This is a genomic window from bacterium (assembly GCA_017744355.1).
Taxonomy (GTDB): domain Bacteria; phylum Cyanobacteriota; class Sericytochromatia; order S15B-MN24; family UBA4093; genus JAGIBK01.
On the sequence record JAGIBK010000009.1, the window covers coordinates 57,048 to 114,718 of the forward strand.

Here is a 57,671-nt window from a genome sequence, read left to right on the forward strand (position 1 = left end):
ACTTCCTTGAGCTTGAGCGCGTCGCCCTCGGCGAGCTCGGGGAGCTTCGCGGGCTTCTTGCCGGCGGCCTTGGCCTCCTCGGAATCCTCCTCGGGGGTGTCCATGTAGACGGCCTGGAAGCCGGGGAAGACCACCTTGGTGTCGGTCGCGCGCAGCACGCCTTCACCGGCCTCGATGTCGATCGAGAGCACGGCGAGGGTGGCATTGGCCATCTGGCTCGCGGCGAAGCGCTCCCAGATGACGCGGTAGAGCTTGAACTGGTCGGGCGTCAGGTGGCCCTTGACCTGCTCGGGCGTGCGCAAAATGGAGGTCGGGCGGATCGCTTCGTGGGCCTCCTGGGCGCCCTTCTTGGAAGCGTAGGTCCGGCGGCTCGACGGCAGGTAGTTCTTGCCGTAGCGCTCGGCGATGTAGGCCTTGGCCTCTTCCCAGGCCTCGTCGGCGATGCGCACCGAGTCGGTACGCATATAGGTAATGAGACCGACCGGGCCCTCGGAGCCCAGCTCGATACCTTCGTAGAGCTGCTGGGCGAGGGTCATGGTGCGCTTGACGGTGAAGCCGTAGCGGCGCGAAGCCTCCTGCTGCAGGCTCGAAGTGATGAAGGGAGCGCTCGGCTGGCGCTTCTGTTCCTTCGTTTGGACTTTCGAGACCTTGAAGTCCGCAACCTTCAGGGCGTCCACGATGACGGTGGCCGCGGCCTCGGAGCCGATCTCGGGCTTCTTGCCGGCCCAGCGGACGAGTTCGGTGGTGAAGGCGGTCTTGGCCGCCCCCTTCACCATGTCGGCGCTGATGGACCAGTATTCCTTGGGGACGAAGGCCTGGACCTCGGCCTCGCGATCGCAGATCAGGCGCACGGCCACGCTCTGGACGCGGCCGGCCGAGAGGCCCCGGCGGACCTTCTGCCAGAGCAGCGGCGAGATCTTGTAACCCACCAGGCGGTCGAGCACGCGGCGCGCCTGCTGGGCGTTGACCCGCTGGATGTCGATGGTGCGCGGGTGCTCGACGGCGCGCAGGATGGCGTCCTTGGTGATCTCGTTGAACTCGATGCGCTGCATCGGCTTGTTGAGCTCTTCGAGGATCGAGGCCAGGTGCCAGGCGATCGCTTCCCCTTCGCGGTCAGGGTCGGGCGCGAGGTAGACGTGGTCGGCGCCGGAGGCAGCCTCCTGCAGCTCGGCGACGACCTTGGCCTTCTCGGCGAGGACCTCGTACTGGGGCAGGAAGTTCTTCTTGACGTCCACCCCGAGGCCCTTCTTGGGAAGGTCCCGGATGTGGCCGGCCGAGGCCTTGACCTGGAAGTCCTTGCCCAGGATCTTGCCGATGGTCTTGGCCTTGGCGGGGCTCTCTACGATCACCAACGATTTCGACACGCTTTACCACCTTTCGGTCCGGCAGAATGGCGCGAGTGCGCAAAAAGGGCCGAGACCCGCTCGTACCGCCCGGTTTCAGGCTCCATCGCCTGCTTTCCGGACAAAAATGCACCCCCACTCTATCACACTTTGAAAAACTCACTCGTCCGGTTTTCCTACGCACCGGGGCTCAGGCTCGGACGTACAGGCGACCGGGAAGCTGCTGCACCAGGGCCTTGAGCTCTAGAACAAGGAGGACGCTGTTGATCTGAGCGGGCGGCAGGCCGCTCTTGGCGGCGATCCGATCCAGGCTCGTCGGCTCGCCCTCGATGGCCGCCAGAACCCGGGCCTCGTCGTCGGCGAGCGCAAGCCGGGGGGCCTCGCGCGCCGGTGGCTTGGGCGCCTTCCAGGCCAGCTCTTCGAGCACGTCCGAAGCCGACATCACCAGGCGCGCTCCCTGCTGGATCAAACGGTGGGGGCCCAGCGAACAAGGAGCATCCGCGGGGCCCGGCACCGCCATCACCTCGCGGTTCTGGTCGAGGGCCATCTCCACGGTGATGAGCGCGCCGCTACGCTCCTTGGCCTCGACCAGCACGACGGCCTGGCACAGCCCGGCCACGATGCGGTTGCGAGCGGGGAACTGCCCGGCTGCGGGCTCGGTGCCGAGCGGGTACTCCGACAAGAGGGCCCCGCGCTCGGCGATGCGAGTGGCCAGCTCCTGGTGACCCGCCGGGTAGAGGCGATCCAGGGCCGAACCCAGCACCGCCACGGTCTTCCCCGTTTCGAGCGCCCCCTTGTGGGCAGCGGCGTCGACGCCGAAGGCCAGGCCGCTGACGACCACGACCCCGCTGGCGGCCAGGTCCCGCGCGAGGGTCTCGGCCATCCGCGCCCCGTAACGGGTGCAGCGCCGGGTGCCCACGATGGCGACCGCACGGCTCAGATCGGGCAGTTCGCCCTTCACGAAGAGCACCCCCGGCGGATCGTGGATCTCGCGCAGGGCGGCAGGGTAGGCGCTATCCCAGTGGCAGACCAGGTCGAGCCCCGCGCGGGACACCGCCGCAAGCTCGGCCTCGGGCATGAGCTCCGGGCGCTGGGCGGCAATCGCCTGGGCGATCTCGGGGCCGATGCCCTGGACCTGCGCGAGCTCGCGGGGGCCGGCGCGCCAGGCGGCTTCGAGAGAGCCGAAGCGATCGCGCATGCGACGCAAGCGGGTCGAGCCCACCCCTTCAATATTGAGGAAGGCGACGGCGTAGGCGCGTTCGGACATGGGCGTCCCTCCCGCCATGATTCTAACTTATTATGAAGCTGGATTCAAAAATAAAAGCGCCCCGATGTTCGGGGCGCGAGACGGATCGAAAAAAGGAAGGCAGGAACGGGCCGAAAGCGCTTAGCGCTCGTCCTTGCCAGAAAGGCGGCGAACCAGCCAGCAGTTGTTCTTGTTGAGGTTGTAGTCCTCGAGGATGAAGTCCAGGGCGGCGCGCATGATCTCGGACTTGCCGACCTTCATGCGCTGCTCGGTGCGGAGCTTGAGCATCACGACCTCGAGCGAGAGGAGCTGCTCTTCCGAGAAGTAGAAGGTGGCGCGCTGGTTGAAGACCTCGTCCTCCTCGCCCGACAGGGCCTCGGCGGGGGGCTCGATGTAATCCGCGGGCGGCTTCTTGGTGGTCGGGCGTCTTCTCATCCTTGCGATTCCTCTCTCCCTTACGCTCTTGGCCGGTGCGTGATCCAACTGCCCCGGGCACGTTGCTGGATCCTATCAACCGATCGCAAGCGCGGTATGTATACGGGATCACAACATCAACAACCGTCAAAACGTGACAAGGCCAAAATTGTGACGTTCGCACCGGACGCAAAGCCATACGGGGTGACGCCCGTCACCCTTTGAGGGCGGGTGTATACAAGGGGGGACGCTCAGGGTATAAGGGAGCGGACGATCGATCTCAATTTCACCCGGAGGACAAACGCGGCATGGCCCATTCCATCGGACGAATCGCGCAGGCTTCCCTGCTGGCGGCAGGCGTCATGCTCGGCACGACGAGCTGCACGCTCGGAAACCCCTTCATGCCCAAGGCCAAGATCCTGGTGACCGCAGAGCCCCAGGTGGCGAACTCCAAGCTCACCTACGACAAGAAAACCGGTCTCTTCAAGACGGATAGCGACCGGGTGACCTTCACCCTGAAGTCCTTCCCGGGCGACATCACGCCGGGGGTCCTCTTCACCGACTACAAGATCCGCTTCCTCAACCAGCTCCAGGAAGAGATCAACACCACCACGATCCCCCACCGCGAACTCAAGGCCACCCTGTACGTGCCGCGCGGCGGCGGCGGGACCGGCACGGCGACCACCGGCGGATCGGAGAAGATCGAAGTCGTCGCCGTCTCGTCGGCGGTCGAGCAGTACGGCATCGTGAACGGCTTCCGCACCAGCAACGGCGAGGTCGTCGTGAACGGGGAACCCTGGAGCCAGAACCTGGTCGGCGAGATCGTCTTCACGGGGCGCGACGACAACCAGAACATCGTCGAGGCCGTCGGCACGTTCACCGTCAACTTCCAGACCGACATCAAGGCGGAAGAGGAAAAGTAGTAAGCCATGAGAGGACCGTCCTTTCCTATGAAATCAATCGCATGGGTCTTCGCCGTTCTGGCGATCGCAAGTGCCGGCTGCGACAAGATCGGTCCCGTCTTCGGGCTCGCCGGCGAGCCCGCCAAGCCGCGGGCTACCGGCGCCATCAAGGGCAAGGTCGTCGACCGTAACGGCAAAGCCATCGCCGGCGCCAAGGTCAGCAACGGCGCGGCCCTCTACTACACGTCCGACGGCGAGCAGATCGTCAGGGACGACCTCTGGCGCTCCACCATGAGCGACGAGGAGAAGGCCAAGCACACGCTCACGCTCGGCGAGGGCGAGTTCGTGCTCACCAAGGTGGCGGCCAACACGATCACCCTGGTTCGCGCCGAGTTCGACGGCAACTTCTCGCCGGCGGTCCAGATCTACGTCGATGCCAAGACCTTCGACAACACCAAGGACGAGGGCGCTCCCACCGTGCTGGATGACGAGATCAAGGTCCCGGCCTACGGACCGGTCGACCGCACCACGCGCAAGAATGCCCTGGAGTACGTCGCCAGCACCGACACCCTGAACGGCACCCCCGCCGCGAGCCCCTCGACCTCCGTCACCTTCGATAACGGCGGCAAGGTCACCCTCCGGCTCAAGGCGCCCCCCGGCAGCGACGGTACCGCGGTGAAGTCCTACAAGATCACCTACTACCCGGTCGAAGCGGACCTCAGCAACCTGGCGGCCGCCACCCCCATCTCGACCGAGGTCGGCGACGGGCTCCTCAACAACCCGATCAGCCGTAGCCTCGCAACCCCCGTCCTGATCCCGCCCGCCACCCAGACCCGCTCGGGCAGCCCGGCCGACGTGCCGCTCAACATCGTGACCACGGACGCGAGCTTCAGCGCCTACGTCCGCGCGAAGTCCGAGCTCAAGGCCTACGTGGAGCTGTTCGACGCGAACGGCGCCATCCTGGAGCGCGACACGACCACGGCCGCCACCATCTCGACCACGGTGAGCATCCGCCTCAGGGAGTAAGGAAACGCGAAGTAAGTAAAAGGGCCGACCCAGCTGGGTCGGCCCTTTTACTTACTTGTTCTCCTCGTCGAGCTTGAACTCGGTCTCGACCTGGGAGCCCTGGCCTCCGAAGGCCTCGAACTTGTCGCTGTCCGTGTGGAAGACCGCGCGCTCGGCGTTGATCCAGTCGCCCGACTCGCGGCGGATCTTCACGTCCTGGGTCAGGGTGATGGTCTGGTCCTTGTCGCTGAAGACCGCCCGCTTGCCGGTCGCGTGGCGATCCTTCTGGTCGATCTTGACGAGCTGGCCCGTGAGGATCGAGTCGTTGGTCACCTGGTCGATCTCGAGGTTGTCGCCGGTGGCGACGGTCTTCTCCTTGATCGCCTTGTCCCGCTCGGGATCGGGTTTGCTGGTATCGACGATGCCCTCGCGGACCAGCCAGTCACCCTTGATCTGGGTCAGGATGACGTTGCCGTCCATGAAGATCTTCTTGCGGGTGTTGTCCATGAAGGCGTGATTGCCTTCGGCCCGCTTCTCCTTCTGGAAGGCGAGCACGTTGCCGGTGAAGTCCGCGTCCTTCTTCTGGGTCCAGTACATCATCTTGTCCGACTGGATGAAGGTGTCCTCGCGCTTGAGGGCGGCCTTGAGCTTCTCCTTCTTGGCGGGGCCCGCGGGCTGGGCGCCGGGGTCGCCCGCGCGCAGGAGGCGCACCTCCCCGTCCACGAAGACCCGCTTCTCGTTGTGGAAGAAGGTCATCTTCTTGCCGTTGAGGGTGGTGGTGGGCTCGTCGGGCTTGGTCTGGACGAGCTTGAAGGGCACCTCGATGTACGAGACCTTGACCTTGGAGTCGTGGCGCAGCTTCTCGGTCTCGATGGTCATGTCGTCCTGGAAGATCTTGACCGCCCCTTCCAGGAGCGCAAGCGACGCCTTGCGATCGTACGAGAGGCTCTGGGAGAGGATGCGCACCGCTCCCTTGACCGCCCCGGGCTTGAGCGGGGCGAGGCTCGGCTTGGGAGTGGGGGTCGCGCCCCAGCCGCCGACGCCCGGCACGGGCGGCGGGATGGCAGGACCGCCTGCCGGCACCGAGGGCGCGGGCGGCAGGGTCGGGATCGGCTCGGGCGTCTGCACGGGCTTACGAGCCGACCAGGCAGGCGGAGCCGCGAGGAGCAGGGACAGCGCCAGGAGCGCCGGAATCAGTCGCCGGTTCACAGGGGGTTCTCCTCGCCCTTCAAGGGGGAAATCAGCTCGACGTTCCCGAAGAGGTGGACGCTCTCCATCTGAGTGTCGGCGGTGGCCTCGTTGGAGCGCATCACCATCTGGTCGTGCGTCTTGAGCTCGACGGGCTTCTCCATGATCACCTGGTGCAGCTTGGCCCGGTAGCGGACCTGGTCGGTGTTGAGGTGGTCCTGCTTCTCGGTGACGAAGCTGGCGCTGCCCGTGATGGTCATCTCGTCCATGAGGCTGTCGTACTCGGCCTTGTTGGCGGTCCAGTCCACGGTCTGGTTCTTGGGCGGCTCGCCTTCCTTCTGGCTGAAGTCCTTGACGTTGTAGAAGGTGCCGCGGGGGTTCTGCTCGAAGTAGATGTACTGCTGGTTCTGGGAGGCCTTGACCTGCTTGGCGGTGATGCGCCAGCGCACGGTGCCCTTCTCGCGACCCTGCATGGTCACGTCCTGGAACGCGAGCTCGATGTGGGGCTCCATCTTGGTCATGGCCGTCGGCAGGATGGGGCTCTGGACCTGCGGCTGCTGCTTGAGGTACCAGGTGCCCGCCCCGAGCACCAGGACCAGGACCGCGAGCACCGGCCAGGTCTTCTTGAGGTTCGCAAGGATTGCCTTCAGCACTGCCGTCGCGCTCCTAATCCTTGTGTTCCGAGCCGCGGGCGCTCCGCGGGCGCCACGCCCGGATCATGAAGGCCACGCCGCCGGCCATCAGCAGCCACGAGAGCCAATCGCCGTACCGGGTGTAGGGGGTCTGCTCGGAGACGGGCCGCACCTCGGCAGCTACGGCCGCGGGCTCCCAGGTGGGGGCCTGGGCGACGATCCGTCCCGTGTGATCGACGACGGCCGAGGCGCCCGTGTTCGCTGCCTGGAGGAAGGGGCGACGGTTCTCGACGGCCCGCAGGACCCCGTGGGCCAGGTGCTGCTGCAGGGCCATGGTCTTCTTGTACCAGGCGTCGTTGGTCACCAGCACGAACATCTCGGCCCCGGCGCGGGCCGTGTCGCGCATGACGTCGGGGAAGATGGAGTCGAAGCAGACGTTGGAGCCGACCCGGCCGAAGGAGGTGGCGAAGGGCACAGGGCGCTCGCCCGGGGTCATGTCCACCGACATGAGGTTCAACTGGGCGAAGGTCTGGGCCCAGATGGGCGGCAGGGTATGACGCCCAGGCAGGTACTCGCCGAAGGGGACCAGGTGCTTCTTGGCGTCCCAGCCGAGGTTCTGCCCGTCGGGGCCGAACATGGTGGTGGCGTTGTAGTAGCGCGGCAAACCATCAGAACCGTTCGTGGCGTTGAAGGTGCCGGTCAGGAAGGCCTGGCCCCGGGCCTTGGCCTCGGCCACGAAGCGATCGTAGAGGGCCGGGGTGTTGGCGAGCAGCACCGGCAGCGCCGACTCGGGCCAGGCCACGAGCTTGGCCGTGCTCACTCGGCGCGACAGGTCGAAGTACCGGTCCTGGAGCTCGTGCTCGTTGCCCCGCTGCCACTTCTCGGTCTGGGAGACGTTGCCTTGGACGACCGCGACCGGCACGGGGGCGGCCTCGACCGGGCGGTTCATCCACCACAGGCCGAAGCCCGACAGCGCGATCGCAACCGCCAGGGCGGCGCCGAGCGGCTTCCACTCGCGGCGGGCGATCCCCCAGGCGATCGCGGCATTGAAAGCGACGATCAAGCCCGAGAGGGGGAAGGGCCCGAACAGCGCCACCGACTGCAAGAGGGGCAGGGTGCGGTACTGGGTCGAGGCGAGCATGTTCCAGGTGTAGCCGAAGACGCCGTTGGCCTGGGCGTACTCCATCGCCACCCAGAAGCAAACGGGCACCAGCACCGCCGCCCAGGCCCCGAGCTTGCCCTTGCGGCCGAGCGCGCGCATGGTGAGGCCCGCGGCGGTGAAGGCCGCGACCGATCCGCTCGAGAGGATCAGCGCGAGCAAAAACCATGCCAGGAACACGACGACGAGACTCAGCGTCGTGGTCATGCTGGGCCCGAGCCATGTCAGCGGGTGCATGGCGAGCAGCCAGTAGTTGACTCCACCGAAGAACCCGACGCCGAAGGCCGCGGAGAGCCATGCGTAGGAGCGCGCCGAGCGCGGCTGCAGGAGCATCACGAGGAACGGCACCAGCGCGAACCAGGCGAGGAACCAAGCATCCCAGCCCGGATAGGCGAAGCTCAGGGCAGCCCCCGAGGCAAAGGCGACGAAGCCGGTCCGAAGGCGAGCGGCCAAGCGGCCGGGAACGCGCGCAGCGGCTGCCTGAAGGGTTGTGGTCGATGGGTCTGTCATGAAGGGGATTCTATCATCATGTGTGATAACATGGGCACTCTGGCGGTTGTGGTAAGGATCCCATAGTGAGAATTCTCGATCGGTACGTGATGGGGGAAATGCTCAGGCCCTTCGTTTTCGGGGTCCTGTCCTTCATCCTGATCATGCTCTCAGTGACGCTGAGCCAGTTCACCGACCTGATCTTCTCGGCGGGCGCGCCGGTCGGGGCGGTCATTCAGCTGCTGCTCTTCACCCTGCCGTCGCTCATCGTGCTGACCTTCCCGGTGGCCTACCTCTTCGCGAGCCTCCTGGGCATCGGCCGCATGACCAAGGACTTCGAGATCGTGGCGCTGCGGGGCGCCGGCATCTCCTTCAAGCGGATCATCGCCCCCATCATCGCCGGGGCCATCCTGGTCTCGATCGGCAACTTCGTCTTCAACGACAAGATCGTGCCCTGGTCCAACCGCCAGGTCAGCCGCATCAAGAAGGAGCTGAGCGCCAACATCTCCAAGCCGCTCATCAAGCCCAACGTCTTCTTCAAGGGCACCGAGAACCGCTACTTCTACGTCAAGGAGGTGGACGGGATCACCGGCCTGATGCGCGACATCTTCGTACTGGACCAGACCCAGGTGGGGCCGCCCCAGGTCATCACGGCCAAGCGCGCCCGCTGGATCAACCAGGGCGACGGCAACTCCATCTGGCAGCTCGAGGACGGCGCCGTCCACAAGTACAACGAGTCGGGCTTCGTCGATCACGAGATCAAGTACAACACCCTCAACATCCAGTTCAACCTCAGTAACGCCAGTTACTTCGGCGACGACCTGAACCCCTCGGAGCAGAGCGCCAACCAGCTCAAGGGCCAGTTCGAGGGCCTCAAGAAGAGCGGGGTCGACACCCACAAGATGGAAGTCGCCTACATGATGAAGTACTCGGTGCCGCTCGCGACCTTCTTCGCGGCGCTGATCGCCGCGCCCTTGGGGATGATCTTCTCGCGAATGGGCGCCTACGTGGGCGTGGCCCTCTCGATCATCCTGGTCTTCCTGTACTACGTGATCATGCAGACCTTCCAGGCGCTCGGTGAGGCCGGGGCGGTCCCGCCCCTGGTCGCGGCCTGGACCCAGAACATCCTGTTCGGCCTGATCGGGATCGGGCTGCTCATGCGCGTGGACCGCAGGTAAGGTCCGTGGCCGTGTTCATCGACCAGCTCAAGAAGGTCTGGAGCTTGACCGAGCGCCTCCCGCGCCCGCTCAAGACCATCGACGCCTACATCCTGCTCGATCTCCAGAAGCCCTTCATCGCGGGCACCTTCGGGTTCGTCGTCATGAACCTGGCGAACCTCCTCTACATCTATGCCAAGCTGATCGTCGACTCCGGGGTGCCGGTGTCGGTGGTGCTCAAGCTCTTGGCCTTCAACCTGCCCGCGATCATGGTCATCACCTTCCCGGTGGCCTACCTCTTCGCGACCCTGCTCACCATCGGCCGCCTGAGCCGCGACTCCGAGATCACGGCCCTGCGCGCCTGCGGCACCTCGTTCAAGCGCATCACCGTGCCGATCATCATCGGGTCGGTGATCGTCAGCTACGGCAACTTCCTGATCAACGACCAGATGGTGCCCTGGGCCAACCGCAACGTGGTGGACCTGGTGCGGACCATCATGCTTAGGCAGTCCAAGCCCATCTTCAAGGACAACGTCTTCTTCAAGGGCCAGGACAACCGCTACTTCTACGTCAAGCAGGTGGATCAGCGCTCCAACATCATGTACAGCGTCATGATCTTCGACCGCACGGGCACCACCCCGGTCGTCATCTCGGCGCGGCAGGGCACCTGGAGCGGGCGCCGCTGGAAGCTCACCGACGGGGTCATCCACCGCTACGGCCAGGAGGACTTCGTCCAGGTCGAGGAGCCCTTCGCCAACTACGACGTGGAGGTCGACCAGAACCCCGAGACCTTCTTCACCCAGGGCGACCTGTCGCCTCAGGAGCAGACCTCGGCCCAGCTCAAGAAGCAAATCGACACCATGAAGTCGGGCGGGGTGGACACCAAGAGCACCGAGGTGGACTACTACCTCAAGTTCTCGCTGCCCTGGACGGCGCTCTTCGTCACCCTCTTCGCGGCCCCCATCGGGCTGCGCTTCGCCAGGCTCGGCACCTTCATCGGCGTCGCCATCACCATCGCCACCGTCTTCGTCTACTACATCGTCATGTCCATCGCTCGCTCGATGGGCAACGCAGGCATGCTCGACCCCATCACGGCCGCGTGGGTCGAGAACTTCCTGTTCGGCATCGTCGGAGTGTTTCTGCTATGGCGCGTCGACCGCTCGTCCTAAGCCGCGCGCTGGCGCTCGCCACCGCCACCGCTTTTTTTTGCGCTCAACTCTTGCTTCCCGGCTCGGCCGCGGCGGAGATGAGCGTCAAGCTGCGCGCCGACAAGGTCGAAAGCGATCGCCAGACCGGCGTCTCGACGGCCACCGGCAACGTGCGGCTCGAGGTGCAGGGGGTCGTCATCACCACCGATCGCCTCGAGTTCAACCAGAACGAGAAGGTCGTCTCCACCGACACCCCCTTCGTCATGGTGCAGCAGGGCACCAACGGCAAGGTCCAGACCGTCACGGGCACGAGCCTGCACTACTCGCTCAAGACCGAAGAGGCCGTCGTGCAGGGGGCCAAGCTCGAGGTCCCCGCCCAGACCCCGGGCCAGATCGTCTACATCACGGGCAAGGAGCTCGTCTCGCACGGCCGTCGCGAGTTCGAGATCAAGGAAGGCACCTTCACCACCTGCGACTTCGTCTCCAAGCAGGAGACGCCGCACTACCACACCGAGAACGGCTGGATCAAGTACGTCCCGGACGACTACGCCATGGGCACCAACGTCCGGGTCTTCATGAACAACCGCCCCGTCTTCTGGGTGCCCTGGTTCTACATCCCGCTCAAGCGGCGCGAGTCCTCGGTCTCGATCGGTAAGAACAACGTCGAGGGTCTGTTCGTCAAATCGACCATGGCCTACCGGCTCAACGAGCGCCACTCCGGCAACGTCTTCCTCAACGGGCTGGAGTTCAAGGCGCCGGGCGGTATCGGCTTCGACCACGTCTGGGAAAACACCCCCAACTCGATCACGGCCTTCACCCTCTACGGCCTGCCCATGCCGGATCTGGCCGACTACGTGCCGGGCACCCCGACCCCGAACGACCCGGACGGGGCCTACGCCTCGACCAACCCCTGGGTCGTCCACCGCCTGGATCCTGCGAACCCTCACTACTTCCAGGACCACTACTGGCGCGTGCGGCACCAGCAGCGTCTCTTCGGCCAGATGACCCTCGACGGGTGGTACGAAGACCGCAACATGTACGACCTGGCCCGCATCGGCCCGACCTACGACCGAGCGACCTTCCAGCCGTCCCAGCCCTACCGCGACGACCACATCGCCTGGTACGCGGGGGTGACGGACAACCGGCTGGGCCTCAACTACGGCGCCAACCGCAACTTCCGCGAGATCTTCGACTTCTCGCACAGCCGCACCGTCAACGACACCGCCAACATCGGCGGCACCTACGGCGGCACCAACTTCTCGGCCCGCACCAACCGCACCGAGCAGGCGAACCTGCCGGCGGTGGTCGTGCGGCCGCCGGGCGCCCCAACGCCCGCGCCGACCACCGCGCCCACCAACACGACCCAGAACAGCAACCTCCAGCTCACCCAGACCTTCACCAGCGACCTGCGACTGACCTCGACCACCGACCACACCCGCAACCAGTACCCTTCGCAACCGCTGCAGGAGCGTTTGACCCAGAGCGCCGACCTCACCCAGAACCTGGGCTGGGGTAACGCCAGGCTGAGCGCCACCAAGCTGTTCAACCTCGCGATCCCCGCCACCGCCTCCTTCGAGCAGCGGCAGCAAGCGATCGCAAGCCTCGGCTACGTGGACAAGCTCCCCGAGCTCTCCATCTCGAGCAACCCTCTTTTGGAGCAGTACCAGCCCTTCACCCTCTCGGGGGTTTACGGCCGCTACATCGAGGACTCGGCCTACGAGCCGGACCCCACCAAGCGCAATCCCCGGAACCCGGCCCAGGTCCTGGAGCCCGTCACCCGCGTCAAGATGCTGGGCGAACTGACCTCCAAGCCGCTGGACCTGGGCCTCGGGGCCAAGCTCAACTTCGGCTCGACCGGTTACGAGCAGCGGTACTACTCGACCGGCGACGCCGAGTACCGCCTAACGGGTCAGGCGGCTTTGACCAACGAGTTCACCAAGTTCTTCAACACGAGCCTGACCTATCACCGGGACTACACCCCGCCGACCAAGGCCTCGGAGTCCCCTCTCTGGACGCCCTTCGGGCTGACCGGGCGCAACTCCAGCCCGTTCAAGCAGTTCGAGAGCCTGAGCCTGTCCAAGAACCACACCCTGAACGGCGCGGCCAACGCGGTGGTCGCGGACGTGTTCAGCTGGAACAACACCCTCGGCTACAACTACGAGATCAAGCGCTACACGCCCTACAACACCGGTCTGACCTTCAAGCCCAGCCGCCGGATCAACCTGACGGTCAACACCGGCTACACCTTCGCCGACAAGGAGTACCTGGAGTTCGGCACGGGTAAGTGGCAGGACATCAGCAGCACCGTCCACCTGCAATCCAACGAGGAAGGCTTCGGGGGCGTCTACGGTCAAGACCACCTGCAACCCGGCTGGTCCTTCGACTCGACGCTCGTCTGGAGCGTGGACATGGGCGAGTGGCGCGCTTTCAGCAACAAGCTCACCCTGGAGACCGGCACCACCTGGCAGGACCACTGGGCGCTGGTGGCCGAGGGCCAGTACGACCTTACGCTCAAGCGCTACGACCTCCTGAGCATCGGCATCAACAAGGACCTGCACGACTTCATCCTGTCGGTCACCTACAACAAGCGCCTGGACGCCTACACCCTGAACCTCGCGATGGTCGCCTTCCCGACCAATCTCGTGAACCTCTCGAACAAGACGTTCGGCAGCCTCGGCGACCCCTCCCAGCTGGGCAGCCAGTTCGGCATGGGCACGGGCACGTTCTAGCGAGAGGCCGAAATATGGAACCGTTGCGGGCGCCGACGCGTCAAAGCCATATGGAACGAGGAACTGCCGCCATGGGACGCTCCAAGCGCTTCGCCACCATCCTTTCTCTCGGTGCCGCTCTGGCGCTCGGAACCGCCGTGGGCTGCGCCAACGAGGCCACCAAGCTTGCGCCCGAGCCCATCATGCGCCTGACGCTCAGGATGGCCGGCCCCCTCGAAACCCGGAGCCCCAACATCCGGTACTACGTCGTCCTCAACACCGCCACCCTGGCGGACAGCACCCCCCCGGCCGAGGCCGAGACGGTGGCTTCGACCGGCCTGGTGCCCAAGAGCGGCCAACCCGCAGGCCCCCGCGCCTACGGCCCGCTTCACCGCGTCAAGCCGCTCATCGGCTGGGACCTGCCCGTCTTCCTGAGCGGCCCGACCACCAACCCCAGCGACCCCCGTCTGACCCCCGAGTACGTCGGTACCGTGCCCCTCTTCCCGGTCACCTGGACCGACTACTACATGCTCACGAACCTGAACGGCTCGCTGCGCCTCACCCACGGTCGCCACCCCAACCCGGTGAGCAATCCGCGTCTGATCCTGCAGGACACCGAGAACCTCCAGCAGGGCCAGGATTGGTTCGTCGATCGCGACAGCCTGGTCATCCTCATCAAGCTCAAGTCGCTGCTCAACGGCGAGCAGTACGTGGCCCCCAGCGAGGACCAGCCGGCGCCGGGCTCGATCGTGACCGCCAACTTCCTGACCACCAACGCCCTGGGCGAGATCATCGATCGCTGGACCCTGGCTGCGGACGAGCCCGGCGTCACCCTCAAGACCGCCGTGAACAGTCAGGATCAGAACCAGGACTTCCGCCCCAACGTCCTCTTCCCTCAGTTCAAGCCGAGCGACGTCACGGACGAGAGCGTCAACCTCTCGCTGTACCAGTCCCAGATCCGCCAGTAAGTTTCGGATAGGTTGCCCATGGACGGCGCGCTCCGGCGCGTTAGGGTAAAATAAGCTTCGGAAAGGAAGGCACGCATGGCCCCTCTTCGCCCCATCCTACTCTTTGGAGCCTGCGCCTTCGTGTTGGCCACGCTCCTGCCCAGCGGCAAGGCCCAGGCCGCACCCGCCAAGCCGCGGGTGGACGCCAACCCGCCGGCGGTCGCCGCTGACCAGGTGCTCGTGCGCTTCAACCCCGACGTGGGCCCCTACTTCGTCAAGACGGTGGACATCATGCTCGGCCTCAAGGGGGCACAGCCCGCCGAGGGCGCGTACACCTGGCGCTTCGGAATCGGCGAGCGGGGCACCCGCGACGACTACGCCACCCTCTTCGCCACCCTGCCCTACGTGGCCCAGGTCTGGCCGGCTCCCGGCGGCGGCACCTCCCCTCGGCCCAGCGAGCGTAGCTACGTCGAGGGCGAGCTCTTGGTCAAGTTCAAGCGCAGCGTGAGCCAGGCCCAGATCGACGCCTTCAACGCCCGGCAGGGCGTGACGGTCCTCGACAAGATCTCGGGGATCGAGGTGTGGCGCCTCAAGCTGCCCAGCGGCAAAACGGTCGAGGCCATGCAAAAGGTCTACGAGGCGAGCGGTCTGGTCGAGTACGCCGAGCCCAACCACAAGGTCTCGGTGCCGCTCTTGCCCGACATGATGATGCCCGCCATCCCGGAGCCTGCCCCCCAGGCCGCAGGGACCGGCAGCGTCGAGGTGCAGCTCGCGCCGGGCGCGAGCGCCGCGCTCGTGAGCCTGGTCTACGGCACCCCCATCCTCTCGCAGACCCCGGAAGGCTGCGTACGTCTGGCCCCCACCCCCAAGTCATCGGCCGATACGGCCGCAAGGATCTTAAGGCTATGCCCAAGCGTCCTCAGCGCCACCGTTACCTCCTAGCCCTCGGCATCGGGCTCGCGGTCCTCGCGGGCTGTCAGACGCCGCCCGCCGGTGTCACGACGCCCGGAGCGGTGCCGTACCCACGCATCGGCCAGGAGCTGGTGGTCAAGTTCAAGCCCGAGAGCTCCGAAACCGAGCGCGAGGCCCTGCGCGCGCGCTACGGCGTGAGCGCCACGGACGGCCTGAAGCCCGGCGTCGAGCGCTGGCACCTGCAAAGCCAGTCACCCGAGAGCGCGGCCCAGGCGCTCTCGCGTGAGAAGGCGATCGCCTTCGCCCAGCCCAACTACCTGCGCAAGACCCAGGCCTACGTCCAGGGGGGCAGCCCACCGACTTCCCAGTGGTACCTGAAGGGTGAAAGCGGGATCGACATGACCGCCGCCTGGCAGCAGAGCACGGCCCAGCCGCCCGGCAAGGACGTGGTGGTCGCGGTGGTCGACACCGGGGTGGACACCGGCCACCCGGCACTCGCCGCCAACATCCTCTCCGGCAACGACGTGGACGGCAAGCGCTTCCTCGACATGGTGGGTGACGGGCCGGACGGCAGCGACAAGGCCTACCGCTTCAAGGATGGCAACGGCCACGGCACGCACGTGGCGGGGATCCTCGCGGCCAACGCCAGCGGCTCGACCGGGCTCGTAGGGGTCGCCCCCGGCGCCAAGATCCTGCCGGTCAAGGTCATGCGCGCCGACGGCAACGGCGACGACTTCACCATCGCCAAGGGCTTCAAGGCCGCCGTCGACGCCGGGGCCGACATCATCAACTTCTCGGTGGGCGGCCCGGCCCCGAGCCCGATCCTGGCCGAGGCGATCGCCGACGGCATCGCCAAGGGCAAGACCTTCATCATCGCCTCGGGCAACGAGCACACCAAGGTCTTCTACCCGGCGGCCTACACCGGGGTGATCGCCGTGGGCGCCACCGCGACCAACACCACCGTCGCCCCCTACAGCAACTACGGCTCCGAACTGGCCGTGGTCGCACCGGGCGGGCATGGCAACGCGATCGCCGACGGCATCTACTCGACCTTGCCACGCTACAGCAACAATGCGTCGCGCAACACCAACTACGGCGTCCTGACGGGCACCTCCATGGCCACCCCGGTCGTGAGTGGCGTGGCGGCCCTGATCCTGGCGGACGCGAGGGCGCATAACCAGTCGCTCAGCCCCGCCCAGATCCGCGCGCGGCTGGTCGCATCCGCCAAGCCGCTGAACGGCGGCTTCAACGAGGACGCGGGCTTCGGCCTCGTCCAGCCCGCCGCCGCGCTCAGCGGCACCTCGCACGACGGAGCCAACTAGATGATCGCTCGCGGCTACTGGATGCTCGCCCCTCTTATCCTCGCTGGGTGCTGGGGCGGAGGCCCCGTGGCCCTCGACCCCATCACCAAGGGGCCGGATGTCTTCGCCCGGCAGGTCTTCGATCCCAAGACCGGCCAGGTCTTCGCGTCGGGAACGGCGATCGCAGGGGGCCGGCTCACGGTGCGCGCCCTCAAGGCGGGCACCAGCGAGCGGATTTCGGGAGCCCACGTGACGGTCATGGGGCCGACGCTCGCCTACGGTACCACCGGTAGCCTCGATCTCACCCTCCAGCCCCTCGAGAAGGGGGTCTACCGCATCCGGATCGAGGCGCCGGGCTACGTGCCGCAGGTCACCGAGCCCCTCACGCTCGATCCCCAGGCCCCACCGACGCTCGTCGCCTCGCTCGCTCCGGCCGGCGGCGACGTGACGGGCCGCGCCCTCGGCCCGAACGACCAACCGCTCGCCGGTGCGCGGGTCAACGTGGGCGAGGCCTACGCCTTCGCCGACGGCACCGGCCAGTTCACCCTCAAGGGGGCGCCCGCTGGCGCCCAGACGCTCGCCGTCTCCAAGATTGGCTTTGCGACCGTGACCCGGGCGATCACCGTGGGGGCAAGCCCGGTGGCCCTGGGCACCCTCTCGGCCCCGGCCGCAGATAAGACCGTCGCCTTCGAGAACGCCACCCAGCCCTTCGCCTCGAGCAGCATCGGCGTCGCCCTCTCGGCCCTCCAGGCCCGCCTGGTAGGTGATGGCTTCGCCACGACCTCGCTCGACGCCTCAGCGGCGGTGCGGGTGGTCGCAAGCCCCAAGGCGGAGTATGCGACCGACGCGACCGTCGAGCGCCTGCGCGCCTTCGTCGCTGCGGGCGGCAAGCTGATCCTGATGGGCGAGTGGGGTGGCTTCGGCGACTATTCGCCCGCAGCCCTCAACAAGATCGCCGCCCCTTACGGCCTCGGCTTCAATGCGGACCAGGTCCGCCTCGGGAACGCCACCCAGTCCGCTTGGGTGAAGGTGGCGGTGAGCCCCGGCCCCATGCCGACCCCGCTAGCGGTGGATGGGGGGCTGAACCTGTACGAAGCCTGCTCGCTCTTCGCCCCGCCGCCCGCCGTGCGCCTCGCGGGGCTCGGGGCCGAGGGCTACCGGGTGAGCGCGCTCGTCAGCGGCGACTTCACGGTCGCTGCGGCCCGTCCTTACGGGCGGGGGCTCGTGGTCGCACTGGGCGACACCTCGGCCTGGGCCCAGCCCGGCACCCAGGGCAAGGCGAGCAACCTGGATGAAGCGAGCAACGGCGCCTTCATGGTGAATCTCTTCCGCTGGTGAGCCCTAACGGCCGCGTCCGTTCAAGGATCGGCCGTTCTGGGTAAAGAAGGGTTGTCCGGATCCGCACCCAGGAGGCCCTTGTGTCCCCAGCCGCCCGTCCCTGGGCCCCGCTCGCCCTCATGCTCGCCCTCACGGGTTGCCAGGCTTTCTCGGGCGCCACGCCCGGGACCTCGCAATCGGCGAGCCCCCAGGTCGCAGGCGAGGTCATCGTCAAGTTCAAGCCCGAGACGAGCATGCGCGATCGCGAGGCCCTGCGGCACGCCCACGGCGTCCAGCAGGTGGACGCCATCCTGCCCGACACCGAGCGCTGGGCAATTCAAGGCGACGCGACTGCCCTGCGCACCCGCCTGAGCCGGGATGCGGCCTTCGAGTACGCCGAGCCCAACTACCTGCGCCGCACCTTGGCCTACGAGCCGCCCGAGGCTACGAGCCAGTACCTGTGGTACCTGCGCGGCACCCGCGGCATCGACATGAACGCCGCCTGGAACAGCGCGAGCTTCGCCACCGCCTCCCAGGCCGTCCCGCCCGGCAAGGGCGTGACCATCGCCGTAGTGGACACCGGGGTGGACGCGGAGCACCCGGATCTCGCCCCCAACATCGCGAAGGTCCCCGCGAACCTCGCCGAGAACTACCCCAAGCTCGCCGCCCGAGCGGCGACCTCCTCGGCGGGGGCCCCCTTCTACCTGGACGAGGTGGACGGCGACACCACCCTCGGCACCGGCAACACCTCCTACGCCTTCAAGGACGGCAACGGCCACGGCACCCATGTGGCAGGAATCCTGGGAGCAGCGGGCCACAACGGCGGCATCGTCGGGGTCGCCCCTGGCGTCTCGATCCTGCCCGTCAAGGTCATGCGCGCCGATGGCTCGGGCTCGGACTTCACGATCGCCCAGGGCCTCAAGGACGCCGCCGACGCCGGCGCCGACATCATCAACCTCTCGGTGGGCGGCCCCGAGCCCAGCCAGCTCTTGGCCGACGTGCTCGCCTACGGCATGGCCAAGGGCGTCACCATGGTGATCGCCTCGGGCAACGGCTACGGCCCCGTCTTCTATCCGGCGGCCTACGCGGGGGTGATCTGCGTCGGCTCCACCTCGGGCAAGGACGGCTCCCCCACCTCGATCCCCCCCTACAGCAACCGCGGCCCCGAAGTCTCGCTGGTCGCCCCCGGCGGCAACAACGGCATCGGTGATGCCAGCAAGTACAACGACGGGATCTACTCGACGCTGCCGACCTACAGCTTCTACGAGTACCAGAAGGGGCGCCTGCCCCTGAACTACGGCGTCCTGACGGGCACCTCCATGGCCACCCCAGTCGTGAGCGGCGTGGCGGCCCTCGTCATCGCCGACGCCAAGGCCCGCGGCCAGAAGCTCAGCCCCGCCCAGGTCCGCGCGCGCCTGATCGCAACGGCCAAGCCCCTCGTGCCGAGCGGCTTCAGCAACGAGACCGGCTACGGCCTGGTCGATCCCCTCAAGGCCCTCCAGTGGAGCGCCGCCGGAGGCAACCAGTGATGCGCCGTGCGATCCTCTTCGGCATGCTCGCCGCCCTCTCGGGCTGCTGCCTCTTCCCGAGCCAACCGCCAGCCCCCACTCCCAGCCCCACCCAGGCCCCCGGCCCGGCCCCGAGTCCCGTGCTCAATCGCCAGGTCTTCGTAAGCGGCCCCGCCCTGGTCAACGGCGTCCTGAGCGTCGACGTGCGCCGCGCCGGCACCTCGGAGCGCCTCGCGGACGCCACTGTGACGCTCATCGGCCCGACCCCCGCCTGGGGCATCACCGACCTTGCGCTCGCCATGCGCTTCGACCCGCTGGAGGCCGGCACCTACGCGCTGCGCGTCTCGGCCCCGGGGCTTGCGACCCGCCTGGTCACGGGCCTCACGGTGGATCCCAAGACTCCCATCGAGCAGACCGTCGAGCTCTCGCCCCAAGCAGGCGCCATCAGCGGCACGGTCACGGGCCCCAACGGCCCCATCGAGGGTGCCCGCATCACCGCGGACGAGAGCTGGACCTTCTCGGGCGCCGACGGGCGCTTCACCCTCGAAGGCCTGGGGGCGGGCACCCACGCCCTCAGCATTCGCAAGGGGCTCCATACCGCCCTGACCCAGCAGGTCTCGCTGAACGGCGCGGACGTCGCCCTCGGCAACCTCGCCCTCGCGCGCCAGAGCAGCAAGCCCGTCGTGGTCTTCGAGAACGATGCCCAGCCCTTCGGTTCGACCACCGTGGGCAGCGCGCTCTCCGCGCTCAAGTCGGCCCTCGGCTCGGACTTCACCGTCTCGACCAACCCGGCGGACACTGCCGACGTGCGCGTGGTCGTCAGCCCGCGCGCCACCTTCGCGGACGGCCCGACCACCGAGCGCCTGCGCGCCTTCGTGGCCTCGGGCGGCACCCTGGTCCTGATGGGCGAGTGGGGCGGCTTCGGGGACTACTCGCCCGAGGGGCTCAACCGCATCGCCCGACCCTTCGGCCTCGCCTTCTCGCCCGATCTGGTCCGCACCACGGCCAACCCCTCCCAGCCGGGCTGGATCAAGGTGACCGCCCTCGACCTGCCCGCCCTGCATGCCATGCCGACCGGGGTCACCTTCTACGAAGCCTGCTCGATCTTCGCCCCTCCCACCACGCGCGCCGTGGCCCGTGCAGGCGACGGGGGCTACCGCATCGCCGCCGGCGGCAGCGGCCCGGCGCTCGCCGTCGCCCAGCCCTACGGACAAGGCCTGGTGCTCGCCGTGGGAGACACCTCGGCATGGAGCGCGGGCTACATCACCGGAGAACCGCCCGGGGGCGGGGCTCCTGGCCAGACGAACAACCTCGGATTTGTGCTAAACTTGTTCAAATGGTAGCTCTTGGCCCAAGACCATGCCCAAGCTGTCCCGACGGGCGCCACTCGGCACCCCGCGGCTGCGGAGGTTCCCCCTAAGTTGATCTGCTCCAACTGCCAGACGGATAACAACGTCGAGAACCGCTTCTGCTGCGACTGCGGCAAGCCCCTCAAGGGGGCGGTCACCGCGACCCACTCGAGCTCGCACGTCACTCAGCCCGCGGGCTCCGTGGGCTCGGGCGGTCTGCTGTCGCCCTCGACCCTTTTGCAGGACCGCTACCGCATCACCCAGCTCGTCGGGCAGGGCGGGATGGGCGCCGTCTACCTGGCCAACGACACCCGCTTCTCGAGCAAGGTCTGCGTCGTCAAGGAGATGCTCGACCACTTCGCCGATAGCGAACAGCGTGAGACGGCGATGCAGAACTTCTACCGCGAAGCGGACATGCTCGCCAGCCTCAAGCACAACTCCATCCCCGAGGTCTTCGACCGCTTCACCGAGTCGAACCGCCACTACATCGTGATGGAGTACATCAACGGCTCGGACCTGGAAGCCCGGATCTGCGAGCAGGCCAACCAGCCCTTCGACGAGAAGAGCGTGATCGGCTGGGCCATCCAGGTCTGCGACGTGCTGAGCTACCTGCACCACCAGAAGCCGCCCATCATCTTCCGGGACATGAAGCCCGCCAACCTCATGCTCACCGAGTTCGGCAAGATCTACCTGGTCGACTTCGGCATCGCGCGCTTCTTCAATCCCACCGCCCGCGGCACCATGATCGGCACCCAGGGCTACGCGCCCCCCGAGCAGTACCGCGGCCAGGTCGAGCCCCGCACCGACCTCTACGCGCTGGGCGCGACCATGCACTACATGCTCACCGGGCGCGACCCGCAGAACGAGGCCCCTTTCTCGTTCCCGCCCGTGCGCCAGCTGAACCCCGACGTCTCGGACGCCACCGAGGAGCTCGTCATGCGCGCCCTCGACTCGGACATCGAAAAGCGCTACGCCTCGGCCGACGACATGCTGGTCGCCCTGATCCGGGTGGGCGGCGAGGCGACCAACGCCGTGCGCACCTGCCCCCACTGCGGGGAGCAGATCTCCAAGGGCCGTCAGTTCTGCCCTCACTGCCGCAACTACATCGCCGCCCACCACGCCTCCACGTCAAGCCAGATCTACCGGGCCGCCACGGGCCACCTCGGACGCCCCAAGGCCACCGGCCGGACCGAGCGCCCCGCCATCCCCCAGCGCCTCTGGATCGCGGGAGCCGCCGTCTCGGCCGCCCTCGTCGTCGCCGGCGGCGTCTGGTGGGCGCTCGCCCGTTAAGAAAGGAGCCACGAGCCATGACCTCGCCTCGTTCCGACCGCGGCTCCGCCACCAGCCCTCTCGCGCCGCTCGGCGCCGAGACCCTGCTCGCCAACCGCTACGTGGTCGAGCGCTTCCTCGAATACAAGAACGGCGCCAACCTCTACCGGGCGATCGACCAGGCCACGGGCTTCGTGGTGATCGTCAAGGAGAAGGAGGACGAGGACAGCACCAGCGCCCTGCCCGAGAGCGAATGGGCGGAGAAGGCCTGGGACAACCCCTGGCAAAACGAGTTCCTCATCCTGCGCTCGGTCTCGTACCCGACCGTGGTCAAGGCCCTCGACATCTTCAAGGCGAGCGATCGCGCCTACCTGGTGATCGAGCAGCTCGAAGGCCGCGACCTGGCCTACCTCCTGCGCAACGGCGCCGCCATCACTGTCCAGCAGTCCTTGGACTGGATGATCCAGCTGTGCCAGTCCATCGGCCAGCTCCACCGCCGGCAGATCCTGCACCTAGATCTGCAGCCGCGCTACGTGGTCGTCACCCCCGACTCCCAGCGGGTCCGCCTCACGGGCTTCCATCGGGCGGCCATCCTGCCCTGCCCGACGCCCACCGACTCGACGCCCGGCTACTCGCCGCCCGAGCAGTTCGGCTACCTGTCGGGCAAGGTCGACGAGCGCTCGGATATCTACGCCCTGGGCGCCTTATGGCACTACCTGCTCACCGGCAACTCGCCCGAGAGCTACTGGCCCAACGAAGAGACCCGCTTCAACCTGCCGGACATCAGCGCGTTCAACGAGGCGATCCACCCGCAGATCGAGCGGATCGTCCGCAAGATGCTCGCGCCGGATCCCGACGACCGCTACTCGACGGTGCAGGAGCTCAAGGCGCACCTGCTCGCCCTGATCAACAACCCCCAGCGCCGGGCCGGCCACTGCTCCGACGTGGGCATCATCCGGGCGGGCAACGAGGACAGCCTCGCGGTCTTCGACCTGACCTTCACCACCCAGTCCACCCAGTCGGGGCTCGGCCTGTACGTGGTCGCCGACGGCATGGGCGGGGTCAACGCGGGCGAGATCGCGAGTGCCTTGGCCGTGGACGCCGTGACCTCCCACGTGCAGGAGGCGCTGGTCAACCTCAACGAAGGGGTGGATGACCCGAGCCAGGAAATCCGCGCGGCCATGCAGCAGGCCATCAAGAACGCCAACGCCCGCATCTACGAGACCGGCCGCCACAACCAGGACCTCTCGGGGATGGGCACCACCGTCACCGCGGCTTTGGTCTTCGGGCAGAACGTCTTCATCGGGCACGTGGGCGACAGCCGCGCCTACCTGATCAACCGCGAGGGCATCGAGAAGGTCTCGCGCGATCACAGTCTCGTCGGGCGCCTGGTCGAGATCGGCCAGATCACCCTGGAAGAGGCGGCGATCCACCCCCAGCGCAACCTGATCTACCGCTCGCTCGGCACTTACCCGAACGTCGAGGTGGACCTCTACCAGCGCCCCCTCAAGATCGGCGATTGGCTGCTGCTGTGCAGCGACGGCCTGACGGGCCACGTCGCCGACGAGGAGCTGCAAGAGGTGGTCATCAACACGAGCGACCCCAACCTCGCGGCCCGCAGGCTCGTGAACCTCGCCAACCAGCGCGGCGGCGAGGACAACATCACCGTCGTGCTGGTCAACCTCGCCGAATACACCTAGAGCGTTCAACGGAACCATTCCTTTCGTCCCCCACCGCATTCAGGAGGAGAATCCCAGGATGAGCGACACCACGAATTCCATCGCCGCTACGGTCAAGCTGGTCATCACCCGCGGCGGGACCGTGGGCAAAGAGTTCGCCGTCGAGACCGGCGGCGAGACGCTGATCGGCCGCTGGGACCCGGACGGCGGCGCCTTCCCCGAGGTCGACCTGACCTCGGACGACCCCGAGGCCAAGATCTCGCGCAAGCACGCCCGGATCTTCATCGAGAACGGCGAGTTCTTCGTCGAGGACCTCGGCAGCCTCAACGGCACCTACGTCAACCGCGGCCCGCGCCTCTTGCCCGGCAGCCCCCAGGCGCTCAAGGACGGCGACGAGATCGTCATGGGCAAGACCTTCTTCAAGTTCCACCAGGCATAGGAGGCCCCATGAGCGTCTGCACCGCTTGCAACCATGAAAACCAGTCGGGCGTCCAGTTCTGCGACGAGTGTGGCGCGAAGCTGGAGCTGACGGCGACCATTCCCCCGTCGGAGTCCGCCGCCTCGTACCCCCAGCCGGGCACGGGCGGGGAGCCTGCGAGCTACCGCGCCAAGCTGGTCATCACCCGCGGCGGCACGGTGGGCAAGGAGTTCGCCGTCGAGGCTTCGGGCGAGACCCAGATCGGTCGTTGGGATCCGGACGGCGGCGCCTTCCCCGAGATCGATTTGACCTCGGATGACGCCGAAGCCAAGATCTCGCGCAAGCACGCCCGGATCTTCGTCCAGGACGGCGAGTACTACGTCGAAGACCTCGGCAGCCTCAACGGCACCTACGTCAACCGCGGCCCGCGGCTGATGCCGGGCAGCCCCCAGCTGGTCAAGGCCAACGACGAGGTCGTCATGGGCAAGACCTTCTTCAAGCTGCTCGAAGCCTAAGCGAACATCACGAAGGGGCGCGGCCAAATTGGCCGCGCCCCTTTTTTTTGGTTTGCATCCGAAAAAGCCTCGGGGGCCGACAGGTGTCGGCCCCCGAGGCTTGAGAGAGCGTTGGTTTGAGAGCGAGAAGAGAGCTTAGCAGACCTGGAGGATTTCCTGGGCCGAGTTGACTTCGGCGAAGAGGGTCTTGGCGATGACGGCCTCGTGGTCGTTGGGGTAGAGGCGGCCCTGGCACTGGTAATCGCCGGTGTAGAAGACGTTCTCGAGGATGGTCTTGACGGTGTTGGCCTGCCAACGGCCGCCGCGCTTGGTGGCGATCGCGTCACGGGTGAGGTCGTTGGCGATCTGGCGGAGGCTGCGGCCCGCGGCGCGCTCGCGGAAGATGCGCTGGACGACGGCGGCCTCGGTGGCGTTGACGACGAACTGGTTGGTCATCTCGTCGAGGGTGTAGCCGTAGGGGCAGGTGCCGCCGTTGTGGAGCACTTCGCGGCTGCGGACGAAAACCTTGGTCTCGGCGCCCTGCTTGGGAGGACGGACCCAGCTGGCGACCTGGGGAATGGTCACGAAGAGCTTGAGCAGCTGCTGACCGTCGGGACGGCCGGTGTCGATGTTCTCCTGGACGCTGATGAAGCGAATGTCCTTGTGGTTGAACTCGGCGAGCACGGTGGCGACGTCGTGGAAGCGGCGGCCGAGGCTGACCATCGAGGCGACGACGACCGTGATCTCCGACTTCTCGGCGATGGCCTTCATCTCGGGGCGCTCGAGGGCGTTGCCCAGGGCACCGGCGTCCACCTGCATCCCGCCGAGGGCCAGGTTGTGGGCGGCGCAGTAGGCTTCGATGGCGTTGCGCTCGGCCTTCACCTTCTCGGTGCTGATGGCATCGGGGTGCATCCAGATGTAACCGACAACCTTGCTCATTGTTCGCTCTCCTCACGTTTCACCGGGCCCGCTCTCATTCAAGCCCGCTGTTCACAAGGTGTATATACGGGTGGGAATGGCGGATCTTGTCGGGCTACCGTTAAGTATGAGTTAATTTCGCCGGAAACTGAAATTAAATTTGATCAGCCTGGCGATTTGTTGACACCGGAGGCCTCAAACCCAGGCCCAGACAGTGACAGGGATCACAAGCATCGCGCTCGTGATCCCTGTCGTGCAAGAAGGCCATGGCTCGGATTAACCCAGGCCTAACCGGATTGAGACGCTCTAGGCGAGCTGGACGACCGTGACCCCGTCACCGCCCTCGCCGTGCCCGCCCGATCGGAACGAGGCGGCGTAAGGACTGGTCCGCAGGTGCTCGCGGATCCCCTTGCGCAGGGCGCCGGTGCCACCGCCGTGGATGATCCAGACGCTCTTGAGATCGGCCTCCATGGCCGTGTCGAGGAAGTTGTCCAGCTCGACGATCGCCTCGTGGACCATCATGCCGCGGAGATCAAGTTCCATGCCGGCCTGACGGCCGGGCTCCTCGCCGCCCCCGCGTCCCGCCTTCTTGGAGGGCTTGAAGGTCTGAGGCTCCATCGCAGCCGGCTTGCCGCTCGCGGGCTTGGTAGCCTTGCCGCCGCCCTTGGGCTCGATCTGCAACTCGGCGAGCTTGGCGGTCACCTTCATGATCCCGATCTGGAGCACGACCTCGCCGCCGGAGTCCGGCAGGGCCTGGACGATCCCGGTCTGGTTGAGGCGCGGCAAGAAGACGCGATCGCCCACCAAGAGGGTGCGCGGGTTGACCGCGTTGGAGGGGCGCTCAGGCTTCTGCATGCGGTGCTTGAGCTTGCTGATCCGGTCGTGGGCCTTCTGGGCGGTCTGGGCCGTCCGAACGCCTTGCAGCTCGCGGGTGACCGCGGCGATCTCCGAGCGGGCGCCCTCGAGCTCCTGGTTGAGGGTCTCGCGGGCCTTCTCGCGCAGGTCCTTGCGCTCCTGCGCCCAGTTAGCGAGCTTGGCCTCGTACTCAGCGCGCATCCGCTCGGCCTCGGCGAGCTTGCGATCCGCGTCGGCACGCGCGACCGCCGCGGCATGCTGCTCGGCTTCAAGGCGCGAGATGACCTCGGCGGCGTCGTCCTTGCCGCGGCGCAGGTACTCCTTGGCCGAGGATGCCACCACCGGCGGCAGGCCGAGGGCCGAGGCGATGGTGATCGCGTTGGACTGGCCCGGCACGCCCATCAAGAGGCGGTAGGTCGGCGAGAGGCTCTTGACGTCGAACTCCACCGAGGCGTTGATGATGCCGGAGCGCTCGTAGGCCAAGAGCTTCAGCTCGCCGTAGTGGGTGGTCGCCACCAGCCGGCTGCCACGCTCGATGAAGACGTCGATGAGGGCCCGAGCGAGTGCTGCCCCTTCCTGGGGATCGGTGCCCGCGCCCAGCTCGTCCAGGAGCACCAGCGTCCGATGGTCGGCGTAGGTGGTGATCCGGATGATGTTGCGCATGTGCCCGGAGAAGGTCGAGAGGTTCTGCTGGAGGCTCTGCTCGTCGCCGATGTCGGCGAAGACCTTGCGGAACACCGCCACCTGGGAGCCGGGCGCGACCGGCGGGTGCAGGCCCGCCTGGGTCATGAGGGTGACCAGGCCCAGGGTCTTGAGGGTGACGGTCTTGCCGCCGGTGTTGGGGCCGGTGATGACGACCACCTGGTGGCGATCGCCCACGCTCACGTCGATGGGGACGACCTTGGCGGGCTTGGCCTCGGGGTCGAGGCCCCGCGCGACGAGCAAGGGGTGGCGCGCGCCGTACAGGACCGTCGCGCCCTCGCGGTCGAGGCGAGGATGGTGGCCGTCGAGGGCCATGGAGAGGCGCGCCTTGGCGTAGGTGAAGTCGATCTCGGCGATGGCCTCGAGGGTCCAGCGGATCTCCTCGCTGTTGGCCGAGACCAGCTGGGTCAGGCGCGCGAGGATCCGGGCGATTTCGTCCCGCTCGTCCAGGTGGGCCTTGGCGACCTGGTTGTTGAGGTCGAGCACCGCCATGGGCTCGATGAAGAGGGTCATGCCGGTCGAGGACTGGTCGTGGACGATGCCCGGCACCTGGCCCTTGGCGTCCGCGCGCACAGGCAGGACGAAGCGCTCGCCGCGCATGGTGATGATCGTCTCCTGCAGCGCACTCGCGTGCGATCGCAGCATGCGCTGGAGCCGGGTGCGGATCTCGCCCTGGGCCTCGTGCAGCTTGCGGCGGATGACGCCGAGCTCGGGGCTCGCGTGGTCGGCCACCTCGCCAGACGGGTCGAAGCAGCGCAAGATCTCGTCGGTCAGCTTGGGCAGGGGCACGATCGGCACGGCCAGCTCAGCGAGCGCCGGGAACTCCTCGTCGTGGTCGGAAAGGAAGCTCTTGAGGCGGCGAGCAGCGACCAGGGTGTGGGCGATCGCCGTCAGCTCGTGGCCGTCGAGGTCCGCGCCCTGGTCCAGGCGGCGGATGGCGCCGCGCAGATCCTGGAGACCGCCCATGGGGAAGGTCTGGGTCTCGCGCAGCAGGTCCTTGGCCTCGGTGGTCAGGCGCAGCGCGTGGGAGACGGCGTCCAAGTCGGTGTGAATCTCGATCGCCTTGCAGCGATCCTTACCGGCCTCGGTGGTGGCGCGTTCGGCGAGCAGCTCCACGACGCGGGGCCACTCGAGCATTTTCAGGGTTTTCTCGTCCATTGCCATAAGAGCGCCATGATACCACCCGGCACGCGCTTTCGGCAGGCGACCCTCAGCCCAGCGGCAGCCTCACGGCAAAGCGCGTTCCCTGCCCCACGACGCTCTCGACTGCGATCTCTCCCCCGTGGGCCCGCACGATGGCCTGGGCAATGGCGAGACCCAGGCCCGCGCCGCCGCGCTCCCGGCCCCGCGCGGCATCCAGGCGGTAGAAGCGATCGAAGATCCGCTCGAGCCGCTCGGGCGGGATGCCGCAGCCGGTGTCTTCGACCGTGACGAGCGCCGCCTCCTGCTCGCGCCGGACTGAAACTCGCACGCTGCCGCCGTCCCGGGTGGCGCGCACGGCGTTGTCCACCAGGTTGATCAGCACCTGGCGCAGGCGATCCTCATCGCCCTTCACCCAGAGCGGCTCGGGCACCTCCGCCTGGATCCGCGGCGCGAGCACCTGGAGCTGAAGGACCACCTCGCGCGCGAGGGCCCCGAGCTCCACCGGCGCCGGCGCGACGATCAGCGCCTGCCCCTCGGCCCTCGCCAGATCCAGAAGCTCGTTGACCAGCCGGATCAAGCGCCCCACCTCACGCGAGGCGGTCTCGAGCCAGACCTTCGCCTGCTCGGGGTTCGCGTCTCCCCGGCGCTGGATCAGCTGTAAGTGGCCATGGATGGCCGTCAGGGGGCTGCGCAGCTCGTGCGAGGCGTCCGCCACGAAGCGCCGCTGGGCCTCGAAGCTCTCTTCGAGGCGGTCGAAGAGGCCGTTGAAGGTGAGGGTGAGGCGATCGATCTCGTCGTAGGGGGGCTTGCCCACCGCCAGTCGGCGGTGCAGGTCCTGCCGGGTCAGGCGCCCCACCTGGGCGGTGATGGAGGCGACCGGCGACAGGGCCCGCCCCGCGAAGAAGTAGCCGATGCCGAAGGCCAGGGCGATCGCCCCCAGGGCCACTCCGAACTCGACCAGGGTCATGCGGTGCATGGTGCGGTCGAGGGCATCGAGCGGGTAGGCCGCCTGGATCCAGCTGGTCGGGCCGTGATGCCCCAGGCGCAAAGGTTCAGATACCAGGAGCAGGTGCTCCGACGCGGTACCCGTCAGCGAGAGGAACACCTCCATGCTCCCCGGCTGCGACGGGAGCGGCAGGCTTGAATCGCGCAAGTTGGCGCTGCGATTGAGGATCCGGCCGTCGGGGGCCGTGAGCTGCAACAGCATGCCATCGTCCGAGAAGGCGCGCGGCAGCGACTCGGGCCGATCGAGGTGCAGCTTGCGCCCCATGCGGTGCTCTTCGGCATGGCGCAGAGCCAGGTAGTCTCTCACCTGTCGGATCCGGCTGTGCGCGTCGCTGAGGGCGATGCCGCGCAGGGTGGTCGAGAGGCCCTCCAGGACCGCGATGCTGCGCGCAAGGCCCACCGCCGCGAGCAGCGCGACGAAGAGCAGGGTGAGGCGCAGGCGGATGCTCAATGGCCGTCACGCTCCTTGAGCACGTAGCCGACCCCGCGCACCGTGTGGATCAGCTTGGGCAGCCCCTCGCGCTCGATCTTGTTGCGCAAGTAGCGGATGTAGACCTCGAGCACGTTGTCCTCGCCCTCGAAGTCGTAGCCCCAGACCGCCTGGAGGAGCTGCTCGCGGGTCCTGACCTGCCGGGCATGCTGCATGAGGTAGGCGAGCAGGTCGAACTCCTTGGGGGTCAGGGCGATCTCCTCGGATCCTCGGCGCACCTCCCGGCTCTCGAGATCGAGGCTCAGATCGCCCACCTCGAAGTAGTGCCGGACAGCAGGGCGGTGGGCGCGGAGCTGGGCGTTGACGCGCGCGAGCAGCTCATCCAGGTCGAAGGGCTTTGGCAGGTAATCGTTGGCGCCGCTGTTGAGGCCCTCGATCCGATCGGCCACGTCGCCGCGAGCGGTGAGCATGAGGATGGGGATGTCCGAGGCGCGGCGCAAGCGCTTGCACAGCTCAAGCCCGTCCATGCCGGGCAGCATCCGATCGAGGATCACGAGGTCCGGGTGCTCCTGCCGGACGGCGAGCAGCCCCCGCGCGCCGTCGGCCTCCACCCGCACCTCGAAGCCCTCGAAGCGCAGCTCGGCGGCAATGAACTCGGCGATGTCGGGCTCGTCCTCGATGATGAGGATACGGGCCTTCTGGAGCTGGGACCCGGCGTCCATGGCGATCGCTCCCGCAAAACAGAAAAGGGCGGCCCCATCTTACCAGGGACCGCCCCGCGGGGGGAGGCTACTTCTTCATGGCGCGATGCTTGGCATGCGCCTTGGGAGCGGGCTTGGCGTGGGTCGACTTCTTGGCGGGGGCGGCCTTGCTCGTCACGGCGGGCTTCGCGGTCGTGCCGGTCGCAGCAGGCTGCTCGGCGGCCATGGCGGCACCTGCGCCGAGGGCGGCGACGGTCGAGAGGGCGATGAGGAAAGGCTTGACGCGGATGCTCATGGGGTTGAACTCCTCTACTGGTTGGCCGGGGGCGCTCGCCCCCGTCTCGATGGTTTTAACTTAGCGCGCGAAACCCAGAGGGGGCTGAGAGGCTCCTGAGGATTCGCTGAGAATTCGAAGAGTGGTAGCATAGAGGCATGCACGAGCTCCCCGTCCAAACCCTGCCCCTGCGCGCTCATCACCTCATGTGCGTCACCACCTACCAGGGCAAGGGCTACTCTCCCGACTTCGTGACCAACATGAACCGGGTCTGGCATGCGCTGCGCGACGGGGTCTACTCCCACGCCCAGGCGATCAGCGTGGCGGACCCGCTCTGCCGGGCCTGCCCCAACCTTCAGGACCCGAACGAGGACACGAGCTGCCGCTACCAGGCCTCGATCGGGGCGCGCGATCGCCGCCTGCTCGAAGCCATGGGCTGGAGCGAGGGCGAGGTGGTGGCACTCGAGCCGACCATGGCCTACATCCACGACCACCACGCCGAACTGATGGCCAAGGTCTGCGTGGGCTGCGACTGGACCTCCATCTGCGGCGAGCAGCGCTTCACCCTGCGCGAGGCCAACCCGCCCGTTCCCAAGGAAATTTGATTGTCGATGCGCATCCTCTTCTTCGGCGTGGACGTCATGGGCGAGGCCTGCCTCTCGGCCCTCCTCTCGGCCGGCTATACGGTGGCCGGGGTCGTCACCCTGGCTCCTCCCAAGCGCTCGTTCTTGCAGCGTCTCTTCGGCCGCAAGACGCCGCCGGGCGTCGCCGAGATCGCCAAGCGCCACCGCGTACCGGTGCTGACGCCCAAGACCCTGCGCGATCCCGCCGTGACGCGCAAGCTCGAAGCCCTCGCGCCGGACCTCTTGGTGGTTGCGAGCTTCGACAAGGTCCTGCCCCCCGAGGTGCTCGACATCGCCACCTACGGCGGGATCAACGTCCACCCCTCGCTCCTGCCGCGCCACCGGGGGCCTGCCCCCGCGAGCCGCGCCATCTGGGCCGGCGACGAGGAGACGGGCCTCACCGTCCACCTGCTCGAAGAGACCGTGGACACCGGGCCGATCCTGCTGCAGCACCTGCACCCCATCCAGCCGGATGACAACGCCCAGCGCCTGATCCGGCGCCTGGCGAAGGCGGCCCCCGCCGCGCTGCTCGAAGCCCTCGCAGGCCTCCAGGAGGGCAGCCTTTACCCGCGGGCCCAGACGGGCGAGGTCACGCCCGCTCCCTTCTTCTCGCTGCGCGAGGGGCAACTCGACTGGCGCGCCGACAACGCGCAGATCCTGCAAACCATCCGTGCCTGCAGCCCCTACCCGGGGGCCTTCCTGATCGCGCGCGGCGAGCGGCTCGCCGTGCTCGAAGCGAGCGCCGAGGAAGGCCGCCAGGGCGCAAGCCCCGGCACGGTCCTCTCGGTCAACGCCTCGGGCATCCTCGTCCAGACCCGCGAGGGCGCGATCCGCTGCCGCAAGCTGCGGCGGGGCGATCGCCTCGTGCCTCCCGCGCAGTTCGGCAAGTGGGCCGCCGACGGCGATCGCCTGAAATCGGGCAACTGGATGCCTTCGACTCCAAGGGCTTGACAAATCGCCACTTCTAGGGGTTAAGTAGGCAAACCCCTTATTTCGGAGGTCCCTCGGACAAAATGTAAGCAAAGCCATTCCTGGTCTCCCAACCCCGCATCCCCTGGCCTTCGGCCCGGGATGTTTTCGGTGGAGTGCACGAATGAGCTTGCTTCAATTTTCCGGGGTGGCGTTTGGCCACCCTCAGCAGGTCCTCCCGCTTTTTTCCAAAGTCACTTTCGACATCCGTCCCGGCGATCGCATCGCCCTGGTCGGCCCCAACGGGGCCGGCAAGTCGACCCTGTTCGGCCTCATGACCGGCGCCTTGCAGCCGACGGCCGGCAACATCGCGCGCCAGCCAGGCCTCACGGTAGCTCACCTGCCGCAGGCCTCCACCGCCCCGGCGGATCGCCTGGTGCTCGCCCACGTCCTCACGGCAGCACCGCGCATCGGGGCGCTGCACGCACAGCTACAAGCGCTGAGCGAGCAACTCGACGACCCTGAGGCCGCCCTGGCCTACGCGGACGCCCTCGCCGAGTACGAGGACGAAGGCGGCTATGCCATGGAAGCCGAAGCCGAGCGCGTCCTGAGCGGGCTCGGGATCGAGCCGACTGCCCAGGCGCTTGCGGTGGGGCAGCTTTCGAGCGGCCAGCGCACGCGGGTGGAGCTGGCGAAGCTCTTGCTGACGCCCGCCGACCTCCTGCTCATCGACGAGCCGACCAACCACCTGGACGGCGAGGCCCGCGCCTGGCTCGAAGGCTACCTGAACCGCCTTTCCACGGCCTACGTCCTGGTCTCCCACGAGCGGGTCCTGCTCAGCCGTGCCGCGCGCCGCACCTTCGAGCTGCGCAACGGCACTCTGAGCGTCCACGAGGGCGATTACGCCTTCTACCGGGAGCAGCGCGCCCTGTTCGAACGCCAGGCCTGGGAGCGCTACGAGGCGCAGCAGCGCAGAGCAGCAGCAGCCGAGCGCGCCGCCCAGGAGCGCCAGCGCCTGGCCGCCAAGGTCGACAAGGCGCCGCCGGAGGCCCGGCTGAGCAAGGACTTCTACGGGGCCATGGCCGCGCGGATCCAGCGAACGGCCCGCATCCTGCGCGATCGCGTCACCCGCGAGCCCCACGCCGAGAAGCCGCGGATCGAGGCCCCCATCCCGACGCTCACCTTCCCGAACGTGCCGCGCGCCGGGGACATCGTGCTGGAGCTCGAAGGCGTCTCGAAGGGCTACGGGGATCAGCCCCTCTTCGAGGATCTCGGGCTCACCATCCAGCGCGGGGAGCGCTGGGCCATCACCGGGCCCAACGGGACGGGCAAGACGACGCTGCTACGCCTGATGCAGGGGCTCGTCGCCCCTGACGCGGGCCGCATGACGCACGGCAGCGGGGTCGTGATCGGCTACTACGCCCAGGAGGCGGAGAACCTCGACCCCGACGAGAGTCCGCTCGCGCTGTGTCTGGCGGTCCACCCGGACGTAAGCTGGGTGCGAACCCTGCTCGCATGCCTGCGGGTCGGCGCCACGCACGTCGAACGCCCCATCCGGACCATGAGCCCCGGCGAGCGGGGCAAGGTCGCCCTCGCGAGGCTCCTGCTGAGCGGCGCGAACCTCTTGCTCTTGGACGAGCCGACCAACCACCTGGACCTGGATGCACGCGAGGCCCTCGAAGCGACCCTCGCGCAGTACCCGGGCACCATGGTGTTCGTCTCCCACGACCCGGCCTTCATCGAAGCCCTGGCCGACTATGCGCTCGCGCTGTGAGGAGGCGCGCCCCACTCCCTGGCAAGCAGGCCATAGACGGCGTGATCGACGAAGCGATCCTGGATCCACTGGGCGTCGCGGATGGTGCCCTCGTGCGAAAAGCCGAGGCGCTCGGGGATCCCCCGGCTGCGACGGTTCCCCGTCGCGCATCGGATCTCGACCCGGTTCAGGCCCAGCTCGGTGAATGCGTGGTGAATGACGGCCCGGCACGCGCGGGTCATGAAGCCGCGCCCCTGGTACGTATCAGCCAGCCAGTAAGCGAGCTCCGTGCTCCGCTCGATCCAGTTCGTCCGAAAGCGCAGGATCTCGCCGACGAGCCGCTCTTGGTGCCAGAGCCCCACGAGCAAGCCGTCCTGCACCGCGAAAGCCTTGAGCGATCGCTCGATGTAAGTATGGGCGTCCTCGACGCTCATCAAGCTTGCCGGCGTGCGCACCCATTCGCGGATATGGGCCCGATGGGCCTCGACCAGGGCGAAGAGCTCCGGGGCATGGCGGGGCTCCAGCAAGCGAAGCTCGAGCTCCTCATCGACGGTGAGCCGAAACATGCGCTACACCTCCAAAGCACGGCGGAGTCCGCCCAGCGAGGTGGGTTCCGGGACGCGGCGCAGGAGCACGGCCCCCGCGAGCACAAAGACGAGCTGAGCAGCGATCGCAAGCTGGTACTTCAGGATGGGCTGGCTCGAAAAGGCATAGGTGATGAGCCCCCAGGTCATGGGCCCCAGGATGGCGGCGAACTTGCCCGCCAGCGAGTAGAGCCCGAAGAACTCGGCCTGGCGCTCGGGGGGCGCCAGACGTGACAGCAGGGCCCGCGATGCGGTCCAGGTGCCTCCCATGGCGATGCCGACCGCAGGGCCCAGCACCCAGGCGAAGACCACTTTGTCGCGCACCAGGATGACCCCCGCAAGGGAGAGCATCCACCATACGAGGTTCAGAGACAAGGTACGCTTGGCCCCCAGGCGATCGACCAAGCGCCCCCAGGCCCACGAGCCGAGGACCGCGAAAAGGGTCGCCAGCAAAAGGACCAATTGGACCTCCTGCTTTTGCTCGTTGAAGCCCACGACTTTGACCGCGTAGACCGCCATGAAGCCGATGACCGTGTTCAGGGCGTCGAAGAAGAGGAGGTTGGCGAACAGGTACGGCACCATGCCGGGAATCCCCCGCGCGGCGCGCCAGGTTTCCGTGAGACGCCCCCAGTGGCTCCCCTGGGTCGCCGTGGGGTTGGGTTTCGCGCGATCGCGCACCAAGAAGTGATGGGGCAGCGCGAAGAGCATGAAGAAGAGGGCGGTGGGCACGAAGGCCCCCACGTTGCCGCCCCCCGGGATCGGCGTCTGCCAGGCGAGGATCTTGCCCGTCACGAAGGGCATGACGAGGAGCATCCCGACGAACGAGCCCACGTAGCCGATGGCCGTGCCGTAGCCCGAGATCCGGCCCAGGCGCTCGGGCGGGGCCAGCTCGGGAAGCTGCGCGTTGTAGAAGACCTGGGCGAGGTTATAGCCGAACACGGCGACGGCGAACAGGACCAGGGCCGGCACCAGGGCCTGGTGTCCCAGCAGCCCGATCAAGGGAGTGAGCAGCGCCGTGCAGAGACAGCAGAGCACCGTGAAGGCCGCGACGAAGGGGGTGCGCTTGCCGAGCCGATCCGAGAGGGCCCCGAAGGCGGGCGAAGCCACCGCGACGGCCAAGAGCGAGGCGGAAAGAGCCATCGAGTAGGCCAGATCGGGCGCGCCCATGTCCTTGGTCACCCAGAGGGCGAAGTACAAGGAGAGCATGTTCATCGCGAAGAAGGTGTTCGCGAAGTCGTAAAGGGCCCAGGCGTGCGTTTGGAGGGAGAGAGCGGCGAAGCGACGTTCAGGCACGGAGAGGTTCTCCTCGTTCAGCGGCGATGACAAACGACCCAAAAGAAGACGCCCGCGAACCGACGGGTTCGCGGGCGACCGCTCATGGGTTCAGGGGCATGGTCTCGGCCGTGATCGCCCGGTCGAAGCGCTCGAAAGCCTCCGGGCCGCGCCCCACGACCGCGACCGAATGGGTCCCCGTCTCGAGGGCCAGATCGATCCGCCGCGTGCCGCTCCCGACGGTCTCGTCGCTCGACGAGGCGGGCAGGTCCAAGAACCGCGGCTGCGAAGCGGCCACGTCCACCAGGGCCTTGAGGCGATCCGGCGAGAGAACGCCCGTGCCGAGGGCCTCGCGGCGCTCGGGGGTGGCGTAGGGGTAGACGCGGATCGCTTGCCAGGTGCCGTCGCCGTGGATGACGAGGGTGTCCTCGTGGAAGTACTGAGGGCCCACCGTGCCCGTGGTGTGACGCTGGGTGATCACCACCGCGTCCGCGCGCGTGCTGAAGCGCACCGAGGCCTCCTTTTGAAAGATCCCCGCCCCGGCGCACGCCGGCAGCAAGGCCATGAGCAGCCCCAGAGTCAACCACTGGCGCATGGCGCCCTCCTCTACTACTTGCGGTGAGTAGCGGTCACGACGGTCTTGATGCCGCCGCGGACGGTGAAGTCCCCCACCACCTGCATGTAGCGGGGCGAAAGCAGCGCGACCAGGTCATCCAGGATGCGATTGGTGATGTTCTCGTGGAAGATGCCGACGTTGCGGAAGGCGCCCAGGTAGAGCTTGAGGCTCTTGAGCTCGACGCACAGCTCGTCCGGCGTGTACTCGATCCGGATCTCGGCGAAGTCGGGCTGGCCCGTGATGGGGCAGAAGGCCGTGAACTCGGGGCAGGTGAACTGGATCAGGTAGTCGCGGCCGGGGTGGGTATTGGGGAAGCTCTCGAGCTTGGCCTCCTCGGGCGACTGGGGGAAGCGGGTGGGCTTGCCGAGCTGGGTGAGGTTTTCCATGGGAGAAAGGGTCCTTTCTGATGGGGCGAGGCCTCCAACCTAACCACTCGCCCCGAAGCTGTCAACACGAGTCCGCTATTCGCCCGGGGGCCGCGTGGGCAAGAGGACCGAGAACCGGCACCCCTCGCTCGGCCGGCAGGCCATGCTCACGCTCCCCCGGTGCAATTCGACGAGTTGCTTGACGATGGTGAGGCCGAGCCCCAGCCCGCCGGAGCGCGCCGCGTCCTCGGTCTCGATCTGGGTGAAGGCGGCCCAGATCCGGTCGTGCGCCTCGGGGGGGATGCCCTGGCCGGTGTCCCAGACCTCGAGCCGTACCATCTGCCCTTCCGGCGAAACGTGGATCCCCACCGTCCCGCCGGGCGGGGTGAACTTGCGGGCATTGTCGAGCAGCTCGCGCAGGATCTGGGTGATGCGCCGAAAGTCGCCCCACACCGGCGGCGTCGTAGGATCGATTTCGCGCTCCCAGCGCAGGCCCTTGGCCTCGAAGTCCTTCTCGACCAGCGAGTAGGCCTGCGCGATCACCTCCGAGAGGTCCACCTCGGTCCAGTACAGGGGCAGGCTCCCCGAGAGCAGGGCGCTGTAGTCGAGGATGGTGTTGATGTGCTCGGTCAGGCGACGACAGCCGTCCATCAGGCCTGTGATGAGGGGGTCGTTCTGGTACTTGTCTTGCAGGAGCTCGCCGTAGCCCACGATCAAGGAGAGGGGCGTCTTCATCTCGTGCGAGAGGGTGGAGAGGAAGTGGTCCTTGAGACGCGAGAGCTCTTTGGTCTGCTCGAGTTCGGAGGTGCGCCGCGCCATGTCGTCGAGCGATCGCCGATAATCGGTGATGTCCCGGCTGATCCCGATCAGGCCAAGGGTTTTGCCCTCGGGCGAGACGAAGGGAAACTTGGTCGACAAGAAAAGCCGCGGCTTGCCGTCCTTGAAGGTAAGGGGCTCTTCGCCGGTCGAGACTCCACCCGCGCGCATGATGGCGGCATCCTTCTCCATCAGCCAGGCCGCAGTCTCCTTGCCGACGAAGGCCCGATCGTCCCTGCCGAGGATCTCCTCGGGCGAGAACCCCATCAGCGCCGCCAGAGCGGGATTGACCAGCAAGTAGCGCCCTTCGAGATCCTTGACGTAGATGAGGTCCGTCGTGTGGTCGATGATGGCACGGAGCTTGTTCTCGCTCTCCCTGAGCGCTCGCTCGGCCGTCGAGAGCTCTTGAGTGCGCTGGACGACGGTCGCCTCGATCTTGGCGGTCCGGCTCAAGAGGGCGTGGAGGTAGAGGCACGAGAGGCCCGTGACCGCAAAGCCGCCCACCAGCGTCAGCCAACCGCCCCAGGGCGCGGGCGCGTCGGCGGGATAGAAGAGGAAGGTCCAGCGATGGCCCCCGATCATCTGGCTGCGCTGCCAGTGCTCGCCCGCCTGGATGGCCGCCTCCGAGCGCCCATCGTCCCCCTTGCTCGCATAGAGCAGACGGACCTCGGGCGGGGCCGTCTCGTCGAGCAGGCGAAAGCGCAGGCCATCGAGGTCCGTCTGGCGAAGCGCATCGGTAAACAGGCGCTCGAAGGAGAACGCGGCCATGGCGAAGCCCATGGTTTGCTCCCTGCGAGCCTGGACGGTCGCGGGGCGGGGGTTCGGCGCGTAGATCGCCAGCGACATCAGGACCCCCGGACGCATCCCCTGCAAGCGCAACGGCGAGAGGTTCGACACCGCGAGCTGCCCGGTCTCCCGCGCGCGCGTGAGCGCCTGCACGCGATCGGGAAGGACGTCGCAGTAACCTAGCAGCGTCCGCTTGAGGGGCTCGGGGACGGCGTACAGCACGGGGAAGTACTCGGCCTGCGGCGGCACCGCTTCCTGGCGCCCATCGGGAGCCCACCGCCAGAAGTGGTAGTCAGGAAGCCCCTCGCGCCGAACCCCCGCGATGAAGGCATCCCGCTGATTCCCGGGCACCCGCGGGAGCCAGACGAGGCTCAGGATACCGGGCAGGCGATCCAGGGTATCGGCCGTGAAGAGGCTGAAGTCGCGCCGGGAGATGTCGTGAGAGGCGGCAAAGAGGGCCCGGACGCTGAGCAGGACCTCCTCGTAGGCCCGCATGGTGCCGCGGATGGTGCCCGCCACGTCGCTCGCCCGACGCTCGAAGATCAGGCGGTCGCGATCGCGCTGCCAGGCAGCGACCCGCCATGCGAGCAGCGACGAGAGCAAAACGCCCAGGCACAGCATCAGCACCAGGGGCCAGTATCGCTGAAGCCAGGGATTCGGCCCATCCCGGCCCCTTCCATCATTCCCTGCGGCCATGGCGGCTCCTGCGGCGACAGGCGGCACCCCCAAGGATGCGTCACGGCATCATTTAACCACTCCGAGAGGCCCTTGAAAGGCGGCGAGCAGGCTAAGAGCATCTAACGAATCTGTTCCTTCAAGCTGCCCAAGGCAGCCAGTCGTCTTCACATGCCTGGTTTCGTTAGATGCTCTAGCCGTGCTAGCATGGGGCCATGACCACCACCCGCCGCGCCCTCAGCTTCCCAAAACTCGACGGCTTGCGTCCGTCCCTCGAATCCACGGCCCTCAAGCTGATGGAGGAGGCCGGCGAGCTCGCCCAGGCCATCGGCAAGCTCCGCGGCCTCTCGGGCGAGGCGACGACCCTCAGCGAGCACGAGGCCCTGGGACTGGTCGCAAGTGAGCTCTTGGACGTGGCCCAGACGGCGGCCACCATGATGTACGTGCTCGAAGAGCAGCACGGCGTCGATCTGCAGACGCTCCTCGCGCACCACGAGGCCAAGCTCCGCACCAAGGGCTATCTCTCTTAAAAGACGAACGACGAAGGGGGCGGAAAATCCGCCCCCTTCGTCTTGTGTGGGTGGTCGCTTAGAGCGCGAGCGCCTTGGCGAGGTTGATGCGGCCGTAGCCGTAGCGGGCGTTGCGGCCCGAGCTGCCCTTGTGGTCCACGGTGCTGGTGATCGCGTTGCGGACCTGCTGGGCCGTCCAGTTGGGGTGCTTGGCCCAGATGAGCGCCGCCTCGCCCGAGACGAAGGGGGCGGCCATCGAGGTGCCCGAGAGCTTGCCGTAGCCGGTGGCGCCGGTCTTGTTGGCGTCGAGGGGAAGGGTCGAGTAGATGCTGCCGCCGGGGGCCGAGACCTCGATCTTGTTGCCGTGGTTCGAGAACCAGGACATGTACTCCCAGAAGAGGAACTTGGAGGTCGAGCTGACGGCGAGCGCGCCGGGGTCGTTGGCGGGCGAGCCGACCTCGCCGTGGTTGTTGCCGGCCGCGGCGATGACCAGGCAGCCCTTGGCGTTGGCGTAGGCGATGGCGGTCGAGAGCGCGGGGTCGACGGTGGTGTCGGGCGAGCCGAGGCTCAGGTTGATGATCTTGACGCCCATGTCGGCGGCGTAGCGGATGCCGCTGATGACGGCGGCCGTCGAGCCCTGACCGTTGTCGCCGAGGACCTTGACCGCGAGGATCTTGGAGTTCCAAGCCACACCCGCCACGCCCACGCCGTTGTTGCCCGAAGCGCCGATGATGCCCGCCACGTGGGTGCCGTGGCCGAAGCGATCCATCACGTCGGCGGTGTTGTCGGCGAAGTTCCAGCCGCGGATGACGCGGTTGCCGAACTCGGGGTGACGGTAGTCCACGCCGGTGTCGAGGACGGCGACGGTCATGCCGCTCCCATCGACGTTCTTGGCCCAGGCTTCGGGCGCATCGATCTTGTCGGCGCCCCACTGCTTGTCGAAGAAGGGGTCGTTAGGCTCGGCGGCCGAGGCAGTGACGCCGTAGATGCGGTTGGGCATGACGGCGCTCACGCCGCTCGCCTTGCCGTACTTGGCCATCCCATCGGCGACGCTCATGCCGCTCGGCAGGGTGACGACCTGGAAGGTGGTGCCCACGTCGATGCTCTGGACGACGCGCGAGCCGCTCTCTTCGGTGAAGCGGGCCACCTGGTAGGCGGCACCGGGCTTGACCTGCACGATGATCTGGTTGCGGACGGCCATGGGGCGGCTGAGGGTGAAGTCGGCGCCGTCGGCGGTGGCATCCCCAGGGGCCTCGGAGTCGAGGGTCGCCCCTGCGCCGGGGATGGAAGCGATGATCGAGGCGTCGCCGAAGTCAGCCGCAAGGCCCTGGTCCTGGGGCAGCGTCACGGTGGGCAGCGCGCCGAGGGCAGCCCCGCCCTGGGCGGGGGCCTGGGCGGCGGGGGCCTTCTTGGCGATGAAGTTGGTGGTGGTCGGGGCCATCACGTCGCGGCCGCAGCCGGTGAGGCCGAAGGAGACGGCAGCCAGGATCAGCGAGCAGGTCTGGCGAATCATCCGATGCATGGACTCTCTCCTCCGCGGCGCTGCGTGCGCCCTCAACACAAGAGAGATATCGCCAGGCGATCGAAGGGAGTTGCGGCCGAGAGCCTAAAGCCTAAGTAAGCTTAGGCAAAACTTGCGTTAAGTCGCCTGTTAAAGCGGGGCGGTCCCGCCACGCTTGGTGGGTTTCAGGTTGGGCAGGCGCACGAGCAGCTGGTCGCCGGCGTGCAGCGAGCTGCTGCCCGCAGCCAGCTGCGAGCGGTAGTGGTCGAGCGAGAAATCCAGGTGCGCGGCGGGCTCCTGGTTCACGATCTGGAAGTGGGCGTCGTGCATCATCATCTTGCCGACGAGCAGATCGTGGCCCATGCAGACCATGTAGTTGGGGGCGTGGGGATCGAGCAGGGGGGCGGCCTCGCTGGGCGTGGGGCTCGAATAGGAGAGGACCAGCTCGCCACGCTCGATCCGGACCGCGGTGGGGCGGCCGATCGCCCTGGGCGAGGGGAAGATCCCCGCCGGATCGATGGTGATCTGGTTGCCCGAGACGCTCAAGAGGGCGTCCGCCGGCATCTCGAGCAGGCGATCGAGCTCCAGGTTGAAGAGCTTGATCATGCCGCCGATGCCGACCTGCGAGACGGCGAGCCGCTGCGGCAAGAGCTCGATCATCCCCTCGGAGCCCACGCTCACCTCGCTCTCCATGGTGATGGGCACCTCGAGGCCGAATTTGCGGACCTTGGCGCGCAGGATCAGGCGATCGCCCGAGAGCGAGAGGCGCGCGTCCTTGAGGGGCGAGCCCGCGGCGGGCAGGATGTAGCGCGACAGGAGCGCCTCCAGGCTCGCGGCGCTCAGGCGGATCTGGCCCTCGCGGATGTGGATGACGTAGGAGTCCTTGAGCTCGGGGATGAAGGGGGTGGCCGGATCCTGCACCTGGAGATCGGCGACGAAGTCCTTGAGCCTGAGCACCACGTCGTCGTCGAAGTACAGACAAACGTTGTGGGCCCAGATCCGCATGGCCCCCTCGGCGATCTCGGCCAGCCGCTCGTGGTCGAGCGCTTGCTGGTTGCGCGCGATCAGCGTCCGCCCGAAGGCGGACACGAAGGCGGAGAGGATCTCGGCCTGGCTCTTGAGGCGGCGCTGGAAAGTCTTGGGTTTCGGCACGCGAGCATTATAGCAGACCAGGTAGCCACCAAGTTTCACCCGTGCAGAGCAGGGGTTTATTACGTCATGGCGCGCCACTCCACCGCATGAAGGGTTTCTCGTGATGCAACAACGCCCGATTAGGATTCTCGGCACCGGCAAATACCTGCCAAAACGGGTCTTGAGCGCCTCGGACATCGACCAGATGCTGGGCGTCTCGCCGGGCTGGGTCCAGGCCAAGACGGGCGTGCTCACGCGCCACTTCGCCGACGGCGAGCCCTCCTCGCAGATGGGCGCCAAGGCCGCGCGCGCAGCCCTCGAAGCGGCGGGCCTCACCCTCGACGACATCGATTGCCTGGTCTGCGCGAGCGGCACCGCCGAACAGGGGATCCCCTGCACCGCCGCCCTGATCCAGCAGGCACTCGGCCTTGAGCACTCGGGCCTGCCCTCCTTCGACATCGACTCGACCTGCCTGAGCTTCGTGGTCGCCCTCGACACCATGTCCTACCTGGTCGCGGCGGGCCGCTACCGCCGGATCCTCATCGTCTCGACCGACATCGCCTCGGTGGGGCTCGACTGGCAGGACAAGGAGAGCGCCGCCATCTTCGGGGACGCCGCGGCCGCCGTGGTGATTGGCCTCGCCGAGCCCCACCAGAGCTCGAAGATCCTCGGCGCGCGCCTCGAAACCTACAGCTCGGGCGCTCACCTCTCCGAGATCGTGGGGGGCGGCTCCAAGCACCATCCTTTGACCTACACCGAGGAGATCCGGGACCTCTTCTACTTCAAGATGGACGGCAAGGCCGTCTTCAAGCTCAGCGCGCAGCTCTTGCCCGACTTCGTCGCCAAGGTGATGCAGGAGAGCGGCACCCGCCTCGACGCGATGAAGTGGGTGATCCCGCACCAGGCGAGCCTGCCTGCCATGAAGCTCATGGAGAAGCGGCTGGGGGTCTCGGGCCGCTTCTACATGCACGCCCAGCGCCACGGCAACACCATCGCGGCCTCCATCCCCCTCGGGCTGCACGAGGCCATCACCCGGGGCGAGGTCCAGCGGGGCGACCACCTCCTGCTCCTGGGCACCTCGGCGGGCCTCTCGCTGGGGGGCCTGGTGCTTGAATACTAAGGCCACTTCAAAGCAGAAGCGCCGTCGCCTGCTTTTGACCGGCGGCCGCGCACCCGCGACCCTGGAGCTTGCGCGGCTCATGCGTGCAGCCGGCCACGAGGTCTTCGTCGCCGAGAGCCTGCGCGCGCACCTGTGCCGCCACTCGCGGGCCGTGACGTCGAGCTTCGAGGTGCCCTCGCCCCGCGAGGACCGCGCGGGCTTCATCGCAGCCCTCGCGGACATCCTCGTGCGCCAGCGCATCGATTACTTGATCCCCACCTGCGAGGAGGTCTTCCACGTCGCATGGGGCCGCAAGACGCTCAGCGAACACGCCCAGGTCTTCGCGCCGTCCCTGGAGCAGCTGCGGGTGCTGCACAGCAAGTGGGACTTCATCAAGCTGCTCGAAGGGCTGGACTTCCTTACCCCCGAGACATGGCGCCTTCAGGCCCCCGAGGACGTCCTCGACGTGATCGGGCCGCTGGCAGCAGGCGAGCGCCTGGTCTTCAAGCCGGTCTTTTCGCGCTTCGCCGCCAAGGTGCGGTTCTACACGGCGGGTGAGGACACCCGAGACCTGCCCCGGCCCAGCCCCCAGGAGCCCTGGGTGGCCCAGCGCTTCATCGCAGGCACTCCCTACTGCACCTATGGCGTGGCCCGCGAAGGGCGCCTCACGGCGCACGCCGTCTACCCCTCGATCTTCACGGCGGGGCAGGGCGCGACCATCCACTTCCAGGCGATCGCGCACCCGCGCATCGAGGCCTGGGTCTCGCGCCTGGTAGCAGCCCTCGGCTACACCGGCCAGATCGCCTTCGACTTCATCGAGACGTCCGAGGGCGAGCTGTATCCCCTTGAGTGCAACCCTCGCGCCACCAGTGGCGTCCACCTCTTCCGGCCGAAGGATCGCCTCGACGGGGCGTTCTTCGGCGAGGCGAGCGAGCCCCTGCGGCCCCAAGCGAAGCGCGCGGCCATGCTGAGCCTCGCCATGGGCCTCTACGGCCTGCCCTCGGTGCGATCGCTCCGTCAGCTCGGCGCCTGGGGCAAGGCCATCATCACCTCGCGCGAGATCCTCTTCGACTGGAAGGATCCATTGCCCGCGCTCGGCCAGATGACGGCCCTGGCGGAGCTGTGGCGCACGAGCCGCCGCGAGGGGATCTCGCTTCTCGAAGCGTCCACGTGGGACATCGAGTGGAACGGAGAGGACGCATGAACGTCTTGGTCACCGGCGGCACCGGCTTTCTCGGCCAGCGCCTCGCGCTGCGCTTGCTTTCGGAGGGCGCGCAAGTCACGGTCCTCGGCCGCAACGAAGCCATCGGGAAGCAACTGGAAGCCCAGGGGGCACGCTTTTTCCGCGCCGACCTGGCCGACGCCGAGCGGGTTTCCGAGGCCTGTCACGGCCAGGAGGTCGTCTTCCACTCGGGGGCGCTCTCCAGCCCCTGGGGACGGTACGAGGAGTTCCACCGCGCCAACGTGCTGGGCACCCGGCACGTGACCGAGAGCTGCCGGGCGCACGGCGTGCGGCGCCTGGTCCACGTCTCGACGCCGAGCCTCTACTTCGACTTTCGCGATCGCCACCAGATCGCCGAGCACGACCCCTTGCCCGCCAAGAGCGTCAACGCCTACGCCACGACCAAGCGCATGGCCGAGGACATCGTGGACGAGGCCCACCGGCAGGGGCTCGAAACCATCACCTTCCGGCCGCGCGCCCTCTTCGGGCCGGGCGACACCACCATCCTGCCCCGCCTCATCCGCGCCAACCGCAAGGGGTCGCTGCCCCTGTTCGGCAGCGAAAGCCCGCTCATCGACATCACCTACGTGGACAACGTGGTGGACGCCCTCATCCTGGGCCGCGACGCGAGGCCCGAAGCCCTGGGGCGCAAGTACAACATCACCAACGGCGAGCCCGTACGGCTGCATGCCATCCTGGAGAAGCTCTTCGCGCGGCTCGAAATGCCGTATCGCCCGCGACCCATCCCTTACGCGGTGGCCTACGGCCTCGCCGGGGCCATGGAGCTCGTCTCGGCCACGCTACTCGGCGGCAAGGAACCGCTCTTGACCCGCTACTCGGTGGGCGTGCTCGCCAAGAGCCAGACCCTCGACATCTCGGCAGCCCGCGACCTGCTTGGCTACGTCCCGCGAGTGAGCGTGGACGAGGGCCTGGAAGCCTTCGTCACCTGGTGGCAGGAGACCGAAGGCCTCAAGAGCTGACCCTTTCCGCAGCAAGGCCAAGGTATTCCTCGATCCGCTGCGCCAGGAACTCCGCGTCCCGGCCCACGCCGCCGATCAAGGCAGAGCTGCGCCGGTACTGCCAAGGCAGCCCGAGGAAGTAGAGCCCCTCCGCGCTGGTGACGCCCCGCTGATGCAGGGGTCGCCCCCGCTCGTCGAAGATCGGAAGCTCCAGCCAGCCGTAATCGGGCTGGAAGCCGGTCGCCCAGACGACGTTCTTGACGGACAGGCGCCGCCCGTCGGCGAAGGAAATCTCGTCTTGCTCGACGCTCGTCGTCCGACCCAGCAGCTCCAGGCCGTTCTCCCTGACGAGGCGCGGAATGTCGGTGAAGAACTGGACGTCGCGCCGGCGTAGCCACTTGCCGATCCAGGTGTCCCGCGGGAATTCGAGGAAGCCCACGACATCGAGCCACCAGAAGATCTCGCGCCCCAAAAAGCGCTGCGGCAGGTAGCGATCGCGGCGCCCGATCGAGAGGTACACCTTGCGCGTGGCAGACAGCTCCTCGGCAATCTGAGCACCCGAGTTCCCGGCTCCCACCACCAGCACGTCCCCCGGCGGGAGCTGGGCCGGATTCCGGTAGTTCACGCTGTGGAGCTGGAAGACCTCGGGCGAGAGCGAAGCACCGAGCGGCGGGACGTAAGGGCGCTGAAACGCGCCCGTCGCCACCACGACCTGCCGCGCCTCGAAGACCTCGCCCCCTGCCTCGATCCGGTACCCCGTCTCCGTTCGCGTCATGCGCGAGACCGGAGCATCGCAGCGGACGGGCAGCTCGAAGCGCGCGGCGTAGGCCACCAGGTAATCGGCAACCTCGTCCTTGGTCGGATAGAGGTCGCGCGCCTTGGGGAAGGGCATCCCCGGCAAGTTGTTGTACTGGGAGGGCGTGAAGAGGGTGAGCGAATCGTAGCGATCGCGCCACACCTGCCCGATCGCAGAAGAGGCTTCCAGCAACACGAAGCGCAGACCAAGACGCGACAGGTAATACCCCATCGCAAGTCCCGCTTGCCCCGCTCCGATCACAACAACATCCAGCGCTTGCCGCATCGCCCTCTCCTCGTTCCATCGCGATCCGGCAAGGCTCACAGCCACCCCGGAAGATCGTATGCTATCATCCGACACACCCTCGCACATCCGGAAAAAGCGCGCATTCCCGAAAGGACCTTCGCCGATGCAGCCAAGCCGCACCGCCACCGTCTCCTTGAGCCTGTTCGCCGCCGGGTCCTGCATCCACCCGGAAGGGGTGATCATGCAGGGTGCTCCCATGCGCCCCTGCACCTTCCCCGCGCTGGTCGCTCTCATCGAGCACCCCGAGCACGGTGCGATCCTCTTCGACACCGGCTACTCCGAGCGCTTCCACCAGGAGACCGCCACCTACCCGAACCGCTTCTACGCCCAGCTCACCCCGGTGAGCTTCAAATCCGACGAGAGCGCCGTCACCCAGCTGGCCGCCCGGGGCATCCCGCACGAGCGGATCAAGACCGTCGTGCTCTCGCACTTCCACGCCGACCACGTCGGGGCGGTGGCGGACTTCCCCGAGGCCCGCTACCTCTACTCGCGCGAAAGCTATGCCGCCATGCGCCCGCTCACGGGCTTCAGCGCCGTGCGCGCGGGCTTTTTGAGGGGCCTGCTGCCCGACGACTTCGAGACGCGCTCGGCCCACTTCGAGGACCTGCCTTCCTGTGACCTGGGCGAAAGCTACGCCCCCTTCAACCGGGGCGCGGACCTGTTCGGCGACCAGAGCGTCGTCGCCATCCCCCTGCCGGGCCATGCCGTCGGTCACTACGGGCTCATGGTCCAGACCGACGAGGGCGCAGTCTTCCTGGTGGCGGATGCGGTCTACAAGACCCAGGCCTTCAAGGAGCACCGCCGGCCCATGGGGATCGCGCGCCTGATCTTCGCCGACTGGCAGGGCTACCTGGACACCCTGCGCCGCCTTCACGACTTCCACCAGGCCCGGCCCGACGTGCTCATCATGCCGGCCCACTGCCAAGACGCCTGGGAGGCGTGGCAAGCCCGATGCAAAAACTAAAGATTCTCGCCCACTACCTGCAACGCAAGCACGGCTACCGCTTCGAGAGCCGCGAGGCGCTGGAGCGCTGGCAAGAGCAGCGGGTGCGGCAGCACGTGGCCTGGGTCCGCGCGAAATCGCCCTTCTATCGCGAGCGGTGGGGCGAATTGCCCGATACCGCCTGGCGCGACTTCGAATCCATCGACAAAGCCGCGATGATGGCGAACTTCGACGCGCTCAACACGGTGGGGCTGAGCAAGGAAGAGGGCTTCCGCATCGCGCTCGAAGCCGAGCGCAGCCGCGAGTTCTCCCCGACCTGGAAAGGGATCACCATCGGGCTCTCGTCGGGCACCTCGGGCCACCGGGGGCTGTTCCTCGTCAGCCCCGAAGAGCGCACGGCCTGGGCCGGGACGATCCTCGCCAAGGTGCTGCCGAGCTCGATCCTGGCGAAACAGCGCATCGCCTTCTTCCTCAGGGCCAACAGTAACCTCTACACCACGGTCGGCAGCAAGCGCATGCGCTTCGAGTTCTTCGACCTGCTAGAGGCGCTCGATGACAACCTCTCGCGCCTCGACGCCCTCAAGCCGACGCTGCTCGTGGCGCCACCCTCCATGCTGCGCCTGTTGGCCGAGGCCCAGCAGCAGGGGCGGCTTGCGATCGCCCCCACCAAGATCGTCTCGGTCGCAGAGGTCCTCGAATCCATCGATGAGGCCTTCTTGAAGGGCGTCTTCGGCCAGACGATCCACCAGGTCTACCAGGCGACCGAAGGCTTCCTGGCCGTCACCTGCTCCGAGGGCACGCTGCACCTCAACGAGGACATGGCGCTGTTCGAGAAGGAGTGGGTGGATGCCGAACGCCGGGTGTTCATGCCGATCATCACGGACTTCACCCGCAAGACCCAGCCCATCGTGCGGTATCGCCTGAACGATCTACTGGTCGAGCGCGCAGAGCCCTGCCCCTGCGGCTCGGTCCAAACTGCCCTGGATCGCATCGAAGGCCGCTCCGACGACCTGTGCTACTGGCCTGCCCGGGATGGGGGAAAGCCTGTGCCCGTCTTCCCCGACTTCATCCGGCGCGCCATCCTCATGGCCTCGCCCGCGATCCGCGAGTACCGCGTGCTCCAGCTCGCGCCGGATACGCTGGAAGTCCAGCTTCGCGCCGAGGGCGACGTGGAAGAAGCGGTACGACAGCAACTCCACGCGCTGGCCCAGCGTCTCGGCTGCGCCTCGCCCACGGCGCACTTCACCCCCTACCAGGCTCCAACAGCCGGACAGAAGCTGCGCCGCATCGAGCGCCGCTTCGAAAGGCAATAGAGCCGTTGTAAGCGCCCCCTCAACGAAGGTCCCGAGGCCCCCCGGGATCTTGTTGTCTCAAAGGGCGTCCTTGATCTGCTTGATCAGCCCCTCGGCGCGGGCCCGGTGGTCCACCGGATGCCGGACGGGCTTGCCACAGAGGCGCGAGTCTCCGAAGGACCGCAGGAACCACTCGGGAAGCATCTTGAAGAGCCAGGTCGGCAGCCAGTTAAGCGCGGAGTACGGCACCGGCTTGTGGAAGACCTCCACCAGGGTCGGATCCTCCATGGTCACGTAGTAATCGGGCTTCGGATGAGCCTTGGTGACTTCGGCCGCCGCCAGGAGCCCGGCGCGTTCTTCCGCCGTGGCCGTCTTGGCGTCCCACTTCATCCAGACGGCGATGTCTACCGCCAACCGCGCGTAGTTCGCCTTCTCGGGATCGTTGGGGAAGTGCTCGTTATAGAACTTGATGGCGTTGAGGGTCGTGTCCAGGTAGGCCTTGGCCGAGCCCGGCACGCCAAGGTTGGCAGCCATGTAGGCGAGATTGACGGCCTCGTTCACGAGCCGCTTGCCTTCCGCGGGGCTCAGCGTGGTGATGGCGACGGTCTTCGCCGCCCCGGGCCTCGCAAAGGCTTGGAGGGTCTTGAGGCCGCCCGTGACCGACGACGTGTCGGGGCGGCTCGAGAGCTGGGCCGTCGCTTCGGCGATCGCCGGCTGTAGCGGCTCCGCTCCATTCAGGCTGCCGGTTTGAGACCGGATGGGACCGGTCTGGGCCGTCGCATCGAATCGAACTTCAACGTTCATGGCGCCCTCCTCGAACATCCCGTATCGCGTAGGGTTATCGAGGCCCAGCCCACGGTCTTGCTGCCGTCAACCAGAATCGAACGATGCCTTAATGAGCCCCCAACAAACGCCCCCGAGCGAGAGATAAGGGCGCTACCCCCCAAAAACACCAATCCCCGCCGAGCTTGCGCTCTGCGGGGGATTGCTGCTTGGAAACCGGCTCAGTCGTCACTTCGACCGCGCGCTCGAGGCGCCGGGTGTCGCCACACCCACCGTAGTTCCCTCGCAAGTATCTCAACCTACGTTTCAGGGACCAATCGGGTCCCCACCGAAATCCGGCGTCAGCCTTTGCAGGCCTGCTACAGACTCCGTGGCACTCTCAACGGGGTGCGCCCGTGCTCACTCCTGGAAGAGCGAGACCAATGAACGGCTTCTTCCCTGTTTCCAGGTCCCGGCAGCGCCGCTTCCGACTCCGCCCTCGACTGTTGCCAGTCGCGCCCCCTGCCTTTCGGCAAGGTCCTCCGTTCATCTCCCTGGCGAGTCGACTCCCTCTTGCGAGACCGTCTCCCTACCCGGGTCGAGGGGCCTTCCAGTGTCGCTCCACTGGTGCGCTTGCGGCGCAGGACACTCACGCGTCCGGTACGTCCTCTGTGGGCTTTCGGGCCCACTTCAGGGTGACTCTCGTCCCCCTGCGACATTTCCCTTCGAACCGCCCCCGTTGCCGGCGACACGCCCGTCATGAAATCCCGCAGCGCCACTTCGGTGACGCCCCCTATCCGTCCCCCCTTTCGGGGCTCCGGCTCCCCACCCGAAATCGAAACCTCGGGTGTTCGATACCCCTCCCAGTGTCCTGCCTTGCGGCATTTCGGCTTGAAGCGGCGCCCTCTCGGGCCTCCCGGCTCTCCAGAACCGGTCGATGAATTCATCATATCGCGACATGCCAGAAAAGACAAGCTTTTTCTAAGAATTGACTAAAAAAAGCTTAAGCACACCGCCGATCCGAGGGACTTTAGCCGCCGCGAAGCTCGGCTAAATCAGCGTTTGCACCCTGCTTGCGACCCGGCATCCACCAGTTCCAGCGCCCGAGCAGCACCATGAAGCTCGGCACCAAGAGCAGGCGCACGATAGTCGCATCGATCAAGATGGCCACCGAAATCCCCCAGCAAATCTCCTGGGTTTGCGGCGACGACGAGAAGATCCCCGTCGCGAAGACCCCGAGGAGGATGAGCGCCGCCCCGGTGATGAGCGAGCCGCTGCGCGACAGACCCTCGATCACGGCCGCTTCCAGGTCCTTCGATCGCTCGTAGGCCTCGGTGATCCGACTGAGGATGAGAACCTCGTAGTCCATGCTCAGCCCGAAGACGATGCAGAACAGCACCAACGGCACGATGTTCGTTACCGCCCCGTTGTGGGGCGTGTGCAACACGCCGCCGAGCCAGCCGTCCTGGAACAGCAGCGTCAGCCCCCCCAGGCTCGCGAGGATGGGCAAGAAGTTCATGACCGCCGCCTTGAGCGGCAAGACCACCGAGCGCATGTAGACGGCAAGGATCACGCACACCCCGCCGACCACGAGCGCGAGCACCGCTCCCAGGTACCGGTACAGCTCGTGGGTGAAGTCCTTGACCCGCGCCACGACCCCGCCGACCTCCACGCGCCGCTCCGGGTGCGCCCGGGCGTACTGCCTGGCCGCTTCAAGGATGGCCTGGGTGTCCTCCAGGGTCATCAGGTCCTTGGGATGGATTCGTACCAGGGTCGAAGTCGCCCCGTCCTGGCTCACCAGCGGCGCGAAGGGCGTGCCTGCCGCAAGCCACGGGGCCGCCCCGTAGATCCGGTAGAAGGCCTGGTACGTGCCCTGATCGAAGGTCGGGTTCCAGGAGGTCAGGCTCCGCACCGCAGCCACGCGCGGGTGTCGCTCCATGGCCTGGGTGAAGTCGTGGAGGTACGCGAGTGTTTCGGGCTCATAGATCGTCTTGCCGGGCGGCGCCTGGACGATCACGTCCACCGGCACCAGCTCGCCGCCCCAGCCGTCGCGTTCGAGCAGTTGGTAAGCCTGCATGGACTCGGAGTCCTTGGGAGCGATCGCCATGACAGGCTCCCACAGCTTCATGCGGGTCGCAGGCAAGGCCAAGAGCAAGAGCATCCCGAGTGCCAGAGCGAATGACCGCTTCGGATGCCGCACCACCGCCTCTGCCAGCGCGCGCCAGAAACGTTCGGCGTGACGCGCCTCGATCCAGCGCGAGAGCCAGCGCGGCTTATCCAGCCAGTCGGGCTTCAACGCGAGCAGCACCGGCCCCATGACGAGCGTGTTGAGAAGCGACACCCCGATGACCGCGAGCAGGTCGATCACGACCGTCCGGCTCAAGGAGACGTCAGGCAGCCACAGGGCCCCGATGCTCACGGCCATCACGAGCGCCGAGAAGAAGACCGTGCGCCCGGGATAAGCCACCGTACACCGCACGGCCTCGGCCAAGGGGCGATCGCCTCGGACCTCCTCCTTGAAGCGGCTCACCATGAACACCGTGTAGTCGATGGCGAGCCCCAAGCCCACCAACCCGCTCAGGATGCGCGAGACCGGGTTCATGGGCAGGTGCGCGACGGCCACCAGGGCGTTGAACAAGAGCAGGGTCGAGCCCCCGATCAAGAGCGGAATGAGGGTCGCGCTCAAGGATCCGAAGGTCAGCACCAGCACCCCGAGCGACACGACGAGCGAGAGGGATTCTCCCTGCTTCGAGTCCTTCTTGCCGGCGGCCTTGGCATCGTACTGAAAGGCCGTGCTGCCCGTGAGCTGGGCCAGGTCGAGCCGGTGCTCGCGCGCGTACGCGCCGAGCCAATCGCGCAGGCCTGGCGTCAGGGCCTGGGCCTCCACGATGAGCAGCTCGGGCTGGAATTGGAGGTGGAAGAGGCGCTCGCGGTGCGCCTCACGCCCCCTCAGCTCGGTAACCGACGCCACCTGGGGAAACGCCTCGCGCAACTGCCGCTCGAAGGCTCGCGCGTCGAGCGCTCCGCGGAGCACCACGTCGGCGGAGCTGCCGAGTTTGGTCCCGAAGTCCCGTTCGAGCGTCGTCAGAACCCGGTGAGCTTCGGTGCCCTTCGCCCCGCTCAGCTCGGTCTCGGTGCGATCGAGCGGGTGCACGGCCAGGAAACCAGCCGCCGCCACGAGCAGGGCCAGCCAGGCGAACAGGATGACCAGGCGACGCCTGAAGAGGAACGCGGAGAAATGCCCGGAGAAGCTCACGCCGGCACGTCCAGCAAGCGGCGCACCTCAGGCATGGGCATCTCCCAGTAATCCTCCCAGCGGATGCCCAGGAAGATCTTGGCGCGCTTGCCCATCCCCCAGCCCTTGATGATCGCCTCGACCAGCTCGTCGATCCGCTCGGGCTCCCGGAAGATCGCAACGAAGAAGCCGACGCCCAGCAACATGGCCGAGAGCGGGATGCGGTTCTGGGCGAGGTAGAAGGCCGAGATCGCCATCTCACCGATGTCCACCGCGGGCAGGCCCAACACGACGTGGTGGATGTCGTGGGTCTGACGGGCACGCTTGCGGACGTAGGTGATGTCGTCGTCCTCCTTGTCCTCCAGGGGCGGGTAGAAGACCAGCGCCAGCTTGTTGGCGCGCATGTGGTCGGCGAACTCACGACCGAGCGTCCCCTCGGGCAGCTGTCCCAGCACATCGAGGTCGTAAGGCTTCTCTGCCAAGTAGCGCTCGGCGATGAGCTGAGCGGCACCCGGGTCCGCCTTGAGCGAGGCGAGCGCGAGCTGGAAGCTGCGGTGGTTGCGCACCGAGCGCGCCCGGAAGATCGGCCCGATGTCGTCGGGCTTGAAGACCAAACGGCTCATGCGCAACAGCAGGATCACGAGGTCCACGCCGAAGCGGGCCTTGTCCAGCCAGGACTTGCGCGGGGCGGGGGCGGCGGTTGCAGGCGTCATCCCAGTGAGATCTCCACGTGATAGACGGGGGAACGAGGGTCATCGAGCGGCAAGAAGCGCTCGTTGCCAAGCAGGCAAAGGTGCGAGGTCGAAGCGAAGAAGGGCTTGAGGAAGGTCCCGAGCGGATCCCTGCGATCAAGGGCGAGGCCCAAAAAGAGGCCCCCTTGGGCGCGCACCTGCTCGAACGCCGCATCCAGCAAGAGGGGCAGAGCGGCCCCCGCCTCGATCGGCATACACAGGTTGACCACGTTGCAGAACGAGAGAGGCTCACCCGGCTTCGGGAAGGGCGCGAGACTGAAAATCCCGCGCCCCGCGTTCCAGGCCTGGCGGATAAGGCGCTGGGAAGGGCTCTCGGCCTCCAGCACGAAGCGCCGGATCGCCCGCTGGTTCCAGACCCCCAAGAAGCCCAGGAGGCGCTCGTCGCGGTCGAAGGCGAGCAAGAAGCGCTCCCAGCCGAGGCCCGGCGTGCGGGTGATCCAGGCCTCCAGCTCATCCGGGGTGAAGGCCCGCGCGAGCGGCCGCTTGGCGGCGACCCGCTCCCAGAGGGCCGCCATGGCTCCGAGATCCTCGGGCGTGGCGGCGCGGACCCGAACGCCCGGCATCGCCTTGGTGAGCGGTAGGCGGAAAGGCAAGAGGAAACGCAGGTCCACGTCGGCGATGGGCCGCATGGTCACCAGCCCATCGCGCGCCAGATTGGTGTTCTTCTTGAAGCCCACGGGATTATCCGCCATGACGGCGGTGAAGATGGGGGTCTCGGGCCCGTTCAGGTCGCGGCAGGCGTGAATGCCCTCGCGCATAAAGCCGTCGGCGAGGCCCGTCCCCCGCGCCGCCTGCGCCACCCGCAGATCCGCGGTGTAGGCGATCGCCTCGGGGACGGCTTCCAGGTACATCCGATCGGCGATGACCGAGAGGGTCCCGAGGATCTCCCCTTCCGCCTCGGCCACCAGCACCCGATGGGCCTGGCCCTGCACCCGGCAGAGGGCGAAGTAATCCGGCGAGCGGTCCACCCGGTAGCGCATGTGGGCGCTGCCCACCGCATGCGCGGCCATGAAGGCGCACAGGGCGGAACCGTGATGGGCGGTAGCGGGGGCGATCGGATGCATGCATGCTACATACCCAGAGCCGGCTTGCTAGACCGTCGGGCGAAGCGAGCGGGGAATGGTGAACCAAAAGCAGCTCCCCTTGCCGGGCGCGCTGACCACCCCGATGCGACCGCCGTGCGCCTCCACCAGGGCCTTGGAAATGGAGAGGCCCAGCCCGACCCCGCTGCGGCCTCGCGCGCCGGTGGACTCGACCTGGTAGAACTTCTCAAATAGCTGCTGCTGCGCCTCGGGAGCGATGCCGATGCCGGTATCTTGAACCTCCACCCGGACCTCTTCCGGCTCGGGGAGCACGGCCACCGTGATCCGCCCACCCGCTGGCGTGAACTTGATCGCGTTGCCAAGGAGGTTGAGCAAGACCTGGCCCACGCGCTTGGCATCCATCATCAGGACCACGGGGGCCTTGGGCAGGGCCGCTTCGAGCAGCAGGTCGGCATCCTTCGCCTGGGGGACGAGGCTCGACAAGGTCTCGCTCACGAGCTGACTGAGGTTTGCCTCCTGGATGAAGAGCTTGAAGGTGCCCGCCTCGATCCGCGCAAAGTCGAGCAGATCGTCCACCAGCCGCGCAAGCCGCGTGACGCCCGCTTGAATCTGCGTCACGAAAGCCCGCTGCTCCGGGGTGAGAGGGCCGCCCAGCTGCTCTTCCAGAAACTCGACGTAGCCGGTGATCGAGGTCAAAGGCGTCCGCAGCTCGTGCGAAACCGTGTTGACCAGCTCGCTCTTGAGGCGATCGAGCTCCTTGAGGCGAAGGTTCGCCGCCTCCAACTCGGCGGTACGATCCTTGACGCGGGCTTCGAGCTCCTCGTTGAGTCGACCGAGCGCCTCCTCGGCCTCTCGCCTCACCTCCACCTCGCTTGCCAGGCGCTCGTTGGTCGCGACAAGCTCGGCTCTTTTGGTCTGAAGGCGCGTCGCCATCTGATCGAACGCGTGGGCCAGCTGAGCCAGCTCGTCGGCCCCTTCCAGCCGAAGGGCGGGCGTGACGACGCCGTGCGAGAGCTGCTGGGTCGCCTCCACCAAGCGGGCAACACGCTTGGTGAGGGTCTGCTGGAAGAAGAGCCAGAGCAAGAAGCACAGCAAAGCCAGCAAGGCGCTGAGCAGGATCGAGCGCACCCACTCGTCGTAAAGAGCCTGGCGCTTCAGGTCGCTCAAATCGAACTCCAGGACGAGGGCGCCCTGGCGCGATGGGGTGAGCTGGGCGGAGGGGGCCGCCAGGTTCACGGGAAAGACCGCCAGCACCGTGTTTCGATCGGCAGAGAGCTGGATCTGCCGCGACATGGTCTCGAAGGTCTTCGCCATGAGCGGGCGCAAGGGGACCGAGAGCGTCTCGCTCAAGAAGTGCTGGCGTTGCACGAAGCTCGAAGGATAAAGAATCCGCTGGGTTTTCGCGTCGACCAGCACCGCCAGGTTGAGGTCCGGGCTGGCGGCCGCCAGGCTGAGGAGCAGATCGACCCCCTCCTGAGAACCTTGCCTGAACTGGTACTCCACCATTCCCGCCAGCAAGTTTCCCAAGAACGAAGCGCGACGCGTCATCTCCTCTTCCAGGTGATGGTTGGCCTGTGCGATCGCTTGGCCGAACGACAGCAAGGTCACGAGCAGGCCAAAGCCGAGCAGGGCGAGCGGCACCGAGAGGCGAATCGGCAGGAGATACCTCATGGCCCGTTCCGCCTTACCAGGCGATCGTCCAGCACGACGTCGGAATCCACCTCGCCCGCCACCAGCCCATGCCGGTTCATCACCTTGGCCAGCCGATTCAAGGCCTTGGCGAACGCTCCGTTCGGGTCACCAAGCAGGCGACGGTTCTCTGACTGGTCGGGGAAGGTGACCCCTCGCAACGCCGCCGAGAACTGCTGGGGGGTTTGGCCCTGCCCCGGCGCCATCATGCGGATCGCCGCTTGCGGCTGACTCCAGATGAAGCGCCCGGTCTGGAACCAGGCGCCCACGAGGGTTTCCAGGGCCTGGGGATGAGCCTTGAAGGCCGGCTCACGCACGACCAGGCAATCGGCGATTTCACCGGGAATCTGAGTGCTGTTGAACAGCTCGCGTGCCCCTGCGGCCAGCAAGCGCGATCGCTTCGGCTCGAAGGTCACGACCGCATCGACCTGCCTTCCCAAGAAGGCCGACTCATGCCGATAAAGGGGCAGTGGCACGAGTTTGACGTCCTGGGGCGACATCCCCGAGAGCTCGAGTGCGCGACTGAGCACGTAGATACCCAGCGCGTCGACCTCCACGCCGACCCGCCGCCCCTTGAGATCCCGCATGCGGGCGATACCGGGTTGCCCGAGAATCGCATCCGCCCCGTGCGAAAAGTCCTGGATCAGCACCACATGGGGGTTCTGGCGCTTCCCCGCCAGGAGGATGACCTCGTACGACGTCATGGACGCCGCCTCGATCGCATGGTTTTGGAAGGCCCGAAAGAGCTCAGGAATCGAGGGGTATTCGACCAAGCGAATGGCGGATTTGCCGTAGTACCCCAGATCCCGGGCCAAAAAGTAGGGGGCATTTCCGGGCCAGGGCGTCACGCCGACCCTCAAGGGCGGCTCCGGACGCTGGAAACAGCTTGCGATCAAGGCGATGCAAGCGAAGAAGAAGAGGGAATAGCCAAGCGTCCGCCGGGAGAAAAATGGAAAGCGTTGCGGCATCTCTTCCACCCTCATGAGCGCCACAATACTTTACCATCGTTCCCCCCGGCTCGCCGGGGGCGAGTTGGAGCGGGGGGCTAATCGAGCGTGAAGGCGTTGGAGGGCATGCTCGCGTTCATGATGATGTTGTCCATGCGGATGCGGTGGACCAGGCGATTGTTGCGGTCGTACATCTCGCGGACGACGGGCATCTTGCGCTGGGCGTCGATGGTGAAGACCTCGCGGGCGACGCCGCGCAGGCTGCGGGGCGAGACGATGCCGACCTGGATGATGGGCATGGCCCCGAGGTTGCCCTGACCGACGAGCGTCACCTGGTTGCGGGGGTCGAAGAAGGTATCCATCATCGGGGTGATGCCGGTCTCATCGATGAAGTAGCCGCGGTGATCCGCCGTGCGGCTGTCGTGCACGTCGACGCTGGTCTTGAGCCAGAAGCCCAAGAGCTTGGTCTTGAC

General features: G+C 67.1%; 50 protein-coding genes (2 of these 50 cut by a window edge). 24 read left to right on the plus strand and 26 right to left on the minus strand.

Annotated elements, in window-relative coordinates; translation table 11 throughout:
* From topA to J7643_18425, 3 genes are all read right to left on the minus strand, one after another.
* Positions 1-1,364 carry the 5' portion of a type I DNA topoisomerase gene (gene topA, locus J7643_18415; GenBank protein MBO9542565.1) on the minus strand. The gene continues 808 nt to the left of window position 1, outside the view, so the window shows 1,364 of its 2,172 coding nt (coding positions 1-1,364); its start codon is at positions 1,362-1,364; its stop codon lies off the left edge, out of view.
* Between the two features lie 169 nt (positions 1,365-1,533).
* Entirely contained in the window at positions 1,534-2,610 is a 1,077-nt protein-coding gene (gene dprA, locus J7643_18420; GenBank protein MBO9542566.1) for a DNA-processing protein DprA, read from the minus strand.
* 120 nt (positions 2,611-2,730) lie between these two features.
* Complete coding sequence (locus J7643_18425) at positions 2,731-3,024, minus strand: hypothetical protein (protein ID MBO9542567.1); 294 nt, start codon at positions 3,022-3,024, stop codon at positions 2,731-2,733.
* Between the two features lie 287 nt (positions 3,025-3,311).
* Here J7643_18425 and J7643_18430 point away from each other — a divergent pair, with 287 nt between their 5' ends.
* Together J7643_18430 and J7643_18435 are read left to right on the plus strand one after the other, a co-directional pair.
* Positions 3,312-3,926 carry a hypothetical protein gene (locus tag J7643_18430; GenBank protein ID MBO9542568.1) on the plus strand — a complete coding sequence of 205 codons (615 nt, stop codon included), beginning with the start codon at positions 3,312-3,314 and terminating at the stop codon, positions 3,924-3,926.
* A 27-nt stretch (positions 3,927-3,953) separates the two neighbouring features.
* A complete protein-coding gene (locus J7643_18435; protein MBO9542569.1) occupies positions 3,954-4,931 on the plus strand; it encodes a hypothetical protein in 978 nt (325 codons plus the stop codon).
* 51 nt (positions 4,932-4,982) lie between these two features.
* On the opposite strand, the gene lptC (J7643_18440) is transcribed toward J7643_18435, so the two are convergent.
* Genes lptC (J7643_18440) through lnt form a run of 3 tightly spaced genes read right to left on the minus strand, consistent with a single transcriptional unit; the run spans position 4,983 to position 8,399 of the window.
* Positions 4,983-6,119, minus strand: a complete 1,137-nt coding sequence (lptC, locus tag J7643_18440) for an LPS export ABC transporter periplasmic protein LptC (GenBank protein ID MBO9542570.1) — start codon at positions 6,117-6,119, stop codon at positions 4,983-4,985.
* Entirely contained in the window at positions 6,116-6,751 is a 636-nt protein-coding gene (gene lptC, locus J7643_18445) for an LPS export ABC transporter periplasmic protein LptC (GenBank protein MBO9542571.1), read from the minus strand. The genes lptC (J7643_18440) and lptC (J7643_18445) overlap by 4 nt, the downstream gene beginning before the upstream one ends.
* Before the next feature lie 13 nt (positions 6,752-6,764).
* Positions 6,765-8,399, minus strand: coding sequence for an apolipoprotein N-acyltransferase (lnt, locus tag J7643_18450; protein MBO9542572.1), 1,635 nt, complete (start codon positions 8,397-8,399; stop codon positions 6,765-6,767).
* Positions 8,400-8,464: 65 nt separating this feature from the next.
* Here lnt and J7643_18455 point away from each other — a divergent pair, with 65 nt between their 5' ends.
* The 13 genes from J7643_18455 to J7643_18515 all read left to right on the plus strand — a co-directional run bounded on the left by J7643_18455 (position 8,465) and on the right by J7643_18515 (position 24,606).
* Positions 8,465-9,556 (plus strand): LptF/LptG family permease, encoded by a 1,092-nt coding sequence (locus J7643_18455; GenBank protein ID MBO9542573.1) that lies wholly within the window; start codon positions 8,465-8,467, stop codon positions 9,554-9,556.
* 5 nt (positions 9,557-9,561) lie between these two features.
* Positions 9,562-10,704 carry an LptF/LptG family permease gene (locus J7643_18460; GenBank protein ID MBO9542574.1) on the plus strand — a complete coding sequence of 381 codons (1,143 nt, stop codon included), beginning with the start codon at positions 9,562-9,564 and terminating at the stop codon, positions 10,702-10,704.
* Positions 10,680-13,412: an LPS-assembly protein LptD gene (locus J7643_18465; protein MBO9542575.1), complete on the plus strand. Its 2,733-nt coding sequence runs from the start codon at positions 10,680-10,682 to the stop codon at positions 13,410-13,412. Before J7643_18460 ends, J7643_18465 begins: the two co-directional genes overlap by 25 nt.
* A gap of 71 nt (positions 13,413-13,483) precedes the next feature.
* Positions 13,484-14,359, plus strand: coding sequence for a hypothetical protein (locus J7643_18470; GenBank protein ID MBO9542576.1), 876 nt, complete (start codon positions 13,484-13,486; stop codon positions 14,357-14,359).
* A 75-nt stretch (positions 14,360-14,434) separates the two neighbouring features.
* Positions 14,435-15,280, plus strand: a complete 846-nt coding sequence (locus J7643_18475; GenBank protein ID MBO9542577.1) for a hypothetical protein — start codon at positions 14,435-14,437, stop codon at positions 15,278-15,280.
* Positions 15,244-16,572: a S8 family serine peptidase gene (locus tag J7643_18480; protein MBO9542578.1), complete on the plus strand. Its 1,329-nt coding sequence runs from the start codon at positions 15,244-15,246 to the stop codon at positions 16,570-16,572. Before J7643_18475 ends, J7643_18480 begins: the two co-directional genes overlap by 37 nt.
* Positions 16,573-17,889, plus strand: coding sequence for a carboxypeptidase regulatory-like domain-containing protein (locus J7643_18485; GenBank protein ID MBO9542579.1), 1,317 nt, complete (start codon positions 16,573-16,575; stop codon positions 17,887-17,889).
* A gap of 80 nt (positions 17,890-17,969) precedes the next feature.
* A complete protein-coding gene (locus J7643_18490; protein ID MBO9542580.1) occupies positions 17,970-19,397 on the plus strand; it encodes a S8 family serine peptidase in 1,428 nt (475 codons plus the stop codon).
* Positions 19,397-20,719 (plus strand): carboxypeptidase regulatory-like domain-containing protein, encoded by a 1,323-nt coding sequence (locus J7643_18495; GenBank protein MBO9542581.1) that lies wholly within the window; start codon positions 19,397-19,399, stop codon positions 20,717-20,719. Before J7643_18490 ends, J7643_18495 begins: the two co-directional genes overlap by 1 nt.
* A gap of 78 nt (positions 20,720-20,797) precedes the next feature.
* Entirely contained in the window at positions 20,798-22,015 is a 1,218-nt protein-coding gene (locus tag J7643_18500; protein MBO9542582.1) for a protein kinase, read from the plus strand.
* Positions 22,016-22,032: 17 nt separating this feature from the next.
* Entirely contained in the window at positions 22,033-23,694 is a 1,662-nt protein-coding gene (locus tag J7643_18505; GenBank protein MBO9542583.1) for a Stp1/IreP family PP2C-type Ser/Thr phosphatase, read from the plus strand.
* Between the two features lie 58 nt (positions 23,695-23,752).
* On the plus strand, positions 23,753-24,112 hold the full coding sequence (locus tag J7643_18510) for an FHA domain-containing protein (protein ID MBO9542584.1): 360 nt from the start codon (positions 23,753-23,755) through the stop codon (positions 24,110-24,112).
* Positions 24,113-24,120: 8 nt separating this feature from the next.
* Complete coding sequence (locus J7643_18515) at positions 24,121-24,606, plus strand: FHA domain-containing protein (GenBank protein MBO9542585.1); 486 nt, start codon at positions 24,121-24,123, stop codon at positions 24,604-24,606.
* 135 nt (positions 24,607-24,741) lie between these two features.
* On the opposite strand, the gene J7643_18520 is transcribed toward J7643_18515, so the two are convergent.
* The 5 genes from J7643_18520 to J7643_18540 all read right to left on the minus strand — a co-directional run bounded on the left by J7643_18520 (position 24,742) and on the right by J7643_18540 (position 30,634).
* Positions 24,742-25,524: a recombinase family protein gene (locus J7643_18520; protein ID MBO9542586.1), complete on the minus strand. Its 783-nt coding sequence runs from the start codon at positions 25,522-25,524 to the stop codon at positions 24,742-24,744.
* A gap of 285 nt (positions 25,525-25,809) precedes the next feature.
* The gene (locus J7643_18525) at positions 25,810-28,197 is read right to left on the minus strand and encodes an endonuclease MutS2 (protein ID MBO9542587.1); all 2,388 of its coding nucleotides are present in this window, start codon (positions 28,195-28,197) and stop codon (positions 25,810-25,812) included.
* 73 nt (positions 28,198-28,270) lie between these two features.
* Positions 28,271-29,659 (minus strand): HAMP domain-containing protein, encoded by a 1,389-nt coding sequence (locus J7643_18530; protein ID MBO9542588.1) that lies wholly within the window; start codon positions 29,657-29,659, stop codon positions 28,271-28,273.
* Positions 29,656-30,360, minus strand: a complete 705-nt coding sequence (locus tag J7643_18535; GenBank protein MBO9542589.1) for a response regulator transcription factor — start codon at positions 30,358-30,360, stop codon at positions 29,656-29,658. The genes J7643_18530 and J7643_18535 overlap by 4 nt, the downstream gene beginning before the upstream one ends.
* Before the next feature lie 67 nt (positions 30,361-30,427).
* Positions 30,428-30,634: a hypothetical protein gene (locus J7643_18540; protein ID MBO9542590.1), complete on the minus strand. Its 207-nt coding sequence runs from the start codon at positions 30,632-30,634 to the stop codon at positions 30,428-30,430.
* A gap of 137 nt (positions 30,635-30,771) precedes the next feature.
* Between J7643_18540 and J7643_18545 the strand changes: the two genes are divergently transcribed.
* From J7643_18545 to J7643_18555, 3 genes are all read left to right on the plus strand, one after another.
* Positions 30,772-31,218, plus strand: a complete 447-nt coding sequence (locus tag J7643_18545) for a DUF1284 domain-containing protein (GenBank protein ID MBO9542591.1) — start codon at positions 30,772-30,774, stop codon at positions 31,216-31,218.
* Entirely contained in the window at positions 31,219-32,187 is a 969-nt protein-coding gene (fmt, locus tag J7643_18550) for a methionyl-tRNA formyltransferase (GenBank protein MBO9542592.1), read from the plus strand.
* 142 nt (positions 32,188-32,329) lie between these two features.
* Positions 32,330-33,919 (plus strand): ABC-F family ATP-binding cassette domain-containing protein, encoded by a 1,590-nt coding sequence (locus J7643_18555; protein ID MBO9542593.1) that lies wholly within the window; start codon positions 32,330-32,332, stop codon positions 33,917-33,919.
* Here J7643_18555 and J7643_18560 read toward each other — a convergent pair.
* The 5 genes from J7643_18560 to J7643_18580 all read right to left on the minus strand — a co-directional run bounded on the left by J7643_18560 (position 33,901) and on the right by J7643_18580 (position 39,033).
* The gene (locus J7643_18560) at positions 33,901-34,464 is read right to left on the minus strand and encodes a GNAT family N-acetyltransferase (GenBank protein MBO9542594.1); all 564 of its coding nucleotides are present in this window, start codon (positions 34,462-34,464) and stop codon (positions 33,901-33,903) included. The two genes, J7643_18555 and J7643_18560, sit on opposite strands and share 19 nt — an antisense overlap.
* Before the next feature lie 3 nt (positions 34,465-34,467).
* Positions 34,468-35,775 carry an MFS transporter gene (locus tag J7643_18565; GenBank protein MBO9542595.1) on the minus strand — a complete coding sequence of 436 codons (1,308 nt, stop codon included), beginning with the start codon at positions 35,773-35,775 and terminating at the stop codon, positions 34,468-34,470.
* Between the two features lie 82 nt (positions 35,776-35,857).
* A complete protein-coding gene (locus J7643_18570) occupies positions 35,858-36,349 on the minus strand; it encodes a hypothetical protein (protein ID MBO9542596.1) in 492 nt (163 codons plus the stop codon).
* A gap of 14 nt (positions 36,350-36,363) precedes the next feature.
* Positions 36,364-36,756, minus strand: coding sequence for an NADPH-dependent 7-cyano-7-deazaguanine reductase QueF (queF, locus tag J7643_18575; protein MBO9542597.1), 393 nt, complete (start codon positions 36,754-36,756; stop codon positions 36,364-36,366).
* Positions 36,757-36,831: 75 nt separating this feature from the next.
* Positions 36,832-39,033 carry a CHASE domain-containing protein gene (locus tag J7643_18580; GenBank protein ID MBO9542598.1) on the minus strand — a complete coding sequence of 734 codons (2,202 nt, stop codon included), beginning with the start codon at positions 39,031-39,033 and terminating at the stop codon, positions 36,832-36,834.
* A 194-nt stretch (positions 39,034-39,227) separates the two neighbouring features.
* On the opposite strand from J7643_18580, the gene J7643_18585 reads away from it, so the two are divergent.
* Entirely contained in the window at positions 39,228-39,542 is a 315-nt protein-coding gene (locus J7643_18585; GenBank protein MBO9542599.1) for a MazG-like family protein, read from the plus strand.
* Between the two features lie 58 nt (positions 39,543-39,600).
* On the opposite strand, the gene J7643_18590 is transcribed toward J7643_18585, so the two are convergent.
* Together J7643_18590 and J7643_18595 are read right to left on the minus strand one after the other, a co-directional pair.
* The gene (locus J7643_18590) at positions 39,601-41,043 is read right to left on the minus strand and encodes a S8 family serine peptidase (GenBank protein ID MBO9542600.1); all 1,443 of its coding nucleotides are present in this window, start codon (positions 41,041-41,043) and stop codon (positions 39,601-39,603) included.
* A gap of 129 nt (positions 41,044-41,172) precedes the next feature.
* The gene (locus J7643_18595) at positions 41,173-42,174 is read right to left on the minus strand and encodes a hypothetical protein (protein ID MBO9542601.1); all 1,002 of its coding nucleotides are present in this window, start codon (positions 42,172-42,174) and stop codon (positions 41,173-41,175) included.
* Between the two features lie 103 nt (positions 42,175-42,277).
* Between J7643_18595 and J7643_18600 the strand changes: the two genes are divergently transcribed.
* From J7643_18600 to J7643_18610, 3 genes are read left to right on the plus strand one after another with little or no spacing between them, the layout of a single operon-like run.
* Complete coding sequence (locus J7643_18600; GenBank protein ID MBO9542602.1) at positions 42,278-43,273, plus strand: beta-ketoacyl-ACP synthase III; 996 nt, start codon at positions 42,278-42,280, stop codon at positions 43,271-43,273.
* The gene (locus tag J7643_18605; protein MBO9542603.1) at positions 43,263-44,456 is read left to right on the plus strand and encodes an ATP-grasp domain-containing protein; all 1,194 of its coding nucleotides are present in this window, start codon (positions 43,263-43,265) and stop codon (positions 44,454-44,456) included. Before J7643_18600 ends, J7643_18605 begins: the two co-directional genes overlap by 11 nt.
* Positions 44,453-45,454 (plus strand): SDR family NAD(P)-dependent oxidoreductase, encoded by a 1,002-nt coding sequence (locus J7643_18610; GenBank protein MBO9542604.1) that lies wholly within the window; start codon positions 44,453-44,455, stop codon positions 45,452-45,454. The genes J7643_18605 and J7643_18610 overlap by 4 nt, the downstream gene beginning before the upstream one ends.
* Here the strand turns inward: J7643_18610 and J7643_18615 are convergent.
* Positions 45,444-46,514 carry an NAD(P)-binding domain-containing protein gene (locus J7643_18615; GenBank protein ID MBO9542605.1) on the minus strand — a complete coding sequence of 357 codons (1,071 nt, stop codon included), beginning with the start codon at positions 46,512-46,514 and terminating at the stop codon, positions 45,444-45,446. The two genes, J7643_18610 and J7643_18615, sit on opposite strands and share 11 nt — an antisense overlap.
* A 124-nt stretch (positions 46,515-46,638) precedes the next feature.
* On the opposite strand from J7643_18615, the gene J7643_18620 reads away from it, so the two are divergent.
* Both J7643_18620 and J7643_18625 read left to right on the plus strand, forming a co-directional pair.
* Positions 46,639-47,499 carry an MBL fold metallo-hydrolase gene (locus tag J7643_18620; protein ID MBO9542606.1) on the plus strand — a complete coding sequence of 287 codons (861 nt, stop codon included), beginning with the start codon at positions 46,639-46,641 and terminating at the stop codon, positions 47,497-47,499.
* On the plus strand, positions 47,487-48,791 hold the full coding sequence (locus J7643_18625; GenBank protein MBO9542607.1) for an adenylate cyclase: 1,305 nt from the start codon (positions 47,487-47,489) through the stop codon (positions 48,789-48,791). Before J7643_18620 ends, J7643_18625 begins: the two co-directional genes overlap by 13 nt.
* Positions 48,792-48,848: 57 nt before the next feature.
* Here J7643_18625 and J7643_18630 read toward each other — a convergent pair whose 3' ends face one another.
* The 7 genes from J7643_18630 to J7643_18660 all read right to left on the minus strand — a co-directional run.
* Positions 48,849-49,574, minus strand: coding sequence for a hypothetical protein (locus J7643_18630; protein MBO9542608.1), 726 nt, complete (start codon positions 49,572-49,574; stop codon positions 48,849-48,851).
* Positions 49,575-50,562: 988 nt separating this feature from the next.
* Positions 50,563-52,788 carry an MMPL family transporter gene (locus J7643_18635; protein MBO9542609.1) on the minus strand — a complete coding sequence of 742 codons (2,226 nt, stop codon included), beginning with the start codon at positions 52,786-52,788 and terminating at the stop codon, positions 50,563-50,565.
* Positions 52,785-53,480 (minus strand): hypothetical protein, encoded by a 696-nt coding sequence (locus J7643_18640; protein MBO9542610.1) that lies wholly within the window; start codon positions 53,478-53,480, stop codon positions 52,785-52,787. The genes J7643_18635 and J7643_18640 overlap by 4 nt, the downstream gene beginning before the upstream one ends.
* Positions 53,477-54,583 carry a hypothetical protein gene (locus tag J7643_18645; protein MBO9542611.1) on the minus strand — a complete coding sequence of 369 codons (1,107 nt, stop codon included), beginning with the start codon at positions 54,581-54,583 and terminating at the stop codon, positions 53,477-53,479. The genes J7643_18640 and J7643_18645 overlap by 4 nt, the downstream gene beginning before the upstream one ends.
* A gap of 27 nt (positions 54,584-54,610) precedes the next feature.
* Entirely contained in the window at positions 54,611-56,233 is a 1,623-nt protein-coding gene (locus J7643_18650) for a HAMP domain-containing protein (protein ID MBO9542612.1), read from the minus strand.
* Positions 56,230-57,219: an ABC transporter substrate-binding protein gene (locus tag J7643_18655; GenBank protein ID MBO9542613.1), complete on the minus strand. Its 990-nt coding sequence runs from the start codon at positions 57,217-57,219 to the stop codon at positions 56,230-56,232. The genes J7643_18650 and J7643_18655 overlap by 4 nt, the downstream gene beginning before the upstream one ends.
* Before the next feature lie 77 nt (positions 57,220-57,296).
* Positions 57,297-57,671 carry the 3' portion of a hypothetical protein gene (locus tag J7643_18660; GenBank protein MBO9542614.1) on the minus strand. The gene runs 369 nt beyond the window's last position, so the window shows 375 of its 744 coding nt (coding positions 370-744); its start codon lies off the right edge, out of view — the gene reads right to left on this strand; it ends in the stop codon at positions 57,297-57,299.

Excerpts from the sequence above, each read along its gene's own strand:
- dprA (MBO9542566.1), bottom strand. The coding sequence starts at position 2,610 with ATGTCCGAACGCGCCTACGCCGTCGCCTTCCTCAATATTGAAGGGGTG.
- J7643_18425 (MBO9542567.1), bottom strand. The coding sequence starts at position 3,024 with ATGAGAAGACGCCCGACCACCAAGAAGCCGCCCGCGGATTACATCGAG.
- J7643_18430 (MBO9542568.1), top strand. The coding sequence starts at position 3,312 with ATGGCCCATTCCATCGGACGAATCGCGCAGGCTTCCCTGCTGGCGGCA.
- J7643_18435 (MBO9542569.1), top strand. The coding sequence starts at position 3,954 with ATGAAATCAATCGCATGGGTCTTCGCCGTTCTGGCGATCGCAAGTGCC.
- lnt (MBO9542572.1), bottom strand. The coding sequence starts at position 8,399 with ATGACAGACCCATCGACCACAACCCTTCAGGCAGCCGCTGCGCGCGTT.
- J7643_18465 (MBO9542575.1), top strand. The coding sequence starts at position 10,680 with ATGGCGCGTCGACCGCTCGTCCTAAGCCGCGCGCTGGCGCTCGCCACC.
- J7643_18470 (MBO9542576.1), top strand. The coding sequence starts at position 13,484 with ATGGGACGCTCCAAGCGCTTCGCCACCATCCTTTCTCTCGGTGCCGCT.
- J7643_18475 (MBO9542577.1), top strand. The coding sequence starts at position 14,435 with ATGGCCCCTCTTCGCCCCATCCTACTCTTTGGAGCCTGCGCCTTCGTG.
- J7643_18480 (MBO9542578.1), top strand. The coding sequence starts at position 15,244 with ATGCCCAAGCGTCCTCAGCGCCACCGTTACCTCCTAGCCCTCGGCATC.
- J7643_18485 (MBO9542579.1), top strand. The coding sequence starts at position 16,573 with ATGATCGCTCGCGGCTACTGGATGCTCGCCCCTCTTATCCTCGCTGGG.
- J7643_18495 (MBO9542581.1), top strand. The coding sequence starts at position 19,397 with ATGCGCCGTGCGATCCTCTTCGGCATGCTCGCCGCCCTCTCGGGCTGC.
- J7643_18505 (MBO9542583.1), top strand. The coding sequence starts at position 22,033 with ATGACCTCGCCTCGTTCCGACCGCGGCTCCGCCACCAGCCCTCTCGCG.
- J7643_18510 (MBO9542584.1), top strand. The coding sequence starts at position 23,753 with ATGAGCGACACCACGAATTCCATCGCCGCTACGGTCAAGCTGGTCATC.
- J7643_18515 (MBO9542585.1), top strand. The coding sequence starts at position 24,121 with ATGAGCGTCTGCACCGCTTGCAACCATGAAAACCAGTCGGGCGTCCAG.
- J7643_18520 (MBO9542586.1), bottom strand. The coding sequence starts at position 25,524 with ATGAGCAAGGTTGTCGGTTACATCTGGATGCACCCCGATGCCATCAGC.
- J7643_18525 (MBO9542587.1), bottom strand. The coding sequence starts at position 28,197 with ATGCTCGAGTGGCCCCGCGTCGTGGAGCTGCTCGCCGAACGCGCCACC.
- J7643_18535 (MBO9542589.1), bottom strand. The coding sequence starts at position 30,360 with ATGGACGCCGGGTCCCAGCTCCAGAAGGCCCGTATCCTCATCATCGAG.
- J7643_18540 (MBO9542590.1), bottom strand. The coding sequence starts at position 30,634 with ATGAGCATCCGCGTCAAGCCTTTCCTCATCGCCCTCTCGACCGTCGCC.
- J7643_18545 (MBO9542591.1), top strand. The coding sequence starts at position 30,772 with ATGCACGAGCTCCCCGTCCAAACCCTGCCCCTGCGCGCTCATCACCTC.
- J7643_18555 (MBO9542593.1), top strand. The coding sequence starts at position 32,330 with ATGAGCTTGCTTCAATTTTCCGGGGTGGCGTTTGGCCACCCTCAGCAG.
- J7643_18560 (MBO9542594.1), bottom strand. The coding sequence starts at position 34,464 with ATGTTTCGGCTCACCGTCGATGAGGAGCTCGAGCTTCGCTTGCTGGAG.
- J7643_18570 (MBO9542596.1), bottom strand. The coding sequence starts at position 36,349 with ATGCGCCAGTGGTTGACTCTGGGGCTGCTCATGGCCTTGCTGCCGGCG.
- queF (MBO9542597.1), bottom strand. The coding sequence starts at position 36,756 with ATGGAAAACCTCACCCAGCTCGGCAAGCCCACCCGCTTCCCCCAGTCG.
- J7643_18580 (MBO9542598.1), bottom strand. The coding sequence starts at position 39,033 with ATGGCCGCAGGGAATGATGGAAGGGGCCGGGATGGGCCGAATCCCTGG.
- J7643_18585 (MBO9542599.1), top strand. The coding sequence starts at position 39,228 with ATGACCACCACCCGCCGCGCCCTCAGCTTCCCAAAACTCGACGGCTTG.
- J7643_18590 (MBO9542600.1), bottom strand. The coding sequence starts at position 41,043 with ATGCATCGGATGATTCGCCAGACCTGCTCGCTGATCCTGGCTGCCGTC.
- J7643_18600 (MBO9542602.1), top strand. The coding sequence starts at position 42,278 with ATGCAACAACGCCCGATTAGGATTCTCGGCACCGGCAAATACCTGCCA.
- J7643_18610 (MBO9542604.1), top strand. The coding sequence starts at position 44,453 with ATGAACGTCTTGGTCACCGGCGGCACCGGCTTTCTCGGCCAGCGCCTC.
- J7643_18615 (MBO9542605.1), bottom strand. The coding sequence starts at position 46,514 with ATGCGGCAAGCGCTGGATGTTGTTGTGATCGGAGCGGGGCAAGCGGGA.
- J7643_18620 (MBO9542606.1), top strand. The coding sequence starts at position 46,639 with ATGCAGCCAAGCCGCACCGCCACCGTCTCCTTGAGCCTGTTCGCCGCC.
- J7643_18625 (MBO9542607.1), top strand. The coding sequence starts at position 47,487 with ATGCAAAAACTAAAGATTCTCGCCCACTACCTGCAACGCAAGCACGGC.
- J7643_18630 (MBO9542608.1), bottom strand. The coding sequence starts at position 49,574 with ATGAACGTTGAAGTTCGATTCGATGCGACGGCCCAGACCGGTCCCATC.
- J7643_18640 (MBO9542610.1), bottom strand. The coding sequence starts at position 53,480 with ATGACGCCTGCAACCGCCGCCCCCGCCCCGCGCAAGTCCTGGCTGGAC.
- J7643_18645 (MBO9542611.1), bottom strand. The coding sequence starts at position 54,583 with ATGCATCCGATCGCCCCCGCTACCGCCCATCACGGTTCCGCCCTGTGC.
- J7643_18650 (MBO9542612.1), bottom strand. The coding sequence starts at position 56,233 with ATGAGGTATCTCCTGCCGATTCGCCTCTCGGTGCCGCTCGCCCTGCTC.
- J7643_18655 (MBO9542613.1), bottom strand. The coding sequence starts at position 57,219 with ATGCCGCAACGCTTTCCATTTTTCTCCCGGCGGACGCTTGGCTATTCC.